Below are 57671 nucleotides of genomic sequence, written 5' to 3' on the forward strand. Positions count from 1 at the left end.
GCCGGGATGAGAAGGTGACGGAACCATGCAAAATGCCTTCGCATAAACGTGCCAACGATCATCAAGATCGAGATAAACCCGACGTCTGTAAGCAAGCTATATGGCGTGTAGTCCATGGTTGTCCTTTTCTGTCTTTCCGCTTGTGATGCAGGCTTTTAGAGGGAGCCTCTCTTCGGCGCAGGTCATAGAAGTTACGTATTGAGTTCTCCATTCCCTTAGCACAAAGATCCAACAGAGGGCACACGGGACCTACAAACTTGGCAGGATTAACCATGAGACCGCTACTCAACCATGCTTCATGCAAAGGGTGTGGCGATGATTTTACTTTCCAAACTCTAGTAAGAAGGGTCACAAGAAAGAAAACGTGGCCTTGAACACTATGTTTTCTTTCACATCGCCGGGCTCTCACATCACGGAAGGGCTCCATAATTCTCCCCTATCCGAGCCTAAAACCATGCATACAAGGCATATTTCCCCATATCCCATGCCGTGAAAACTCTAAGAAATATCCAGGTTGCTCCCGGCGATAGGGTGCCCCCTCCTTCAACCCACGTGGCCCGAAAATCCCACATATAACACAACATCGGCCCAATCTCCGCCAAGCACGGACAGGTCCACAACTACCCAACATCACCACTGCAAAAGTTGCCCAAAATAACAGCTCGCCAGCATTCTTCCCTCCCCAGCGTTCGACGTTCAACTAGGAAACAAGTCACAAAAAAGTTTGCACTAGTGTCAAAAAATGCCTAAGAACTGCAATTACTCTAAATGCACTATATTTTCAATATTTTGACAGGTAGAAAATGCCAAAAAGCCCTTGACCTGGGGAACTCTTATGTATATTTTTCTTTGATGTTACTTAGTCAACATTAGTAAGCAACTCAACTTTTATATTTTCGGCTGCTGATCATCCGATCACGGCTTAAGGAGAATCTCTAAGTTGAATATCGATTCAATACATCCGAATATTTCCCACAGGGTGGCTATCCCCAAGATCTACCGTCTTGTCATCTCAGCTGCCATCGGCGTCCTCAGCGGACTCATCATCCCGGAAGAAGCAACGGCGCGCCCCACCGCAGAACATCCGTCGCAAAGCGATGGTCTTAACGACCTCAAGGATTCCTCCCACTATTTACCCAAATTAACGCGACCGCCAGTCACTACAGAACAACAACTTCATCGGAAAGACCTGCAAGCAGCCACCTGGTCAAAAGTCATGGTCGCTCCAGGAAAATCCAAGACCATCCCGATTAAAGAAGTCTTCTTTGACTCCCCGATCTGCACCATGATCACGGACGCCGACAACACCGAACCCATTTGGGTCACCCACGAACCCAGCACGGCACGATTTTCTGAAATATTCCGGGTCCACGTGCCCACCACCGCACATCTAGGAGACACGCACTCCGTTCTGGTGTATCAATGCGGCACAGAAACGTACGACAATACTTTTACCTTTGAGATCACCGTCGCCGAATTCGACCAAGACGTCACCGACATGACGCACCAGGCAAGTTCATTCTCTACTCGGCCGGAAACTTCCACGTATTACGACAACAGCAACCTACTATGGTTGTCCCTCGCCGTCGTTCCACTGATAGCTATCCTGTGTGCAATCGCATTCTGGTCGCTTACCATGCCTTCTTAACGCATCGGTCTGTTGTACCTTATGCTTTAGCATCTGCCGATTGCTCTATCCGGAGCCAGAGGAAACAGCTCCTAAAGCATAGTGCGACGGAGAAACACGCCCCCGCTTCCAAGCAACTTTTTAGCTGACACATACCAAATAGCGTTCGCTTAGTTTAAGCTGGGTCCATGCTAGATCACAGATCTATCACGGAGCTTCTCCTTGAAAATAAAGACGCGTTCCATGCGCAGGTATTTGCCAACTTCTATCACAGCAATCCCTACGCGCGCGCCACAATTGCCCCCAGTGAGCAGCTTACCCCTGCGGTCATCTCGCTCATCAGCGGATTAGAAAGCGACGGAAAAATATCCGACGCAGTCAAGCAGAAGTTCCTTGAACACACGAAGCTACTCGACGCCCGCGGCTTCCATCACTACACAGCCCTGGCTAGTGCGGTTCGGAGTGCGCTGCAAACCATCTGCGCCGACTCCCACTTTGACAAGGTCCTCGCAGCTGAACAAGCCATCACGTCGCTCGCAGCCGACCTCAACAAGGCAAGCAACCCCCGCGAGCCCATCGGGGCCTCAGTGGTGGAGGTGGAGCGTCGCAGCCGCAGAATCTCCGTGGTACGACTCGTCGCAGAAGAGTACATCGACTACCGCCATGGCGATTTTCTACAGGTCACCACAGAGCTGCTCAACGGACACTGGCGCTACCTCTACCCCTCCATCCCTGCCAACAAGTCCGGGCATATTGAGTTCCACATACTGCGCGATGAGCTCACTACTCCCACGGGAGCGCTCACCACAGCGCGTGAAGGCGACCACTGGATGCTGGGATTGGGAGAAGGGCATCTGCACATCCCCGAGGACACAGACCTACTCCTCATCACACACAGCACCGGACTTGCCAGCCTGCGGCCTATCATCCTCGATCTCATGACGCAGTCCGATCCCCCACGAGTCCATCTCTTCTTCGGCGCTGACTACCCGGGAGAGCTTTATGAACTCGCCGGCCTATGGCAGCTAGCGGCCACCGCGCCCTGGTTATCCGTATCCCCCATCGTCAAAAACAACGCCGACGCATGGTGGGTCCAGCCCAGCAAATACTGCACTGCGCCACGAGGCCTCCACATTTTCCGTAGCGGCCAAGCAGGCGAGGTCGCAGCCAGCTACGGCACCTGGCGTGACAGATCCATCATCATTTCCGGCCCAGAAGAGGACGTGCAAGCCAGCCGCACCGCACTCATCCTGGCGGGAACGCCTTCCTACAACATCCAGACACTCAGCTTTTCCCCCAAGCCCTGGTATCTTCCCTAACACAGAAAAGAACGTGGGCACCACCTATTTCGGTGATGCCCACGTTGCGCTGTCTATCCCGTAGCGCTCAGGGGGTGAAAGCACACGCCGGGCTTAATAGAGCAGATAAAGTACTGCTAGCCCTACTACGTCGCAAATGGCATGCGCCAAGAAGAAGGTATATAGGTTTTTGTCTTTACTCCTTGTGTACAAAAAGTAAAAGATAATTCCCAGAATCAAACCAATGCCCAGAGCAGAGGCAAGGCCTTGGTAGGTATGGAAAATTGTCCGGACTACCAGTGAGAAGATAAACGCCGCGACTCGATATTTGGGTGCAACGCTCAGGAAAATCCCCAAGAAAAATATCTCTTCATAAAAACCATTTTGGAGAGAGAAAAGCACCAGGGATGCATCAATTTTTTTTCCAGCAAAGCCGCAAGGTTACTTTGCTGCACCACATCCACCGTTTGAGAAGCATCAAGAGCGTCAAGAGCAGAATCAAGAGGCTGGATAAACATCCCGATTATCGCATGATATGCATCAAAAACTAGGGCTACTCCGATAAAGAGAAGCACCGCAGCCAGGGTCGACTTGAGCGTTATACGAATAGTCCACTGCTTAAAATTAAATCTACGCAAAACCAGGTAAATCGCCGCTATTACAAGGAAAAACAGCTGGTCAAAAAGCGCTTGATAATTGTCGCCAGTGCTAAAATCCGACGGATTAGTCTCGCCCAATACGGGGTCTTCAAGAGCAAGGAACCCTACCGTGGAAATGTAGGTGGAATAACCAAAAAAATTACGGCTAGGATCACCAGATCCCACCATTTTAAGTGGTCTATTCGATTTCCCCCGAAGAGAAATTCTTTTATTTTCGTCTGCGCCCCTGAAGCACGCTCCTTGAAGTTTCTGGGCATTAAGCTTTGCATTGGAAACAAATTCTATAGCAGCCAACTCGCTGAGAAAAATTCAGGATAGGTGCGCCAAAGACCCCTGCGAAGAGTAGGGGAAATGCCGGAAGCTATCGCAAGCGGCCGAATTATGTAATAGTTCTTTAACAGCTTTGGGGAGAAAATTTTTAAAAGAAATCTAGCCTGCGCTAGCGTATCGACGCTACGACTGATTGCTATTTCTATAGATAAAATTGCGCACCTTGGTCGTGGAATTGATAAAAGGCTTACACGACACGATCACATCGCCTTTCTTGGCCTTTAGCGCGCCCCACCCTCTGCTAAAGACCTCATAAAGAGGCACTGTCACGGTCAACGTCACGGCCCATTTCACCGGGCCAATAGAGAATGTGACCTCAAATAATTCTTCCAAAGCATTTTTCCCGCGCAGCGAAAACCCGCTCAAAACAACCAAGACGGCAAAAATAATGGTCAGCCCTAAAAGGAACAATCTTTCGGGCGCAAAAGACTCACTAGCAGGCACTATGCGGTGCCCTCCCCTATACATCTCCCTGCCCCCCCAGGCCACGAGAAACAAAAATGGAAAGATTTAACAACAAAATAATTTCTATGACCACGCTGCCGGCTGCATGACTATTGTCGTTCTCGCTTATCGCAGCGACAATATCCCAGGAAAAGAACACCATGGCGATAATGAGAGAAGAGAAAATAATGTAATACCGTCGCCGGAAACCAATCTTTTTCTCCAGTTGATCATTCACGTTGTTTTCCCGATCTCGCATTAATTGAGGCTCTAATTACCACGGAACCTACGTTTTTAGAGACTTTAGCCTAGAAGCCTCAGCGGAAGTTAGCAAAATTGGGCGGCTGCCGCCCCAACAGCCCAAACCACAAACGCCTGTTTTAGCCCGCGCAACACCCTATCGGTCTGCATGGGCTAAAACAGGCTTATTGTCTTACTCGTATAGAAAGCCTACCGCTTGGCGCGTTAGCTCTTAGCGCCCTGCTTCTTGTTGGAAAGTCGCGAATACGCCGCGATGATTGCCAAGAGGACTACCGCCCCGGCCCCGTACCAAGGTGCACGACCGCCATGCTGCTTTGGAGCAATATCTTCTGGAAGATCTGCGGCCTCGGTCTGCAGAACGCCTTCGCCTTCTCCCTTGATGGTGTCTTCAATCCACTTCTTCTGTTCTATAACCGTGGTGTAAAAGCCACCCGGAGCAGGCTTATCTGGGTTTTCGCTCACTGCACCCGCAGTGGCTACGCCGGCAAGTTTTCCGTCAACAAACAACGGGCCGCCGGAGTCTCCCGGCTGGATGCCGCCGCCGTCGACGATGGACACATGCGCCAACTTAGTCTGCTTTGACTTCGCATCTCCGAAAATCTCCACGACCGATATCTTGGAGGAGGGTAGCTTGCCCTCCGCAGCCAGTTTAGAAGAGCTACTCCAACCATACAGTCGGCCTTCTGCTCCCACGGTTATCTCTTTTTCCGGCAGCTTTGCTGCAGAAACGTCCTCGACCTGCTGCGCCAAATGCGCCAAAGCGATGTCGCCGGAAGGCGCAAAGACCCAGCCATCAATATCGTATTCAGCGGTATCAGGAGCCTGGCCTACGCGGGCTTTGCCGCCACTCGGATCTTCTAGCGCAAAACAGTGCCTTGCGGAAATCACCCAACGCTCGTTAAGCAAGGTTCCCGTGCAGTCGCCAAACTGGCCGGCTTTTCCTAAGCTCAGCGCCACCACAGAGCGGCTTTCCTCATTAACAGGTGCCGCCTCAGCGCCTTCCAATGCGTGAGAGGCCGGAGCGCTCAGCATTACAAGACCTGCACTTGCGATCACACTAGCTACGCAACGGTTAAATCGTTTCATCTTATTTTTCTTACCTTTCATACTCTGTAAAAAATCCCTGACTACCTCAATTGACAGACTTTTGTTTCTTTTCCTCAGAGCTGTCCGGCATAGCTGCGTCCGTGGACGTGCGAGCAGGTGTTGGAACAATCGTGTGGATCAGAATCCGGATAAGGCTTTCTAGCGGACCGCGCTTGAAGAACTTGGCCCAGATAATTGCAAAAATTATTCCGACGACGACAGAGAGAAGAGCAAAGATGTTCGACGTTTGAACGATGTTCTTATAAAGGTATTCGGCGCTTACCACGTGAGCCACGTACATAGTCAAAGACATCATTCCAAAAACGGTGAGCGGACGCAGAACGCTTGCGTTGGCCTTTTCCCCTAGGAAGAAGCACGAAGCCAAAACAGCGGTGCTGGCGCCCAGGCATAGGATCATATTTCCGACGCCGCCAGTGTGACCCACAAAGGAGAAGAAGCTCGGGGGCTCTACGTTAAGCCTTGCGTACAGACCAACGATCGTTATAACGAGTCCGGAGACACCCCAAATAACCCTATTTTTATTATTCTGCAAAACCTGAAACAGGATCATGCCGCCGACCATAAAGGCGAGCCACCCCAGCATCGAGTACGGCTCATAAACAGTCGTCCATTGATTCTTAGCAGCGGCAGCCAGAATAAGCAGGACGAGCAATATCGCCTGGTACTGGATGCGAATTTTAGGAACCCAGAAGAGCAGCACCATGGAAGCACCCATGATGACCAAAATGATTTGGATGCTCACGGCAAAAGAAACCAGCGCCACGCCAATCAGCAGGACGAGCAAGCCCCTAGTGATAAGACGCAGATAGGTAATCTTTCCCGGTCTCTCCGAGATAATCACCATGGTGATACCGGCGACCACAGCAAACAGAGAAGACGCGATACCCGAGCTTAAAATTTTACCCACCCATGAGAGTTCTGCGGTGTGCGTAACTATCATTCCGATAATTGCGATCGCACGGGCTAGGTCGAGGCCTATTATTCTATTCTTCGTTTCCAAAGGTACTTATCCTTCTCCGAGTTTTTTAACTATGCCGAGCTGCTTCATATCAGCTGAGCCGCCAGAATTTTTATCCTAAAATCGAATTATGTGAATTTGATGGGGTTTAAGTGGCAATAACATCATTAGGAAGTTCCAAATAAATGAAGAAAATTCACCAAAGAGATGCAAGTCATAAAGCGCAGCTATACGACGCAGAAATCAGATCGCCCATAGCCATATATTTCCATAAAAATGCACCTCAGGCGTTTTTTATGCCTGAGGTGTATCGTCAATCTGAGCCGTGACTTCCGCTGGCTACTCGTAGCGTAATGCTTCAATCGGGTTCAGCTTAGCGGCCTTATTTGCCGGGTAGTAACCGAAGAATAGGCCAATTGCCAAAGAGAAACCTAAGGAAAGCAGGATGCCGCCGATTGGTGGAAGCACAAACTCCTTGAGCAGATACGAGCCAATCATGCCCGTAGAGCCGCCCAGGAATACTCCGAGGGCACCGCCGATGGAACAAATAATCATCGATTCGACGATAAACTGCAGTTTGATGTCGCGTCGTCGAGCTCCCAGAGCCTTTCGGACACCGATCTCCCTGGTTCGCTCCGTGACTGTGACCAACATAATGTTCATCACGCCGATGCCGCCCACCAAGAGGGAGATACCAGCGATAGCAGAAACCACCGCGCTGATGTTCTTCAGCGTAGAGTTAAACGACTTCACCGTAGACTTATTGTCCTGCAGCTTTGCGTGGTACTCAGAATTATCTGCGTAGTGAGCATCCAACACGCGTTGCAGGATCTGCCGCACGTGAGCCTCGTCAGCACCTTGTGCGATACGCACAGATACGGAATCCCACGCAATGGGCTTATCGTTAAAGCGCGACTGAATGGTGTAAGGAACATACAGGTTGGACTGTGCGCTACCGCCAAACAGGCCACCGCTCGACTTCTCTTGGTTGATATACACCTACGACGATCAAAGACGTGATGGTTCCATTAGGAAGGCTCGCTTCAATTTCTGCGCCAATGGCCTTCTTTGGATCATTACCAAACAACTGCTCCAAGGTCATCGGAGAAATAACCGCTACCGAGCGCTCACCAGTGGTGTCTTCCTCAGTAAAGACGCGGCCATAATCTGCAGTTATCTTCTTTATCTTAAGAAAATCGCTGTTGACCGGCAGGACCGTAGACTGCTCTTCACGTATTCCGTATCCCAAGTTCACAGACTGATGATTGAACTCACCAACACTTATTCCCTCAATGCTGTTGCCCGCTGCGTTTTTTAGCTGGGCAATCAGATCCGGGGTCAGCTTGGCAGAATCCTCAACTGTACCGACACCCTGGAAGCCACCTTCCGCCGGCGCGGCCGTCTTGCTGCGCTCCGATACCTGAATGGTCAGGTCGTTAATTCCGGCTTCTGCCAAGGACTTACTCGTCTGCGTCTGCAACGATTTACCCAAGGTCAAAATCGCAATCACAGAAGCGATACCGACGATAATTCCCAGCAGGGTGAGCAGCGAACGCATCTTGTTCACGCGGAGGCTGCCCAACGCTAGGGAAATTGATTCGCCAAAGGTCATTAGTGCCCCTCCCCTAAGGTGTTACCGTCCACAATTACACCGTCGGTCATCGTAACAACGCGAGTGGTCTTAGCGGCCAGCTCGGGGTTGTGGGTAATAAAGAGTATTGTCTTGCCAAAGTCCTGGTTAAGGCTATGGAAAAGATCCATGACCATGCGCCCGGTGTGGGAGTCAAGGGCGCCGGTTGGCTCGTCGGCAAGCAAAAGCGGAGGCTCATTCGCCAGGGCACGCGCAATAGCCACGCGCTGCTTCTGACCACCGGAAAGCTCAGCAGGATTATGCTGCATGCGCTCGTCCATGCCGACCATAGCCAGCAGCTCTTCTGCCCGCTCAATCCGCTCTTTTTTGGGAACGCCGGCCGGCGTACATCATGGGCATCTCGACGTTCTTCAGCGCCGAAATACGGCCAATAAGGTTGAAGCTCTGGAACACAAAGCCAATGTTGCGGCTACGGTGATGCGCTAGCTCATCTTCGTCGAGAGTTAAAACGTCTGTTCCGTTAAAGAGATACTCGCCCTCGGTCGGCTGATCGAGCAAGCCGATGATATTCATCAGCGTCGATTTACCAGAGCCAGACGCACCGACGACAGAGACGAACTCATTGCGGAAGACATCAAAATTAACGCCAGGCAGGATCGTCAATTCACTTTCATGTCCAATATTGAAAGTTTTGACGATATCCCGCATCGAGATAAGTGAATCTTGATTATGCGAAGTTTCTGAAGCGGTAATGCTCATCACTTAGTTGCCTTCAACAATCGCATTTTGCTGCATACTGACAGAAGTACCAATCATGTCCTTGTACTTGGAAGCCTGGTTAAGGACCTTGTCTCCTGGCTTGAGCTCGCCACCAGTGATTTCTGCGATGATGTCGTTGGTGCTTCCAACAGTCACGGTACGAGCCTCAACCACAGAAGCGCCATCTTTATCTGCAAGAACGAGCACCTTCTTGGTGTTACCGTCCTGGTACACAGCCTCAGCGGGCAGCTTGATGGTTTCACGATTCTTATCAATGTTGACCCGTGCCTTGACGGTACCGCCGATGAGCAAGCCGTCCCGGTTTCCGGTCAGCTCAATTTCAACAGGATACAAAGGCTTTGCCTTGCTTGCGTTTTCTGCGTTAGCAGCTGGGAGCTTAGCCACGTTGACGATCTTCTTGATGCGTCCCTCGAAGGTCTTGGTGCCGCTCGACGTGGAGGTCAGGCTCACTTTGTCATTAACGCGCAGCTTAGCGACGTCCGCCTCTTTCACGTTTGCGTTAACAATCAAGGAAGAATCATCACCGATAGTAACCAGGCCTTCACCGGCGGCAGGCTTACCCTGCTGAGCAGGAACAGCCATGACAACACCAGAGAAAGGCACACGCACGTCAGAGGAATTGATGTCTAGCTGCAGCTTGTTCAAGGTCAGTGCGGATGAATCCTGAGCAGTGTTAGCGCCACGCCATGCTTGGTTGATGGCCAACTCATGCTGCGCAAGCTGCTGCTGCACTGCGAACTCAGCGGCTGCAGCGTTGGTAGCTGCCTCTTTGTGAGATTCAAAAGCATTTGCGACGCCGCGCTGAGAGTCACTCAACTCGCGATCCACCGTGGCGAGGGTAGCGATGTAGTTACGCTCAGCTTCTGTAAGCTGACGCTGTGCGCCGTTGAGTTTGACCAGAGAGTCAGCGCTACCGATCACGGACTCAACAACAGACTGCCCCGTTCCAGAAGGAGACTGGTTGCGGTTCTGCATCTGCGACTCAAGTGCAGAAATCTGGGAATCGAGCTCGCTCTTCTTATCGTCCTGAGCCTTGTCACGCTCTGCCTTAAGCTCTTCCAGGCGTGCCTTATCCTGAGAAGAGTCGTCGTTATCCTGCGAGCTACGGGCGATACCAAAAGCCGTTACTGCGCCGGTCCTCGCGGCGTCGAGAGCAGCGGAGAACAGCTGGTCGCGGGCCTGCTTCACTGCAGCGTCCTGGCTACGCAGCTCTGGGGTGTTCGCATGCTGACGGTCCCAAGCCTTGCGCTCAAAAGCCTGCTGGGCCTTGATATATTCCTCGTTCGCCTGGCGCTTCTGGGCGTTGGCACTGTTAATCTCAGTGTTCAACCCCTGATCCAGGCGGCTCTTTAGCTGGTCATACTGCTGCTGAGCAGTCTCCGCCTGGGCCATCGCCTGGTTCAGACTCTGGGCTGCCGTGGCACGCTGGGTGGCCAGCTCAGTTTTAGCGGTCAACGTATCAATCTTGGCCAACAGCTGGTCGGTGGACACCTTATCGCCCACCTTGGTGGAGATGCTGGCAACAGGACCGGTGAGGTGCGTGTACAAGGTTGCAGTACGGATGGGCTCTACAGTGCCTTCCACCAAAACGCGGTTAGCAACCTCCGCAGACTCCAGCTGCGTGTACTCCGTGACAGGGATGACCTCGCCCTGCTCCTTGGGTGCAACAAAATATGCGCCTACTCCGACCAATGCCAACACCGACAGAAGCGGTATGAAAACTTTTTTCTTCTTTAACGTCGTCCAAGCTCGAGACGCGACTGCGGCTGGCATACCTGTCCTTTCGGTCAACTCAAGCGCGAGTTGTTTTCAGTTTCAATTACACGCAACGGTTGAGAATATTAGTAGAAGACGTGCTTAAAATGAAGCTCAGACTATAACTTTCACATCATTCTTCTCCTCTGATTACTAGTCAATGCAATGCCGGTCACAGACCCGAATATGTCCGGCGTCACATGACAAAAAGGGGAAGATAGGGCGTGATCAAGTAGCAAAATCAATGCGCATAGGCTTTTTACCCCCTCGACCGACCTTGCCACGGCTCCTCACACGCCATCAAGAAATTTTCCCTAACGCTAACTAAATGAAAACAAACGATAGCCTTAAATATTGTCAGCATTGGAGGTGGCGCCTCAGTATTCATCCACACCCGATAAAACGGGTAGAGCGGAGCGAACTTCAGAAAGATTCTCCGTGGATATATCTGCAATTAACAGCTCGACACCACCCCCAGCTTCCACCTTGCATGCACCATCTGGACCGACAATCCGAGAAAACCCAATGCCCGTCGGCCCCTTCACCCCAGAGTCCGCCTGATCTACCGCCACCACAAAGCATGTTGAATCCAACGCCCGCGCAGAGGTAAGCAGCTGCCACTGCTCTTTCTTCCCTTCACCATTAGCCCAGCTGGCAGGTAAGAGGATGACCTCCGCCCCGCGCTGCGCAAGAGCCCGGAATTGGCCAGGAAATCGCACGTCATAGCAGGTGGCCAGGCCAAAGGTGATTCCCCCATAGGAGAAAGTAACCAGCTCTTCCCCAGGCTTAACGGTATGAGATTCCCGATAGCCGAAGGCATCGTACGTATGGATTTTGTTATAAACAACAGGATTTTTCACTCCCGGAAGAACAACAACCAACGTGTTATAGACCCTGTTGACGCTCTTCCCCTCAACCTCCACGGTATCCGCCGGAGTAAAGATCCCTACGACGATGCCGATACCAAGTTCATCGGATAGCTCCTTGAGCCTCCTCACAAAAGCACCTAATATATCCTCAGAATTTACGTCCAGCCGACCGGTATCAAATGCTTGCATCGACGCCTCCGGGAAAACCGCCAGCCGCGCCCCCTGTCGTGCTGCTTGCCGTGACTGATCTTCAATCCGGCGCAAGTTCTCTTGTTTGTCGCCCGTAGCAGAAATTTGTGCCAACGCAATTCGCATACCTCTATAGCCTAGGCCTCTTGTGGATAGTTTTCACTTAACTCACACATCTTTCCCGAGTCGAGCTGTTTGCTTGCACAGATCTCTCAGCGCGCGCACGCTACCCAGTATGACCATGATTATCCAGCCCGCGGCCCTCTCCCACTTCTTTTCTATCCCTCATGCCCACTCCCCTGTTCCGCGCATGGGACCAAGTGCCACAGCCTCTGCATTGGACGGTTTTCTTAGATCAGCAACACTCACTACCAGCAGGGATGAAGAAGCCATCACCGATCTACTCTCCCAGTTGCGCGAAACAATCGCTTTCTCCATAGAGATAGACTCAGCCACCTCTCGCACACTCCAGGCGATGTGATGTTCACATTAGAATCCCGGCAACTTCTAGATTCCGCCCACGCACTTTCAGCGTTTTCCCGCTCCGGACGCTCCGCTGCTCAAGATCTACGTTCCACGTGGAACCAAGGATTAGAGCAACTTTATGGAAGCGCCTTTGAGATCGCAGCTGTCACGCTCGCGCGCCGTTTAACTCGCTGGGTCGAGCCCCACAGGACGGCCTCATACATCGCACGCATCCTCTCCATCACCGCCAGACTCCAAAAAGAATTGGAACGTCATCACGAGTACGTACGCCTACTTCCACAACGCACCGTCGACGAATCCACCCTGCTCACCAGGGCAATCATGCACTTAGAAGAATTAGGAAAGCTTCTCGACGCCACCTGCGCCCACTCCATCACGCAGCTCGCATCTTTATGCACCGACGAAACCGACTATCCCCCAACTTCGCTCACTACCGCGCAGCTGCGCACCGATTTCCCAGATGCCGAGATACTCCACTTAGACCCCCACCATGCCGTAGTTGCTTTTGGCGATGTGTCCACCGCCAGCTCCATCACCACCCTCGTAGCTGGAGTCGCCTCTTCCGACCCCACTACGTGGACAGAGAGCTTTCGACGTGCCCAACACGTATCCCACGTAACAGGCGGCGCGGCCGTCGCGTGGCTGGGGTACTCTGCACCCGCCCACGTCCCCGCCGCAATTGCTGCAGCCCCCACCGCCCGCGGAGCACAAGCATTAAAAGATTTTCAGTCCTCCTTACGCCGACGGAACCCGCAGGCCAAGCTGCTGGTGCTCGGACACAGCTACGGGTCTGTTGTCGCAGGCAAAGCAGCAGCAACCGGGTTAGACGCAGACACCCTTATCTTCGCTGGCAGCCCGGGTGTCTCCCCGACGATCAAACTCAATTCCAATTCCCCTCGCGTCATCTCAGCCCTCGGCTCCCTAGATCCCATCGGATTAACCGGGACGCAGGACGCAGTACACAGCGCTACACGGAAAAGACCCCACTGCCGCTGGTTTCCCAGCCGAACAGTGGGGGATTCCCGGAGGCCATTCGAGTTATTTCACCAGCCCGCTTTTCCTCAAACGTCTTGCCCCGGAAGCACAGCGCTAATACCTAATGGCCATACGTCCATCAACCTTGCCCTTATGCATATCAGCGAAGACGCTATTGACGTCGTCAAGCTTGCATTCCGTAACGGTCGGCTTGATCATGCCGCGTGCATAGAAGTCGAGGGCTTCTTCCAGGTCCTGACGTGTTCCCACCAACGATCCACGGATGGTTAGCCCCTTGAACACAATCTCAAAAATCGGTGCCGGGAACTCTCCTGGAGGAAGACCATTGAATACGATGGTTCCGCCCTTTCGAGTCATGCCAATGGCCTGGCCAAACGCCTGTGGGTGCACAGCGGTGACCAAAATGCCATGGGCCCCACCCTTGGTAAAGGCATTGATCGCCTCCACCGGATCTTCCTTCAGCGCATTGACTGCAAATTCAGCGCCATGCTTGCGCGCTAGCTCTAACTTCTCATCTGCAATATCCACAGCGATCACACGCATGCCCATGGCTACCGCATACTGCACAGCAATATGGCCCAAACCACCGATACCGGAAATCACCATGTACTGGCCCGGCTTACACTCGGTTTCTTTGAGCCCCTTGTACACGGTCACACCGGCACACAGGATTGGCGCGACCTCAAGCGGGTCGGAGCCCTCTGGGATACGAGCGCAGTAACGGGTATCCACCAGCATGTACTCGCCAAAGGAACCGTCGACCGTATAGCCGCCGTATTCTGCGTCATTACACAGGGTTTCACGTCCGGTACGGCAATACTCGCACTCTCCGCAGGCAGACCAGAGCCAGACGTTGCCCACCATGTCTCCAAGCTTGACCCCATGGTGTCCTGGACCCAATTGAACAACTTCACCCACGCCTTCATGACCAGGAACGAAAGGTGGCTCCGGCTTTACCGGCCAGTCTCCCTCCGCAGCGTGAAGATCCGTATGGCAAATGCCGGAGGCCACCAGTTTTACCAGCGCTTGGTTGGGTCCCGGCTCGGGCAAATCTACATCGTGAATATTGAGTTCAGGGCCAAAGTCGTCAACTACAGCGGCTGTGAAGGCCTCAGGGAAATCGGTTTTCACGTCGATCTTTCCTTTCTCGTAGGCATTTTCAACACCTACACCTTGTTGGGAACTATATTCATTAATTCCCCTAAACGACTGAACCCCAACCGGCATAACGCCGGCTGGGGACAAAACCATATTCAGTTAAAAGCAACTAAAATAAGCCCGTGGGGTTCTCATCATAAGAAACGAGCAGGTTCTTGGTCTGCTGGTAATGATCGAGCATCATCAAGTGATTCTCGCGACCAATTCCCGACTCCTTATACCCACCAAAAGCAGCGTGAGCTGGGTAATTGTGATACTGGTTCACCCACACGCGACCCGCCTGAATGGCACGGCCCGCGCGATACGCCGTGTTCTGATGCCTGGTCCACACGCCAGCGCCAAGGCCATAGTTGGTGTCATTGGCAATTCGGATGGCCTCGTCGAAATCGCTAAACGTGGCAACCGATAGCACCGGGCCGAAGATCTCCTCCTGGAAAATACGCATATCGTTCGTTCCCTTGAAGATGGTCGGCTCAATGTAATAGCCGTTTTCCAGCCCATCAATCCGGTTAACGTGCCCACCGGTGAGCACCTCAGCACCCTCCTTTGGACCGATCTCCAAGTAGCCGGAAATCTTATCCATCTGCTCCATGGAGGCCTGCGCACCCATCATGGTCTCAGTGTCCAGAGGGTTACCCAGCTTGATCTTGCGCACCCGCTCCACGCCTAGCGCAAGGAATTCTTCCGCAATCGACTCATGGACAAGCGCACGCGAGGGGCACGTACACACTTCACCCTGATTAAGGGCGAACATTGCAAGGCCCTCGATGCATTTATCCCGGAAGGGATCCTCATAATCCATAACATCGCCGAAGAAGATCGATGGCGACTTTCCACCCAACTCCAGCGTGACCGGAATGATCTTGTCCGCAGCAGCTTTGTTAATAAGCTTGCCCACCTGCGTCGAACCGGTGAAAGCAATCTTGCCGATGCGCTTAGAGCTCGAAAGCGCCACGCCAGCCTCATCTCCCAGGCCGTTGACGATGTTGAGCACGCCGTCCGGAATCAAGTCGCCCACAATATCGATCCAATACAGAATCGAAGCCGGGGTCTGCTCGGCAGGCTTGAGAACAATCGCATTTCCAGCAGCCAAAGCAGGGGCGATCTTCCAGGCCGCCATCAGTAGCGGGAAGTTCCACGGAATGATCTGCCCCACCACGCCGATGGGCTCATGGAAGTGATAGGCGACCGTGTTGTGATCAATCTGCGAGGTCCGCGACTCCTGAGCGCGGATAGCACCGGCGAAGTAGCGGAAATGATCGATAGCCAAGGGAATGTCGGCAGCTAGCGTCTCGCGCACAGCCTTGCCGTTCTCCCAGGTTTCCGCGACAGCGATCTCTTCCAGATGCTCTTCCATACGGTCCGCAATTCGGTGTAGCACGAGGGCGCGTTCCGCCGGCGAGGTCTTCCCCCATGCCTCCGCCGCAGCATGCGCAGCGTCGAGAGCCTTCTCAATGTCCGCGGCTTTACCCCGAGCGACCTGACAGAACACCTCATCGGTAACCGGAGTGACATTGTCTAGATATTCGCCGTCTACAGGCGGTACCCACTGACCGCCAATGTAGTTGTCATAGCGCTTCTTGTAGTTAGCAACTGCGCCTTCAGTACCCGGATTAGCGTAAATCGTCATGGTCAATCACTCCTTAGGTAAGCCTAGCTGACAGTGAGGTGGCCAACAAGAAGCAACCATATACGCCTTGCGTCACCATAGAAACCTCTAACAGTCAACCTATAGCTTTTTAGGGCGTTTGGCATCCCCAATTTTGGCAATTAAAAGCTGCTAACCCTCAATATCCCGCACATCCGCTGACAGCCAACCCCCTTTGTGAATTTTGCAATTTTTACCCCCTTTTTAAACTTAATGAAACTGCAACCTTTTACACGCGAAAACACATTCAAAACTCAGTTAAAATTGAGGATGCACCCTAAAGAATCTTCAACCACTTTCCCACGAAACGACCCGACCCCATCACCCGAAGGCTTGCACACACGTTCATTCCGCACAACACGTAAAAGAGGAGTTTTCCCATGCGTCATCTACGCAAAACTAGCATCCGCTCTGGAATTATTGCCACCTCACTACTCATCGGAACACTTCCCCACGTCGCCTACGCCGCGCCCGTAGCGGCACCACTGCACTGCACTATAGATGCGGGAAGGTTTGGAAAGACCGTTCAAGACACGCACACCACATTCGACGTTTCCCTCCCGGAAAAAGTCACAGCAGTAGAGACTTTTGTAGCAAAATTTAAGCTTTCCGACGTCACAATCCACAATGACACCCTGAAGAAAATCGGCAGCATCAAGATGGAGAAAAGCGCGATCAATCTGCACGTGGGAGACAATGTCCAACTCGCAGAACCCCAGCCCGGACTCACAATATCCAACGGCATCCTAACGATTTCCGACAAGCTGACCGCCGCCCTTCACCGAGACACCCTCACCGCCTCAGCCCCTGAGCTCAATATCAAGCTTCGGGCCACCGGCGGCAATTCCGTCGTCTTCGCAACAACCAAAGAAGTCACCACGGGCACCGTCCGGGCGCGCGTCTTTATCTTCAGCGCAACGGCCCACTCCAGCTGCACCACCACACCGGATGTGCAGCTTGCCTCGGCAACCGTAGTGCCAGGCAAGACGACCGCCAACAACGAGACAACACTCCCCGAGGAATAAATTTTGACAATCTTTCACCACCCCCGGTCCGGGCAGGACATACTCCTGTCCGGCCCATCTTTATAACCCACCCTCAACATAAATACTTATGTTTTTCTAACTTTCTACTTGCCTATAGCTAATAGCTCCCTTAATATGAAGCTCGCTTCTTAGCAATCTCTTATTGAAGGATCACGATGCGAAACTTTCCTCGTTCAGTTTCACGCATTGTTACGGCAGGGCTCGCCTCTGCGGTACTCGCGGCAAGCCTCAGTGCTCCGGCCTCGGCAGCACCCGATACTCTATCCAATAAGCCGCTCACGGCAAGTCCCGGCCAGGCAGACACAGTAGGCGAGCAAGCAACATGCGCCGCAAAACCGATTTTCTTCGGCTACTACCGCACCTGGCGCGATCAGGCCATTGAACTTAACGACGACGATAAATGGAAAGACAAGCTCCACATCAAGCTGACCGATATTCCTGAACAGGTCAATATGGTCTCGCTGTTCCATGTGGAAGACAACCAGAAGAGCGATCACAGATTCTGGGAGACCTTTGATGAGGACTATCATCCCACGCTCAAAGAACGCGGCACCAAGGTTGTTCGGACAATCGGCGCGCAGCTGTTGCTCAATAAGATCAAGGAGAAAGGCCTCTACGGCCAGGCTAAAGAAGATGACTCCAAATACCGGGAGATAGCGCGCGATGTATATGAGGAGTACGTCGACAAGCATAATCTCGACGGGCTAGATGTAGACATGGAGCTACATCACCTAGAGAAACGACTGAACCTCAAGTGGCAGCTACGCAAAATCATGGGAGCGTTCTCCGAGCTCATGGGCCCAAAAGCACCTGCAAATGCGGGGAAAAAGCCGGGCGATGACAGATATAAATACCTCATCTATGACACCTTTGATGATGCACACCGGTCTCAGGTAGAGCTGGTTGCAGACTTGGTGGATTATGTCCTCGCGCAGACCTATGACAAGGGGACAAAAGAGAGCATCGACCAGGTATGGAATGGCTTCCGCGACAAGATCAACTCGTGCCAGTTCATGGCGGGTTACGCCCACCCGGAGGAAAATGACACCAATCGCTTCCTCACGGCAATCGGCGACGTCAACACGTCTGGCGCGATGCAAGTTGCAGAATGGAAGCCGAAGCTCGAAGCAGAAAAGGGCGGGACTTTCGCCTACGCCCTCGACAGGAACGGGCGCACCTACGACGGAGATGATTTCACCACTCTCAAACCCACCGATTTTGCCTTTACCAAGCGAGCCATCGAGCTGACCACAGGCACATCACTAACAGACTTAGGAACATCTGCCGCCCATTTTACAAGAGCAGCACGCTCCCAGTCCGGGACCAGCAGTTTCCTTTCACAGTCCTTATTGTTTCCAACACTTAAAGGAGGACGGTATAGCAAATAACACTACTAATCTCGTGGGCCTTTTTGTTGTCTGCTAGTGGGAACGCCTTCCTCTGCGCGGTTCCCACATCACAACCGCTGTAGAACGAGGAACGTGCACGATCTCCCCACGGGGGCGAGTGCCATTTTGTTTTAACTGCTCCAGCTCTTCACGCGCGGCCGCGAGTTCGTCGTGAAGCCTCTTATTTTCCTTTTTAAGCTCGATGATCGCTTTAATGCCCGCCAGGTTCACGCCTTCTTCTTGACTCAAGCGCTGAACGGTACGCAATAGTTCCACGTCCGAGCGGGAGTATCTGCGCCCGCCGCCACGGGTACGCTGCGGGGTGACCAGGCCGAGCCGGTCATAAGTCCGCAGCGTCTGAGCGTGCATGCCAGATAGTTCAGCGGCCACGGAGATGACAAAGACCTCGCCAAATTCAGGGTTGCTCCTGCTTGCCATCTTTTACACCTCCTCCGTGTTATTTTCCGGCCCAACCCGCACGCGGATCGAATCCGGAATTTTTCTCTGCCTGAGCATAGGACCTCAAAGCACTAGCCTGAGCGGCGTCGAGATTCTTGGGAACCTGCACCTGGACTTTGACCAACAGGTCACCGGCGCTACCGTCACGCTTAGGCACGCCTTTACCGCGAACGCGCAGGACGCGACCATCGGGAGTGCCCGAAGGGATACGAACTCGAACCGGCACGTCTAGCGTGGGCACGGAGACCGTATCACCCAACGCGAGTTCCGCGAAAGACACCGGAACAGTTACTTCCAGATCGTCTCCGGAACGGGTGAACACTTTGTCATTACGTACGTGCACGGTAACAAAAAGGTCGCCGGCAGGCGTGCCATTCGGCCCTGCCTCACCCTGCCCAGCAAGCCGGACTTTCTGGCCGTCGATCACACCCACGGGGATACGCACGGTGATGGAGCGAGTCCGGCGTACCGTGCCCGTGCCGTTGCAATCAGGACATGGGTCTGTGATCTCCTTGCCCGTGCCACCGCAGTGCTTACACGGCGCGGAGAACCCAAACGCGCCTTTGTTTTCTGAAGTAAATCCCGTGCCGTTGCAATGCCTACACGTGGTAGGGGCACCGCTCTTAGCCCCCGAGCCATGGCAGGTAGAGCACGGCGCATCGCCCGTGAGCTGCACCGGGATTGTGGTTCCCTTTGCTGCTTCACGGAAATCCAGGGTTATTTGCGTTTCGACGTCCGCCCCCCGCGTCGGCCTAACTGTGCTGTGAGCACCACCGCCGCGGTTGAAAAGGCCACCGAAGATATCCCCAAGACCACCTTCTTGAGAGAAGCCTCCACCCGATCCAGATCGATTCCCGAAAATGTCTCCGAAGTCGAAGTTTTCCTGCGTCCGAAACCCGCCGGGGAATCCGGCGCCTCCGTTCTGCCCAAAACCACGCATACCGCCACTGGCGATCATGGCCTTAAACTCGTCGTATTCCTTGCGCTTGGATTCATCGCCAACCACGTCATAGGCCTCTGCGACCTGCTTAAAGCGGTCTTCAGCGGCTTTGTTACCGGGGTTGGAATCGGGGTGATTCTCGCGCGCCAGCTTGCGGTATGCCTTTTTAATCTCAGACTCTGTTGCCTTCGAAGAGACCCCTAGGTCAGCGTAATAGTCTTTTTCAGCCCATTCGTTTTTCACAGCCATTGGGCATCTCCTCCTTTCGGGAACATCGTCTGAGACTGCGCTCTTCCGAGTCCGTGGGTTTAACGGGTTTCTTGTTTTCGTGCACAAAGGGCGCGGAAGGATTCTCGTGTGGAAAAGCCCCGCGCCCTTGTGTGTACTTTCATCGTTCTGCGGGTGATGATACTACTCAGCAGACTCCGCAGGGTCAGCGATGATCACCATCGCAGTACGGAGCAGCCGGTCGCCCATCTGGTAGCCGCGGCGTAGAACCGTCCCCAGAACTTTCTCATCGCCAGATGAGAGGTCCTGAACTGCCTCGTGGCGCTCAGCGTCAAAGGCATCGCCTTCCTCGCCAAACGGGGTGACCTTCAGGCCTTCGACCACACCGACAAACTTGTCACGGAAAGCTTTCAGTGGGCCTTCTTCAAGGTCACCGTGCTTCTCAGCAAGGTCAAGATCGTCGAGGATCGGAAGCAGCTGAGTCATCACCTGTGCCTTAGCCGCCTCTACTCCAACCTGACGCTCGCGCTCGGTACGACGACGGTAGTTCGCGTACTCTGCGCTCACGCGCTGTAGGTCCTCGGTCCTCTCGGCGAGTTGCTCTTCCAGGGTAGGCTCAGCAGCCTGCTCGGCTACCTCAGCGTCAATAGCAGCAAGGGCTTCTTCGAGCTCGGCTTCCACCGTAGGGTCGATGTCCGACTCAACGTTCCCCTGATCCGCACGCTCCGCTTCCTCGGCAGCAGCCTCTGCACGCTCTGCCGACGTTGTCTCTGGATCTGTGTGTTCGGGATCGCCCGGGTTATCGGGCATACCGTGGGATTGGGTCACTTCTTCTCTTCCTCCTCGTCAACGACCTCAGCGTCGACGACATTCGGATCAGCCTTGGAAGCAGCGTCAGCAGCACCTGCATTAGCAGCCTCTGCCTCGTAGATTGCCTTGCCCATCTCCTGAGACTCGGTGGACAGCTTCTCCACGGCGGTCTTGATAGCCTCGATGTCGTCACCCTTGAGTGCCTCATCGACAGCATCAGCAGCTGCGATGACCTTGGCCTTCAGCTCCTCAGAAACCTTCTCGCCGTTCTCTTCCAAGAACTTGCGGGTCTGGTATGCCATGGTCTCAGCGGAGTTGCGGGTCTCCTGCTCCTCGCGACGCTTCTTGTCCTCTTCTGCGTGCTGTTCGGCATCTTTGACCATGCGATCGATCTCTTCCTGAGACAGACCGGAGCCATCCTGAATCTTGATGGTGTTTTCCTTGCCGGTTCCCTTGTCCTTAGCGGACACGGAGACAATGCCGTTAGCGTCGATGTCAAAGGTGACCTCGATCTGCGGGATGCCACGCGGTGCCGGAGCAATGCCACCAAGTTCAAAGGAGCCAAGCAGCTTGTTGTGAGCAGCGATCTCTCGCTCGCCCTGGAACACCTGAATCTGGACGGAAGGCTGGTTGTCTTCAGCCGTGGTAAAGGTCTCAGAACGCTTGGTAGGGATGGTGGTGTTGCGCTCGATCAGCTTGGTCATCACGCCACCCTTGGTTTCGATGCCCAGGGAGAGCGGGGTGACGTCGAGAAGCAAAACGTCTTTCACCTCGCCGCGCAAAACGCCAGCCTGGAGTGCAGCGCCTACGGCTACGACCTCGTCTGGGTTAACGCCCTTGTTAGGCTCGCGGCCACCGGTGAGTTCCTTCACCAGCTCAGAAACAGCAGGCATACGCGTGGAGCCACCGACCAACACAACGTGGTCAATCTCGGAAACAGAAACGCCTGCGTCCTTGATCACCTGGTTGAACGGCGCCTTGGTGCGATCAAGCAGATCCTGGGTGATGCGCTGGAACTCGGTACGAGAAAGGGTCTCGTCCAGGAACAGTGGGTTCTTGTCAGCATCGACGGTGATGTACGGGAGGTTGATGGTTGCAGACTGAGAGGAAGACAGCTCGATCTTTGCCTTCTCAGCAGCCTCGCGGAGGCGCTGCATAGCCATCTTGTCCTTGGACAGGTCCATGCCATTGCTGCTCTTGAACTTGTCTACGAGCCACTCGACCACGCGGTTGTCCCAGTCGTCGCCACCCAACTCGTTGTCACCGGCGGTTGCGCGAACCTCAACGACTCCATCGCCGATCTCCAGGAGGGAGACGTCGAAGGTGCCGCCACCAAGGTCGAAGACGAGGATGGTTTGCTCTTTCTCGCCCTTTTCCAGGCCATAAGCCAAAGCGGCAGCAGTAGGCTCGTTGACAATACGCAGAACGTTCAGACCTGCGATCTGGCCGGCCTCCTTGGTGGCCTGACGCTGAGCGTCGGAGAAGTACGCCGGAACCGTAATCACGGCATCGGTAACCTCATCGCCCAGGTAGGACTCTGCATCCCTCTTCAGCTTCATCAACGTACGAGCAGAAATCTCCTGCGGGGTGTACTTCTTGTCGTCGATGCCAACGGTCCAATTGGTGCCGACGTGGCGCTTGACGGAGCGAATGGTGCGGTCAACGTTAGTCACGGCCTGGTTCTTGGCGGACTGTCCGACCAAGACCTCACCGTTTTTAGCAAATGCGACCACCGAAGGGGTGGTGCGGGAGCCTTCAGAGTTAGCGATAACCTGAGCCTCGCCACCCTCCAGCACGGAGACCACCGAGTTGGTGGTACCGAGGTCAATTCCTACTGCGCGTCCCATGTGATGTCCTCCTGAGTGTTTGGTTTTATCTTTAACGTTTTTACTTAAAGTTGACTGACTCTGACTCAATCTTACTGGACCGTCCAACTATAAGTGAAGAACTTACCAGATACCTTGAGCGCCTGTCACTCAACCTGACACTATGCATAACGGCGCTATCCCCAAAGTTGTTCCCACAAGACTCAACTTTTTTAAAAATTCCCCATTCCCGCAGTTCACCCCCTCATGACAAAAGCCACGAAAAGCCCGCGGCGAGCGCCTTCTCCTACAAAGCACTCACCACGGGCCGCTCTCAATGCGCTAGCTCAAGCTATTCGTTGCGACGTCGCCAAGCATAAATACCGCCGGCGAGAAGCAGAAGAACAACCGGAATGATCGTAAAGAGCTTGCGACCGCCACGACCAGTCAGCGGCAACTCACCCGTTTTCACGTTGGCCACCTGAATCACCCACGCGCTCGTCTGATCACTGTCATCCTTACGGCTCACACTGATCAGACCCGAGTCGCTGGCCTGTGGATCAAGAGTAAACCGCAGATCGCCCGCCTGATCTCCCGTGGGTACCACGTTGAAGCGCCAGGCCTGCGGAAGCAGCTGCGAATCCTCACCAGGAGTAGTCTCTACGAGGTAATAGCTGCCAGGGGCAAGAGAGAGGACGCTGTGCCTCGGGGACAATGTCAGTGAACAACGGCTCGCCGGTAGGATGGTCGCCTTCCGCACGGAAAATCGAGAACCTCGACCCATTCAGCGGAGCTCCCTGCGCGTCCACCTTTTCAATGAAAATCGAACCCTCGGTGCGATACAGGCTGTTGATATAGATTAATGTCTCCACCCTGTTGCTCATTGAGCTCAACTTCTTTACCAGAACTAATCGGCGTGCGCTTCGCCTTAGCGATCTGCTCCTCAAGAGACTCAGGTGCTTGCTCCGTCGGAGTAGCCTCAAACAACTGGGTGGTGCTCTGCTCCAGGCGCAGTCCCTTGCTGGCCAACAAAGCCTGTTGCTCTTCGGTCAACTGCTCCGAGATCCAGCAGCGCGTACCAATAGGGACACCTGGGGCAACCCAACTCTGGCCATGCCGAATATCAAAGGTTCCACGGACAGTCTGCGAACCAGTAGGCGACGAGGCCCCGGCGCGGAAGGCTTCCGGCACCGGCTGCGTGGGCAGCAGCGGCAGATCACAGCGATAGGTGAAGCGGAATTGAGGGTTCTCACCCAAGACGTCTTGCGGTCCCTCAAGGTGCTTCTGCACCGCAAAGACCATGGTGTCCATCCAATAGCTATTTTCAAACACCACGTCTGTGACGTTATCCGTTTGCAGATCCACCGGCTTGATAGTGATCGACTCCGGCTTGTCCAAGAAGACCTGCCCGTTTCGGGATGCATAGGCACGATGCACCGACTGCACACTATCCGCGAACTCGGCGGGAACCTTGTCAGAGGTGTCCTCTGTAAGTTCACACTCCACGGAGACCGGAAGTTGTTTGCCGTCTGTGCCCAGGATCTCTACCGGTTTTCCGTCAGCCGGAACCCTGAGGGAGCCTTGATGTATCTGCTTTGTCAGCGGATCCTCACACCGCCAGGACACACCAAAGGTCTCTTTGTTGGTGAGGTACTGGTTAACGTTGCCCTCCTGGTTGCCCACGTACTTTGTGGCCACGCGCAGCTGCGCACGCTTGCGCGCGTAGTCATTGACCACCGTCACATTTTGGGTGGAATCGGGTTCGCCGGCGATCTTGAACGTACCGGTGGCCCCGGCTTTGTCCGTAAGAGGGGACTCCAGCGTTGCGCCGTCAAAGGAAACATTCACGTCTGCGTCATAGCGGTTGATCTGTTCCTCGGTAATCAGGCAGGTCCATCCCACCGGAACCTCCACAGCCGATTGCTCCGGCGCATTTGGCGTAGTAAACAGCCCGTTTCCGGCTCCTCGGATAGTTCGCTGTGCCGTGATTGTGCGCTCGCCACGCGGATCTTTGCAGGCCAGGTTAAACACAAAGTCCTCGTCGGAGGCCAAACTTGGCCCGTCTCCCGTGAGCTGCTTAGTCAACTGCACTTTAAGCCGGTCTGCGGTATAGGAATTCCACAGAACAAGCGTTCCTTGGAAGTTCGGATCTGTGGCGCTGGCGTTCTCAGACTCGCGGATCTTCATCACCGCGGAGTCCTGTCCTTGGGTATTCTCGCAGTTTTCCGCCAAGGTGCACGAGGTCTCGGTTCCGTTGCCGTCTTGGTCTGCGGTCACCGCCCAGGTTAGAGCTAGCTTGTGGTTAGCCAGCTGCGCGGTGTCCAGGTTCTCCGATACCCGGCACTCGGTGCCGACGGGGAGGTTATCTATCTTGTGTTCGCCTCCCAGCTCAAAGCGGGCGATGTTCATGGTTCCCGTGCGGATCACCTGACCGTGATAGGTACAGGTGTAGGAGAGATCGAATTTCCGATCTTTACTGACCACGTTGATGCCGTCTCCGCCTACCTTTTTGCGCAGGTTGAAACTTCCGGTCTTGACCTTGTAGTTATTGGTCACGGTGCCTGTGGTGCTACCTGCGACGTTATCCACAACGATGGTGTCCGTCTTTGCGCCATCCATGCGCCCGGCCCCCTCAATACTGAGGGTAGGACCTTCCAATCCGTCAATCTCTACCGTGTTCTCGGTAAAAGTACATGAGGCATTCACGGGGACTTCCGCTTCTATGGGTTCTCCCCTGCCCACTTGCGCCGTGCTTTGAAGCAGCTCCTTGCCACCGCGACTACAGGTGTAGGTGAATTGGAACTTAGTATCCGCAAAAAGCCCCTGAATGATGTCCTCGGGAACGGGCTGACCATTGCCTTGATACGTCGCGCTGACCTTCTTATTCAGGGTCAACTTTGCCATGGCGGGCTTGTACTCATTGCGGACATCGATAGTGGCTGCTTGCCCCACCTCCGGCATAGTAAACGTCATTACTTTGCCGGTCACGCTCTTCTCGACGCCCTCCATGGACGTCGTCTCAACGACCTCTTGCGAGTGCTGCATGTTGTTCTCCGTCAACGTACATTCAGCGCCGACTTTGATCCCGCTGATCACTTCTTCTGCCTCGGCGCCGAGGGAGAAGTTCTTGGTGGTGCCATCAGTACACGTCAGCCCAAAGCTAAAGGTCTTGGGGACGTAGTTGTCTAGATCGTCCACTCCCTCCTTCAGCACAGCGACCTTCTTGGATACGGTGAGATCACCGTTCCGGGTAGAAAATACGTTCTTGATGTCTACCGACGTTCCCGCTTGCGACTCCACAGCGGCCACGTTGGTGCTAAATTTCTTATCCAGTTCCACACCGTCTGGGACGTCATAATCCTCCGTGAGGGAACATTGCGTTCCCACGGGGAAGGTCCCCAGGGTTTTCGTTTCTCCATCAGCCAACGTGACTTCGACAGAACGCGGGGAGTCCTCAGCAGGGACAACGCACTGCGCTTTGACGGTGAAGGAAGCAAGCATAAGCTCCGCGCGCTTTGTTACGTCCAACACCTCTGTCGCATCGACGGATTTTTTAATCGTGATGGGTCCTTGGTCCCTCACAAACTCGTTGGTCATCAACGCCTTACGCGGCGTTTGGCTAGCCGGCCCGACCACAACATTCGTATCAGCGGCCTTGTTCACCGTCGCGTTTTCCACCGCAACGTCGCGCTCGCTCACGGTGCAGGTAGAGGCTACCGGCGCGCCGTCGATACGCACAGCCTGACCGCCCACGATCTTGATGCCCTCTTTTCGGAAGACTTCCACACCTTCCCTACGGCAGACCGCGTCAAAGATGAACTCGCGTTCGCGCCCCAGTTCAGCGTCTTTTCCGCTTACTTTCTTCTCGATGAGGATCGCGCCAAGCTTTGGCTCGTAGTTATTGACAGCTTTGGTCTGCGGATCAACAGCGGTATCGGGGTTCAGCCAGAAGTAGTTGCCCTGGCAATTCTTCAGGTCAGAGGTGCCGTCTCCTGCATTGACGCAGACATTTGATTGCCAAGAAGGCTTGAGGTCATACCCCTCAATGGCGATGGGGTTCGTCGAGGTGCCTTCCTCGATGAAGGCACACTCGGTGCCAACGGGCAGCGGACCAATAGTGGCCTCGCCGTCGAGCGGGATAGTGGTCACGCCATTTGCCACGTACAACGGCTGTGCGCTGCCACCGGTTTCTGGGCGTTGATCACGATCAGGAATATAACGGCATGTGTATTTCACCGGATAGTTCTTTGGTAGCAGCGAAGCCGGGATCTTCTCACGATTAACTATCTGCTTAGAGAGCTTGAACGTCCGTGTGACCGGCTCGTACGTATTTGTGGCTACCGCCGAAACCCGGCCGTTGTCGTCGTAAGCTTTCTTTCCCACAACGAATTCAACCTTGCGGTCGTTTGCGCTTGTCGACGCCACGTTATCGGTCGCCCACGTCGTCTTTAACGTATACAGCCTCTCATCGACCTGCGGCTGTGCTTCTTCCACCACGCACTTAGTGCCAAGTGGCAGGTTACCAATTTGCCGGCGGTCGCCAGAGAACAGGCCTTTCTCCTCTTTCTTTGCCACTTCCTTGCCCTGATACGTACAGGTGTAGCTGAGGTCGAAGGTCCGCCCGTTGACCGTGGGCGACAACACCGAATTAGGAGTGACCACGTCCTTACCTATCTCCACCGGCACCTTGGGCACGTTGGAGAAGGTACAGGAGATGATTTTCGCCGGGTCGAGGGTTAGTTCCACACCATTTGTGATGGCAGACGTTTGTACTTTCTGAGGTTGGCCGCCTGCTTGGAAGGCTTGGCAGGTGACGGCCTTGTCGCCTTCTGTAAGTAACTGGAATTTTTCCTGTTGCTTCTCAATGACCTTTACCTTTGGGTTACCGTGACTGAAATCTGACACGGCAACAGCAGCCACGCCCCTGGCGTTGGTAACAAGGTCTTTCTTCTCCGCGGATCCGCTTTCTAAATCAAAATGCCAATCCGCTCCTGGTTCGATGAACATGCCATCCCCGTCCACAATTTCTTTGTTCACCAAAAGACATCCGGTGACAAAATTCTTTTGAAGCTCAGATGGAAGAGTCGCGTAATCAGGAGAGATGATCACTTTGTTAGGATCTGGTGCGATCATCTTCAGCATCTGTTGCGAGGTGTAGTACCCAACAACTTCCCAATATGTTGCATACCCATCGTAGTAACGCGGAGCACGAATCTCTTGCGGAGTCTGATCCTGAATAGCAGCGCCCACTCCAATGGGAATGAACTGCGTTTTATTCTTTATAAACCTCTCTTTTTGTTTTACCGCGTTGTCGATTTCTGAAACCTCAGTGGTGTTGCCCTGATAGTTCTTACCGTTGCTATCAAAAGTTGGCTTTCCGTCGGTGATGAAGTAAACGGTGTCGTAATGAGTACCAGCTTCAATGTCGTCTGCGACCTGCTTCATGCCCTGTTCCCAGTTGGTGGCGCCAAACGTGTTACCGGGAAGGAAAAGTGAGTCGATCCGTTCTCTAAATTTCTTCACCTGCTCGGGATCGCGCAAGGACATCGACTTCAGGTTCTGATTGCCCTCACCATAGGCAGGAGCTGCGGTGGCAAAGGTATAGAGGCTAAACGTGTACGGTGCCCCTTCCAGGGACTTCACCATTTCCCGCAGCGTCTTCTTCTGATTCTCAAGGTCTGCTGGGCTCAAAGAGTTGGAAAGGTCCACGACAAAAGCAACAGAGGCCCCGCACTTATTAAGGTCCAGATCGGGCTGGGGTTGCACCGGTGCTGGCTGAGCTTGCGCCGTAGGCTCCGAGCTCAGCGGAAAGGTCAGGGCTGCAACCGTGATCGCTAATACGGCTGCGGCTGCCAGCATGTGGCGAGTCAACCACCGGAGCTGGTTTTTCACGCTAACGATCATGATTACTCATCGTCTCCTCGGTTGTTCTTCTTATTCCACATCACGGCACCAAATCCCAGGGCGGCTAGGATAAGGCCCACGAGTGCAACACCTAGGACTGATGCACCCGTCCTCGCCAGAAATGAGCCTTTTGGCTTTTGTTTCTCCTGTTTGTCCGGCTGCGGGTTTGGTGTAGACGGAGTAGGAGTAGCTGGCTGCGGCGTCTTCGGAGGAAGCGGCGGAAGTGTTGAGTCCCACCACGGCACCGTCGGATCGCTAGGTTCTTTGTGTTTGGGTTTGGGATGAACCAGGAGATCGTAGTTCCATGCGCCGGTCTCGGCTGAGGATGGCAGTGGAACAATAAAAGGCTCAAACCCTCGGTCGGACCCTGCGACGGGTTGGACCTTATATAAGCCGATGGGCAGGGCGTCGAATCGCACTCGGCCCGCGTTATCGGTCTTCGCCTGCCACGACTGAGACTCCGGCTGCTGGAGAGCCTCTACGACGGACAGCTTGGATGCTGCCAGCCAACCTTCTTGAGTGGTCAGGTCGATTCCGCTTATACGAGCAATACGCACGGGTATGCCGGATAGCGTGCCACTCGCGGCCGGAGAATTTTTAAATTCAATGCTCAGGCTTGCGCTACGACCCGGATCGATGGTTGCTGCTTGGACAGAGTCCACAGACACGGCGGGGCGAGCAAAAGCTATCGGCGAGGGGCATACGATTGCTATGCCCATCGCAGCAACCACGGCCAGCCGTATGCGCACCAGTTTATTTTGTTTCACCATTAGCTTAAGCTTTCTCGTTTTCTTTATTTCCAGATCGTCTGCGCAGGTAAATCCCTACAACCACAGCCAGGATCGCCAGCGCGGCAAGGATTCTCCACAGCATCCAGGTTTCCCATCTGCTAGCCGTCTGCGGCAGGCTGTGTTCCTCTGTCTCCACGCGTTCCGCGTGCACAAGTAACCGATGGGTGTTAATCGCGTAGGGGGTGCACGTAATCAGGGTGAGGAGATCTTTTTCGTTTTGTGCTCTTAAACTCTCTATCTCCTGCGGAAGCACAACTTCTGTGTTGGTCACTTTGTAGGTGAGGACTTTGCCCACGGTGTCCACGTACACCATGTCCCCCACCTGCACTTTTTCCAGGTGATCAAACATCGTGGCTTCTGCCAGCCCTGAGTGTCCTGTGATCACCGCATGGGTGTTGGGGCCGCCCACAGGCAACGATGATCCGTAGATATGCCCCAACCCCTTGTCCAGAATTTCATCGTCTGTCCCGTGAAAGACCGGAAGAGTGGTTGCGATTGAGGGAATAGAAACCACCGACATAACTGCGTCGTCTGTGCCCGGCGCGTTGAGCTGAGCTAGATACTCGCGATACAACCCGCTGTCTTTAGAGACTCGGGACAGCCACGGGTCCAATATCGGAATATGGGCTAGGCGTTCGTTATAACTCTGATCTTGGGCAATCCAGCGTTCCCTATCCGCATCAGACATGTCTTTATGCGAATCGACATATTTTTGAGCCTCCCGTGCATGGAATGCGTTGTATATGTACGCTGCGGCTACTGGGTAGAGGAGAGTGATCACACCTACGATCACCAGGACTAGAGAAATCATGACAGGTTTGTTTGACGTTCTGCTTAGGCTTGCCCTCATAGAAGGCACCTTCTTCCTCACTTGTTTTGATTGTCACGCCCACAGCCCCACAATCAATCTCTATGAGCTTCAAACATGTTCTGTAGTCTTTAAGGTCATGAGCAGAAGAGGAACTGTTGTATGTTTCACAAGTCCTGAGACTTATAACAGTGGTACGCTACTTCTTTTAATTAAAATTATTTATAATAAATACTTTTAATTAGCTAAACCCTTATCTATGTGGTGAGCATTCGGGTAATATTCATAAGGTTTACCCACCTCCGACTCCCCCTATAAAGAGGCATCCTTCACCTCAGGATTTAATTTTCGCTCCAATGATTCTTAAATCTCCACAGCTGTGGCATTCTTATTTCTGATGGATACGCATAAGAACCCCCACTCCCCGACCCCTGGTACCACATCAGATCGAGACATCTCCGATCTTTTAAACTCCGCAGTCGAGGAATCAGAACCGCTCATTGTCCCCGCTAACGAGGCACCTCGCAAAGACCGCGCGATCATCCTTGGCGCCGACGCACGATGGGCTTCCGGCTGGGCGCTTCGCTTTATTATCGTGGTCATCGCCAGCGTTATGGCATGGCGCGGACTAGCCACCGTATGGCAAGGCGTCCTCCCCGTCATCCTGGCGCTCTTATTGTGCACTGTCCTCTGGCCGCCAGTGAGATGGCTGCGGGCGAGGAAAGTTCCGCCAGCGGCCGCTGTCATTATTGTTGCTATCGGATTCTTTGGCTCTATTGGCGGTATCTTTGCCGCAATGGCGCCAAGCGTAAGTTCTCAGTCGAAAGACCTCGTCGATCGCGCTACCGAAGGCATTAACCGCGCGCTGCAGTGGGCAGAGCACGGCCCGCTCAACCTGGATACGTCGAAAGTCGATGGCTACATCCAAAAACTAACGCAGGCGCTCCAAGAGCACTCGCGCAATATCGCCAACGGCGTGTTCTCTGGACTTACCACGGCATCATCGATTCTTATCACGATTATCCTGATGCTCATTCTGTCCTTCTTCTTTCTCAAGGACGGCACGCGATTTCTGCCTATGGTGCGCAGGGTCACCGGCCCTAACGTGGGCTGGCACCTCACCGAGGTACTGACTCGTATTTGGAACGCCCTGGCAGGATTCATCAGGGCGCAGGCCATCGTCTCCTTGGTCGATGCCGTCCTCATCGGAATCGGCTTGCTCATCCTCAAGGTTCCGCTTGCCTTGGTCCTGGCAGTGCTGACCTTCTTTGGTGGTTTTATCCCTATCGTGGGTGCTTTCACCGCAGGCGCGCTTGCTGTGGTGATCGCGTTGGTCAGCAACGGTGTTTCTAACGCTATCTTCGCTTTCATCCTGATCATTGCCGTCCAGCAAATTGAAGGTCACATCTTGCAGCCGGTGCTCCAGTCTCGCGCCATGAACCTGCACGCCGCAGTGGTCTTGCTCGCTGTGACTATCGGCTCTGCCCTCTTCAGCGTGGTGGGCGCGTTCCTGGCAGTACCGGTAGCAGCTGCTTTGGCAGTGCTCATCCGTTACCACTCCGAGCTCGTCGCGCTACGAGCAGGTGAAATAACGCTTGACGAGATCGAGCTGGCTACCGCCGAAGAAGCCAGCCCACCGATCAATGGCGAACAGGCTTGGGGCAACCTCAAGGAACAGCTAACCAAGCTAAGTTTGAGAAAAACATCGAATGTGGTGATTAAGAAGGAAGAAGCTCCTTCGCACCCCACAGACGACTAAAAAACTACAAAAAGTGTGGCCCTGGTTCTTCGCCAGGGCCACACTTTTCTTTACTTGGACTTCAAGTGATCCATCTCAAGCACGGTATCCACGCATGCCGCGAGGAGGCGGTGATCATGGGATATGAGCAGAACTCCCACTCCGTTATCAGCTTGTCGACGCAACAAGGACACCACGGCAGCGGTAGCTAGTGGGTCCAGCATGGACGTCGGCTCGTCGCAGATAAGGAATCGCGGTGCCTGCGCTAACGCGCGAGCGATACAGGCACGCTGTAGCTGACCATCACTGACTTGATGGGGCAGCCGGTCTAGCAGCATGGCGTCGACAAGCGCCTCATCAGCGCATTCGTTCACGCGCGCGGCGATGGCATCGTCGTCAAGCTTGCCTGCGATGCGCAATGGTTCCGCGATGATGTCTCTCAGCTTCCACCGGGGAGAACACGCATCCCGAGGCGACTGATTGATGGTGGCGATGTCCGGATTACGGTGGCCTCGTTGTGTAGAAACCTCCTGAGAATCGATGAGGACCTTGCCCAGGGTAGGGGCCATTTTCCCGGCGAGCAGTCGAGCCAGTGTTGTCTTGCCGGAGCCGGAAAGACCCACCAAACCAATCATCTGGCCTGGGATGATCTCAATGCTGAGGTTCTCTAGAACAGGTGCGTTCTTAGTAAATTCAACGGTCACCGCAGATGCGCGAAGGTTCTGTGTGTTATCCACGCTCAAGTCCTTCCGTAACTTTTAATCCGCCACTAGGCAGCGCTGCCAACAATGCGCGCGTGTACGCATGATCTGGCGTGTGCAACACCTTGTGGGCAGGACCGGTTTCCATGATCTCGCCGTCCCGCATCACGGATACGGTGTCGCAGATCTCGGATTCTCGCAGGTCCTCAATATCGTGGCTGATCACCAAAATTCCTACGCCCTTAGAATCTGCGATCTCTTTGAACAGGGCCAAAATATCGGAGGTGAGCTGTGGGTCTAATGCACTGGTCGGCTCGTCGGCAATCAAATACGTCGGGTTGCCGGCCAACGCTGCTGCGATAGCCGCTCGCTGCGCCATGCCGCCAGAAAGCTGATGCGGGAAGAACTCCGAGGTCTCCTCCGGAAGATGGACGGTGTGCAACAAATCAGACACGGTGTAGGTGCCCTGGTGCCGGTCAATAATCTCTTGCAGCTGGGTGCCCAACCTGCGCACAGGTGTGAAAGACTGCGCTGCAGATTGCGGAACAAAACCAACGACGGTGCCCCGGATCTTAGAGAAGTCTTTCTCTCCCCACGCCAGCGGTTTCCCGGCGACGCTCACGCGCCCTACGAGCTTGGAATACTGTGGAGCAATTCCCACGATCGACTTACCCAAGGTGGTCTTGCCCGAACCTGAGGCACCAATCAAACCGTGGACGGAACCGGGTTCCACATGCAGCGACGCATCTTTGAGAATCCGCTGCTGGGTGTCATTTTTTCCGTGCACGACAACGCTCACATTGTGAACTTCCATACCCGTGCTCGGGGACACCACGTCGGTCTCTATCTGTTCCTCGGCTTCAGTGACATCAATATCGGTGACCACCTCAGGAACTTTCCGCGCCAGCGACACGGTAGAAAGCGTGGTGGTGAGCAATACGGCTGCAGGGAATACCAGCGCCCACCATGCGCCCCGCATGATGTCCTCGCGAGCGAGGTCCATAAGGGTGCCTAACGACGGCTCATCTGCCTGGATACCCAATCCCAAGAATGACAGCGCAGACTCATGCCACACAGCATGGGGCATCAGCATGATCATGGCTACCACGGTCTGACCAGCGGCTGCAGGAGCTAGGTGCTTGATAAGCACCCATTTAAAGGGGCCACCGGCGGCATAAGACGCATCCACATAATCCGAGGTGCGCACGGCAAGCACAGAAGAACGAACAATGCGGGCAACCGGCGACCAGTGTGTCAACGCGATGGACAGCACAATCGCAACAAGCGAGCCTCGGAACAGCGCAACGATAACCACGGAAAGAATCAGGTGCGGGATGGAGTTCACTGCATCGTTAAGACGCATGATGATGCGGTCTGTGCGTCCACCCACTGCGGCGGCAATCAATCCGACGATCACTCCAAGCGCCGTTGCCACGAGCGCAGACAAAGAACCAATGACAAGCGAGACCCGCAAGCTCTCCGCTGTGCGGACAAAGAGGTCAAAGCCAAAGTGGTCAGTGCCAAAAGGATTAGTGGAGCTCGGGGGATGAAGAGCCCGAGAGAAACTGGGGTTTCCAGCATCAAAAAAGACTGGGACTAGCAACCCGTACAGCACAACTCCGATAAAGACGGAAATGCTGATGCGATGATACTTAGCCCATTTCTGTACGTGCATTGCCACGGGAGATTTAGTTTGTTTAAACATCGCTCACCCTCGGATCAATAATCATGTAAGAAACGTCGCTGGCCAGCGAACCTAGCATCACGACGACCGTAGTGGCAGCGGTAGTGAAAGCCAACAACGGGAAGTCCACCGCAATCGCAGATTCCACGGTCGCTTGAGCCAGTCCTGGCCACGAGAACACGGTCTCTACAATCACAGCGCCCACAACGAGCTCGCCCAAACGCGCGCCAATCAACGTAATCAATGGCATCAGCGACAGCGGAAGCACGTGGCGCACGAGGATGGTTTTTTCACTCAATCCGCGTAGCCGCGCATTAGCCACCGCCGGGGATTGCGAGGCCTCAAGCGTGGACTGCTGCATAGTCAGCAAAGGCCAGGACAACTGGGAGACCGCCAGCACTATAGCGGGCGCAACCAGGTACGGCCCCACCGTCAGCAGTGATGGAACGTCGCCAACACGCGAAGCCCCACCCACCGGAATGACGTGCAAATACACACCAAAAAAGAGGACGGCACCGAGTGCATAAACGTACGACGGAGTGGCCGCTACAAAAACGCCGATTGCGTTAACAGAACGGTCTACCAAGCCTCCGGGGCGACGAGCAGCCCATACGCCCAAGATCGCGGCGATTACGAGCATGAGGAACAAACCGACCGAGGACAGCACGATCGTCCACGGGAGTCGCTCCCAAATCACATCCGCGACCGACTTATTGTAAACGCGTGACCAGCCAAGATCACCTCGCAGCACGTCGACCCACCATTGCAGCCACTGCTGCCACCAAGGCCTATCCACGCCCAACGACGCTGCGATTCGAGCGCGCTCATCATCGGTGTAATCGCCGTATTCGGCACCGAGATAATGAGCAAGGGGATCAAACGGCGACAACGCCGCCAAAGCAAACATAATGAACGTCACTACGACCGTAGTACATGCGATAACAAGCAGGCGCAGCCCCACCATCACACCTATACCGTCGAGGTTGTCTCTTCTTCCAGGCAACAACACTGAAAAAGATCCTTCCGTAGAGAATGCGTATAGCTCCAGTGCCAAAACGCACGGAGCTATACGTCAAAAGATGGGGTGGCTTACTTGGTCCACTCGGCAACACGCCACCATGGTCCCCAGGTGACACCATGAATGTGAGGCTCAAGTAGGTTCTCTGGCTTCTTCCACTCGTTGTGCTTGCTTGCATACACATGCTCAAGGTTGAGCAGGCACAGAGCTGACGGATCATCCATGTACATTGCCTGGGCCTTCTGCCACAGCTTGTTGCGCTTAGCGGTGTCTACCTCGCTGCGGGCTTCGTCGAGAAGCTTATTCAGCTCCTCAGATCCGTAGTCGCCGGGGTTAGCCCACTTGCTGGTAGAAGGTGTACGGGTGTGCAGGTACTCGTACGCCATGATGGTGACGTCATAAGGAGCCGAACCGCCGCCCAGCACTGCTGCTGCTTTGCCCAAAACAGGTCCGATTTCATCCCAGGTTCCAGCCTTGGTCTCAAAATCCAGACCAAGCTTCTTCATCTGGGAAGCAAACTCAATAGCGATGTCGCGACGCGTGGTATCGCTAGATGCGTAGTAGAGGGTGACGTGGAAGGGCTTGCCGTCCTTCTCGCGCATACCTGCGGCGTTCTTCTTCCAGCCGGCTTCGTCGAGAAGCTTCTCTGCCTTAGCTACGTCGTAGCCGAAAGTCTTCGACGAGTCGTGTGCGTCACCGTACAGCGGGGAGATCAGGGTCTCCAGGGTTGTGCCGTAGCCACCCAGTGGCCCGTCCACGAATGCCTGACGATCCACAGCAAAGTTGAGAGCCTGGCGCACCTTAGGATCTTGCAGCTCAGGAACCTTGGGGAAGGAAATTCCGCGCCAGTCAGCCGTCTTGGTAGAGACAACGTCAATGCCGTCTTTGCCCTTCACAGACTTGACCTGTGCCGGAGGAATGGCAGCGCCGTCGACTTCCCCGGCAGCAACGCGCTGTGCACGCGCCGTGTCGTCAGAAGCAGTGGTCACAACGATCTCTTTAACCTGAGGAGCCCCAGCCCAGTAATCCTCATTAGCCTTAAATACAACCTCGTCGCCACGGTTTTCCACCAGCTTATAAGCGCCGGTGCCCACGGGCTTAGTATTCAGCTCCGCCTTGGTGATAGGCCCGTCCGCCTTCAACTTCTCAGAAGGAGCGATGGCGTAGAGCAGCCGTGAATTCATCTCCGCGAGTGGGTGGTTCAACTTGAACACCACGGTGTGCGGATCCTTGACCTCTACCTCTTTGATGACCTCATAGCGAGCAACGATCTGCGAACCTGCATCAATGTTGCGGGCCATGTCGTAGGAGGCCTTCACGTCTTGAGCATCAAAGTCCGAGCCATCACTGAACTTCACGCCCTCGCGCAGCTTGACCGTCCACTCAGTGGCATCCGCGTTGTGCTCAGGCATTGCAGAAGCCAAAGCAGGAACAAAGTTCGGGATTCGATCTGGACCTGCTGATTCTGGGCGCAGCAAGCCGTCATATACCGGGCTCACACCTGTTTGACCATAGCCTGTCGCAGGATGGAAACCATCGCCTGCTTCCCGGTCAGCTAGCACAATGCGAGACGGGTACCCTTCCTCGCCGCTCGCTTCTTTGTGGCTAGGGTCGCCGCAAGCAACAAGAACGCTTCCAGCAAGGGCCATGGACAAGAGTGCTGCTCCACTGCGCTTAGAGCACAGCGCAAGGAACGAGGGGGAACGTCGCATAGAAAGATCTTTCCTAAGAATGAAGGGTTAGGTATTATTTAGAAAAAACTATCAAGAAGTCAATTGAATTTCAATATCAGAAACTTAGTCTTGGCATGCCTGAGCCTCGATATACAGCCTTACCACCAACTTTAGTTTTAGTGAGAAGAGACACAATGTGTTTTACATCCTACATATCTCACTCATTGCGTTGTCTACAGGCCAGTCGGAGCCTTTATTTTTACGCATGTTTCAGGGGCATACGATCAGCATTTACCCAATCCCAGCCTCGCGTCCACAAGCTTTCTTAACACAAAACTTAAAGCCCCGAAGCTGGTTGCTCCGAGGCTAGAGTTGATCAATGGTGGAAAGCTATCGTCACTATCCCCAAATAGCATTCAAAACAAGCACGGCCATACCGGATACAAAAGCCGCAGCCGGAAGCGTAATCACCCAGGCCATCGCGATGGGCTTCATCAGGCGCCAGTTGGCAGCTTTATTCACAATGCCGATACCCAGAATTGCGCCAATCAGGATGTGAGTAGAAGACACCGGAAGGCCCAGAACCGAGGAACCCATCACAACCGCAGCCGCAGCCAACTCAGCAGAGAACCCGGACGCCGGATGCATCTCCGTAAGCCCCGATCCCACCGTATGAATCACATAGCGCCCGATAAACCACAGGCCTGCGATCAACGCGACACCGCAGGTAACCATCAGTGCGGTAGGAACAGCAGCCTTGCCGTTAATACTGTCAGTCCGCAAGACATCTAGCACTGCAGAGAACGGGCCAATCGCATTCGCGATGTCATTAGAACCATGGGAAAAGGCGAATGCCGATGCCGTAAAGACCTGCATCCAGGAGAAGATGACAAACGTGGCCCGGGAGAGCTCTTGCTGCTTGAGAGTCCGAGAAAAAATCAGCACCGCCATCCACACAACGGCAGAGATCATTCCCAGGATCAGGACATTCCCCAGCGTACTGATGTGCAGGTTAAGGTTCTTTAGTCCCTTGAAGAGCATCATGGCGCCGATGAGGGCTGCGCCACCCGCGGCAAGCAAGGGAACCCAGTTTTCCAGGGCCTGATGGGTGTTGAGGTTATCGCGACGGTGATTAATGCGATAAAGATCGCGGTAGTACTCGGACTCTAGCTCGCTAGGGTCAAAATCGCGCTCCTGAATCAAAGCGGCGTCGCGCGTCATGGCATTGGTGTATGCGAGCTGTTGAATCTCATTCAAACGCTCGAAAGAGGCCTTGAAAGACTTGTGCAGCTCAATACGGTCGGTTTTAATTTGCCGCAATTGCTCGTCTGCATCCTGGTTATAAACCAGAATGTGCTTTTTAATAAAGCCGAAGAGAAGCCACGCAGCCAGCCCACCTAACACAGGTGAGAGAACCCACGACAATGCGATCTGGCCAATTTCACCCCATTGCACCATCTCCCAGCCGCCAAGGCTTTGGGTGAAGCCCAGCACAAGGGAGGCTCCGACGATACCGCCGATGATCGAGTGAGTCGTGGATACCGGCCAGCCCATGCGGGTAGCCGCCAGCAACCACACCGCAGCCCCCAAGAGGGAGGCCATCATAATGAAGGCAAAATGGTGCGGACTAAGGTCAATGGCATTAAGGTCAACGATCCCGGATTTCACCGTATCGGTAACCTCACCACCTGCAAGAACCGCACCAGAAACCTCAAAGATAGCCGCGATAACCAGGGCCTGTTTCATCGTGAGGGTTCCAGCACCCACCGAGGTGCCAAAGGAATTGGCTACGTCATTACCGCCGATATTGAAGGCCATGAAAACGCCGAACAAAATCGTGGTAATCAAAATGCCTTTGTTAGCGGTATCACCCACGTAGCCGAATGACCACAGGATGAAAACGATCAGCGTAATCGCTAAAAGTCCACCAAAAGTAAGGTGCCACCATCGATCTGAACCGGCATCCTCAGTGGATGGTGTGGTCAGCATAGTGCTGTCCGCCATTGTCGCTCTACTTTCTCGAGTCAGTCATTCCTCCGATAGCCAACATGATCAAGGTAAACAGAAAGTTAACCCCAGCAGCGTTTACCACGATAAACCTCCCCCGTTTCACACCTGAACACTCCCCAGACAGACAATCTGGTGTTAAAATTCAATACTAATCTGTCTATCTATGGTTTACCCAGGATAATGGCGGGTTTTTACGTCGTAAAGCACAGCACGAGCAGAAAGGTAACCAGCAATGTCCGCTACATTTCGCATCGCCGTCATCGGCGCTAACGCAACTGGTCTCTATGCCTCCGATCTGCTCCTGCAGTGTCCGCAAGCAATCCGGGTCGACCTTATTAACGATTCCCCCGTCCCCGCCGGGATCAGTCCTTTTGCGCAAACCCCACAGCAACCTCGCGGCTCAGGCGTGCGCTCTTCCATCCGCGTCATCGGGAATATCCACCCCGACGTCCTAGCGGAGACCCGTTTGGAGGACTATTACGATTCGGTCATTATCGCCGATTTTGCCGATGCCGTTGACGTCCGTCATGCAGTCTTAGAAGCGTTATCCTCACGCAGCGACTATGCACAGGAGAGGAAGCGACTAGGAAGAAAAGACTTGGTCGAGGCCCTCAAAGAACGTGGAATTGTGCACACCATCTGGGCCGATGCCTCATTGCTGCTCACCGGCCGCGACTTGGACGCATGGCAGCGTGCAGTCCATACTGCTCAAGGAGCCCCCGTCTGCTTCTGACTTAACTAATGCAAGCCACCGCTTGCTAGTTATCGGCCTGCGCCAACGATTACCTTAAGGTAGAAAGCAGTACTCATCCCGTTTTAGCTGTTTCCCTCAAGGATCGTGATTTACCGTATGCCGCTTGCAGTAGCCAGCGCAGTCACGCCCACTACTGTTGTGCTGGGCGTCTTCGGCATCGTCTTATCGCTCCCCGCGTGGTTTTTCTTCCTCCGCGCGACATGGCGTCTTTACTCTTTCATTGCTTCTGGGCAACCGTCCCCAGGGCGCACGCATAACCCCGTGCGCAGAGCTTGGCAAACGTTTAAGGAAGTCTTCTTCCACACCGAACTCATGCGCAAACCAGCGGTAGCTGTCGCCCACTGGTTTGTCATGCTGGGATTCCTCTTCGGCGCTATCGTGTGGTTCGAGGCATATATCCAAACCTTTAACCCGGCAGGCGGCTGGCCTTTCCTCTCTCATTGGCGCGTGTACCATCTTGCGGAAGAAATCCTGGCCCTGGGCACCGTTTTCGGGATTCTTTTCCTCATTCTTGTTCGCCTCAATGCAGGCGTACACAGCCGTTTTTCCCGTTTCTATGGCTCCAATGCCAAGGCGGCCTACTTTGTGGAGGCTGTTGTCTTTGTCGAGGGCCTCGGCATGGTTCTGGTGAAAGCTGCCAAAATCGCTACGTTTGGGGATGGCTCCGCCTGGGCGGATTTTTCCACGATATACCTGGCCAAGCTGCTCCCCAGCAGTCCAGTTCTGGTCAGTGCCTTTGCCCTGGTGAAACTGCTCAGCGGCATGGTGTGGCTCATCGTCGTTGCCCACAACCTGACCTGGGGTGTGGCGTGGCATAGGTTCCTGGCATTCTTCAACATCTTCTTCCAACGCAACCCCGACGGCAGCCCGGCACTAGGCAAACTGCAGCCGATGTATTCGGGTACCAAGCAGCTCACGATGGACAACGTGGAAGAAGAGGACAGCCTCGGCGTAGGCAGCCTTATAGATGCGCCGTGGAAGATGCTTCTCGACGCCACCACCTGCACCGAATGCGGCCGATGCCAAGAGCAGTGCCCCGCATGGCATACAGAAAAGCCCCTCAGTCCGAAGCTCTTTATCACTGATATTCGTGACGCTGCGGTCGCACAGTCCTCTTATTTACAAGACCCCACCACCTTTGCCGCGGATGATTCCCACGCTAACGTCGACGTGCTCAAGTTAGTAGGAGAAGCACAGGTCATCTCCCCCGATGTTTTGTGGTCCTGCACCAACTGCGGAGCCTGTGTCGAGCAATGCCCCGTAGACATAGAACACATCGATCACATCGCTAATCTTCGACGCTTCCAGGTCCTCGCGGAATCCGAGTTCCCCTCCGAGCTGACGGGGATGTTTAAGAACCTTGAGACTAAAGGCAACCCGTGGGGAAGAAACTCCGTCGAACGGAAGACCTGGATCGACGAAGCCCGCCGCGATGGCATCGAGGTACCCGTACTGGGCGAGGATATTACGGACTTCTCCGACACTGAGTATCTCTTCTGGGTGGGCTGCGCAGGCGCCTTTGACGAGGACGGCAAGAAAACGACGCGCGCCGTCGTTGAGCTGCTACACGTCGCTGGCGTTAAATTCGCGGTGCTTTCCAAAGGGGAAACCTGCACCGGTGACCCCGCGCGCCGCGCCGGAAACGAGTTCCTCTTCCAGATGCTCGCCGCAGAAAATGTGGATACCCTCAACGACGTTTTCGATGGCGTTCCACGAGGCAGCCGTAAAATTATCACCACGTGCCCGCACTGTTTTAACACGCTGCGCAACGAGTACCCGGATTTTGATGGACACTTTGACGTTTTCCACCACACCCAGCTGCTCAATCGCCTGGTGCGGGAAAAGCTCCTCACTCCTATTCCGCGCCGGCCTGAAGACCGCAAGCCCATCGCGTATCACGACCCGTGCTTCCTGGGCCGCCACAATAAGATCTTCGACCCACCCCGCGAGCTTCTTAACGCAACGGGGATGGAGCTCACCGAGATGGAGAGAACCAAAAACGAGGGATTCTGCTGCGGTGCTGGCGGCGCCCGGATGTTTATGGAGGAAAAGCTCGGCACCCGCATCAATGAAAACCGTGCGGCTGAAGCCATCAAGACTGGTGCTCAAGAAATCGCCGTGGGCTGCCCCTTCTGTAACTCCATGCTCAGCACTGGCGTTAAATCCGTTGCCGACACACAAGAAGCCCCCAAGGTCCACGACGTAGCGCTGATGCTCCGTGATTCCGTGCTTATCGACGGCCAACTACCCGAACCCAAGGAACGGGTATTCCTGGATCCACCTGTCCGCCAGCCAAAGAAGAAGCCCGCAACTACACCTGAGCCGCCCAAGACTCAACCCGCTGCAGCACCTCCGGCCGCGCCACAGCCGCCATCAATTCCGGCTCCGACGATCCCCACCCCGCCAGGTGGCACCCCACCAGTCCCGCAGCCCCCACAGGTGCCGACTCCGGGAGTTCCGCCCATGCCAGTACCACCAGTGGCGGTTCCCCCAGCTGTGATTCCACCGGCAGGCCCGCCCGCGGCGGCAATACCTCCTGTGGCAGCGCCTCCCGCGGCAATGCCTCCCATCGCTGGGCCGCCCACGGCTATACCGCCGGGAAAACAATCGGCGTATCCTGAGGATGCTTCCGAGGAACAGTAGTTCTCCGCAGGTGTCGGAACTTTTTGGCAGTGTTATACGTTTGTCTTACGTGGTCGGGGTAAGCGCTTTTACTTCGACCAGCAACATAGTCTACAAGCGCAGATAGGTGGCCCGATTGCGATGACGAACCCGTATCAACCCGATTACCGCATCGGCGATGCCGAACGCACCCAAGCGATGGACGACCTGGGAGTACATTTTGCTGCCGGCCGACTCTCGTTTGAAGAATACGATGAACGTCTTAATCAGGTCACACAAGCGGTTACCCGATCCGACATTTCTTTGCTTTTCGACGATCTCCCCGCCGCACACGCTCCTAAAGCAAACGATCCTTCCGCCTTCCTGCCAGCACCAAGCGCGCAGGAACCCCATTTCCCCGATACATATTCGCCTAACGAGATCGATAATGCTTATTCCAGAGGTCGCAATATCCGTGGCGGAATCCTCGGTCTTACCGGAGTAGCAGCAATCACGCTTACCGGGCTCACGGCTTCCCCTGTATGGGTCATGCTCGTTCCCATGGTCTTCATCATGCTTTACGTGTTAAAGCTCGGCCCTGAATCTTGGCATGCGCCCAGCCGCCTCAAACTTGACCGCCAGCGGATGAAACAAGCCCGGTTGCTTCAGCAACAACAGGTCTTTGCCATTGAGAACCAGAATGCACAGCAGCGAGCGCTCGCCCGTGCAGAGCGCAAGCGCAAGCAAGAGGAGCTCAACAGCATCGCCACAGAACTAGCAACCGACGCTCTTAAACGGTTCCGAGGCAAAAAGAACAGTTAGTGTTGGTGTTTGTCCTTGCCGTGACGCATTCCAATGTCATGCAGTATCCCGTGGATGCGCTCGTCGACAAGCGAATACGACCTCACGGCCAAAGTGTTCTTCCTTGATCGCGCCCATATGCTCCATGGCGCGCAGCGCGCCTGACGCGGTAGGGACCCGAACCCCCGCGGCCTCGGCTATCTCAGTGACCGTGGTGGCCCGCGGCCCTGCATAGTGCAAAACTACGAGAATGCGCAGCCGGGTCCGGTCCCCCATGAGTTTAAAATAACCAGACCAGTCGTCGGCTTGTTCCAAAAGGTCATACATGCGGCGTACCTCATTTATCTCGGGGCGGCCGCCAACAAGGCAGCGGCGCCTTCGGGAGAACGGAGAATCTTTGCTTCTACGTTGAAAACTCAGCAATATTGCTTGACGATAAAGACGATAAAACAGTGTCTACCGGCCCCTCTGCGACACAACGTCCAGAGTGCAGGATAAGGGCAGTATCAGCATATCGCGCCACCAGTCCCAAGTCATGCATAACCGCCACTACAGTCAGCCCCTCGTGAGTGACCAACCGGTGCAGGACCTGGAGCAAAGTCAACTGGTGCTCGATGTCCAGGTGGTTGGTGGGTTCGTCGAGAAGCAACACACGTGCGCCCTGCGCCAGGCCGCGCGCAATAGAGACGCGCTGCTGCTGACCACCGGAAAGCTCGCTCCACTGGCGCTCAGCTAGGTTTTCCATCCCAAGCAGCTCTAACGCGTGAGCAACCCGGTCGTGATCCCGTTTAGTCCTACGGTGGAAGATTCCTCGGCCGGCAACAGCACCCAGCCCCACAAAATCGACCACCGTCATATCCCCATTGAGCGTAGCTACCTGGGGAACATAGGCCACGGTCTCAACTCGTTGCCGAGCCGGCATGCGAGCGAGAGGCTTATCATCAAAAACGACGTCACCAGTGAAAGGGACGACTCCCGCCACCGCATTTAACAACGTGGATTTTCCACTACCGTTAGGCCCAACCAACGCCGTGATCGTGCCTGGTTGCAGCGTCGCGGTCACACGATGCACTGCGGCGGTATCGTCGTAACTAACACCGACATTTCTGAGATGTATCAAGGTTATTTCTTTCCTTTCTTCCATAAAAGGAAGAAGATCGGAACACCAATGAGAGCAGTAATAATTCCTACCGGGAGTTCCTGCCCTTTAAACAAAGAACGAGCAATCGCATCTGCGACCACCAGCAGAATTGCCCCTACCAGGGCGCTTATGGGGATTATCCGCACGTGCGCGCTGCCTACTACCAGCCGAACCGCATGAGGAACGATAAGTCCCACGAACCCGATAGCACCCACCGAGGCAACCGTAACGGACGTCATAAGGGCAACGATCACCAGGACCGCGCCCCGCGTCAGCACTACGGGGACGCCCATGGTGTGCGCGGTGGCGTCGCCAAGCCGCAGCGTATCTAGATGACGCGACAACGCCCACAAAGCGACGATCGCCGTCGTACACACTATGTCTGTCACCAACAGTCCGTCTTGACGCGAAGAACCCAACGCACCCATGAGCCAGGCCATCACGGCCTGGCTAGAATCCGCGTCGCCCTTGCCCATCATGATCAGGAACGTCACGGCCTGAGCAAACTGACCGACCAGCACACCTGCAAGAACCACCTGTTGGGACTGGAAGCCCGAGCCCCGCAACAGCATCAACAGCACCAAAAAGGATCCCAGGCCACCCAGTGCGGCGCCAGCCGTAAGGCCCAGCACTCCTTGGGTTCCGATAACCAGAACAACAACTGCGCCCACAGAAGCGCCGCCGCTGATGCCCAGAAGATAAGGTTCCGCTAGCGGATTATGCGTGACAGTTTGCAAGCACGCGCCCGCCAAAAACAAACCTTTTCGCCCAAAACCACACTTTCCTTAGCGCAGGGAGAGTAAATGCGACCTTAATCACCCTTGAGACCAGTCAAGTTCCAGCATTGAGTATCAAATTTTTGCGATAGCGTGACAGCCTCAGTTTCCACTTCGGCCATCTGCGCCAAAGATTATCAATGAGTTGATTGACAGTGCAAGTCGTACGCCCCTCACATACAAGTTTGGCGGGTAGCTCATGCGCTACCCGCCAAACATCCTCTGTATTTAAGCATCAGAACTCAAGTACAGTGTTCTCGCCTGTCTGCGTCTCTTAGTATTGACGCAAGTTAATAGGACCTTGTCCTCGTGTCCTACTGCGAACAACGTGCGCAACGTCAAGAATCAATTCCATCAATTCCTCCGTGCGATTGCCCAAAGCCCTAAGCACAAATCCCGGCCTATCGCATTCGGAAATCGCCGCAACCATATCTGGGTTCCCTGCAGAATGCGCTGAAACACGCTCTCGCACTGCCTCAATGAACTCAGTATCGATACTCGGATCAAAGCAAATTGCAGTCGCGACGTGGGTTTTTCCGCCCATCATCAGGTCGGCGTCTTGAGCAAACTCCGCTTCCAATGGGTTAATCCGCAGGTTGTCCACCAAAACAACCTCGCCGTCCATCCGCACAACAGAACGAATATGCACCTGACGATACAAGAACTTCTCACCCTCGGGCGACCAACCAGGGGTGATCACGTCAGAGATGAACAGCGCTCCTTCTGGATGAACGTCCGCAGTAATCTGCTGACGGAAATCCGCATCCCGATACAAGATCAACTGATCGGGGACGTATTCCAGAACGGCGCCAGCAGCCACTTTTATCTCAATATTCTGGACTACAAAGTCACCAGGCGTGCGGTAAACCTTGGCGGCCGACTGATCAGTCAACAGCATCGAGGCACCAGAGTCCACCTCAAGCTTGAGTCGATACGCATCGCCGCCCACGTATCCGCCACCCGGGTTAACAATGATGTAGTACACCTGTCCCGAGTCATCAAGATAGTGCGGGCGAGCGATCTTTAGCGCCCGAGTGTGATACTGGGTCTTTGCGATCGACTTTCCGCCACTGAGCCCAACGCCCAGTTCAAGCACGCCCATCTCCTCATGAGGCGGATCGTGCTCAAAAATTCCTTTAGCTACGTCCCACATTTAATCCGCCAGGTCAAGCATTAACACGTCATGGCGGATCCAATCGATGACCTTGTCCAGGCCCTCGTCCGTCTTGAGGTTTGTGAGCACAAAAGGCTTATTGCCGCGGAAGACCTTGGAGTCATCTTCCATCACCTTCAAGTCTGCACCCACGTGTGGAGCAAGGTCAGTCTTGTTAATCACAAACAAATCAGACTTGATCATGCCCTGACCTGCCTTGCGCGGAATCTTCTCGCCTTGAGCAACGTCAATGATGTAGATAGAGAAATCCACGAGCTCAGGGCTGAAGGTTGCAGACAAGTTGTCTCCACCCGACTCCATGAAGACCAACTCAAGATTAGGGTGACGCTTCACGAGCTCTTCAAAAGCTGCATCATTCATCGACGTATCCTCACGGATAGCCGTATGTGGGCAACCACCGGTTTCCACACCAATAATGCGATCCTCTGGCAGAAGGCCTTCGCGCGCGAGGATCTTTGCGTCCTCGGTGGTGTAGATATCATTAGTAATGGCAGCCATGGAGATCTCGCCATCCAGCGCGCGGGTGATTCGCTCAATTAATGCAGTCTTACCCGACCCGACTGGACCGCCAACACCAATTTTAATAACACTCATCGTAGAACTTTCCTTCAATCTTCTTTTTAAGACATAAACATGCGACTACGCAGCATCTCGTGCTGCATCTGCGCAACTTCTAGCCGTGGGGCGACTACACACAAATCCGCTACTCCGTGAGACATAGTCATCTCTGCCGCCTGCATGACAGCGTTGTAAGCGCTTACTAGCACCCGCTGTCCAGCGTCCTGGCCTAGAGGAATCGCACGGATAGCATTCTGCGTCATGGAATTAGCCATCTGCATGAGATACGCCATGACGGCTCGCTCCGGAGAAACTCCTTCAGAACCAAGAACCAAGCCAGCAGCGATAGCGGGATTTCCGCGCATCTCTCCTGCGGCTACGGCACGACAGTACTCCGCCACCATGGGTTGATCGGGAGAAATGGTAGCTGCGACCTTGGACATGCGCTTTCCCATGGAATTCATGGAAGTACGCACCTGCTTAGGAGTTTGGCAAGAGTGAACCAACTGATCCAGCTCTTTCAAAGAAGCCTGTGCCTCCGCAAAGTCCAGCTCAGACTGTACGAGTTCGACGGCAAAACGCACCGCTAGAGCCTCGGCAAAGCTGGCCTGCCGCAAATAACCATGCAACCAGTGTTTATAGGAATCCGGGTCGTGGACTTCATCGGACTGGATGAATGTCTCTAGACCTGCAGAATGCGCGAATCCGCCAGTGGGTAGAGCCGAGTCAGTAAGGTGCCAAATAACCAACTCGGTCCGGGCACTAGTGGCTATGCTCTGCATGACGGAATGCCTCAGGCATAACATAGTCGCCGCGCGTGTATTCCACGCCCACGTGCTCCAGGTAGTGCTCTACTGTGTGGTCAAAACGCACTACCATAGCAGGCTTACCAAAGGCGCTGTCCTGGTCAAAGAACTGAGCCTGCAGGTGTCGATTGCCCAGAGTATGAGCGACAGCCAAAGCTTCTCGAATATCGCGGGGGGTGATAACCAAGACATCGGTGGCGGCGATTCGAGCCACAATCACCTTGTTGTCTTCCTTGGCCAGGATATCACCATCCTTGATCTCACGGAGCTCATTGCCCAAACGCAATGCATGCTCTGCGCCACTTTCCGTGGTCACACGCTGCACGCGCTTTAGCCGTGTCTCGTTATCAAAGACGACTGCATCCGATTCCAATGCATCACGCTCTGCTGATTCCAGGTCATTCAGATTGCCCTGTATCTCAGTAATAATCATTTTAAAATGCTTTCTGCGAAGTTCGTTAAAAAAGGCGGAACCAGTGTTACTCACACCGGCTCCGCCTCATTCCCTAATCCCAGCGAATTGTCCACATATGTGAGGACATTCCGGTGACTATCCGGATCAATACTAGAACAGGAAGTAACGCTGAGTCATCGGCAGCTCTGTAGCAGCCTCAGAAGTGATCTTCTCACCGTCAACCGTCAGCTCATAGGTCTCTGGATCAACCTTGATATCTGGGTTTGCATTGTTGTGCTTCAGATCAGCCTTGGAGATCTCTCGCATGTTCTTTGCTTCAACGAACTTACGATCAATACCAAGCTTCTCCGGTACGCCAGCTTCGAAAGCTGCCGTGGAGAGGAAGGTAACCGAGGTACGACCAGCAGCTGCACCGCGAGCACCATAGGAGTAACGCATGGTACGTGGCTGCGGGGTCGGGATCGAAGCGTTAGCGTCGCCCATGATGGAGCGAGCGATGATGCCGGACTTGATCACGATGCTTGGCTTCACACCGAAGTAAGCAGGATCCCAAACAACCAGGTCAGCTAGCTTGCCTTCTTCAACAGAACCGATGGTATCTGCAACGCCAGACGCAATAGCTGGGTTAATGGTGTACTTAGCGATGTAACGCTTGATGCGCTCGTTATCGTTGGTAGCGGTATCGCCCTCAAGCGGTCCACGCTGCTGCTTCATGCGGTGAGCAACCTGCCACGTGCGCAGGACAACCTCGCCGACGCGGCCCATTGCCTGGGAGTCAGAAGAGGTGATTGCCAAAACGCCCATATCGTGCAAGACGTCTTCTGCTGCAATGGTTTCCTTACGGATACGTGAATCAGCGAATGCAATGTCCTCAGGGAGGTCAGAGTTGAGGTGGTGGCACACCATGATCATGTCAAGGTGCTCATCCATCGTGTTCACGGTGAACGGAAGGGTTGGGTTGGTGGATGCCGGGAGAACGTTAGGAAGACCAGCTACCTTCAGGATGTCCGGAGCGTGTCCGCCGCCAGCACCTTCGGTGTGGAAGGTGTGGATAACGCGGTCTTTAAAAGCCGCAATGGTGTTGTCGGCAAAGCCGCCCTCGTTCAGGGTATCGGTGTGGATAGCAACCTGAATGTCCATCTCATCGGCAACAGTCAGTGCGTTGTCGATGGTGTTAGCGGTAGCGCCCCAGTCCTCGTGAATCTTCAGACCAATAGCACCTGCACGGATCTGCTCGCGCAGACGCTCGGTGTTGGAGGCGTGGCCCTTGCCCAAGAAACCGACGTTCACGGAGAAGTCACGAGAAGCCTCGATCATCTTGGTGATGTTGCCGGCACCTGCGGTAACGGTCGTAGCGTTGGTGGAGTCCACTGGACCCGTTCCGCCACCGATGAGGGTGGTCGTACCGTTGTCTAGTGCTGCTTCCACCTGTTCTGGGGAAATGAAGTGGATGTGCGTATCAATAGCACCAGCGGTGACAATCTTGCCTTCGCCGCCGATAACTTCGGTTCCTACACCGACGATGATGTCGATGTTGTCCATAATATCGGGGTTGCCAGCTTTACCGATCTTCATGATCTTGCCGTCTTTCACAGCAATATCAGCAGAGTAAATGCCGGTGTAGTCCACGATAATGGTGTTCGTGATAACCAGGTCTGGGACCTGATCTGCCTCGACGCGCGAGTTTTGGCCCATGCCGTCGCGGATAACTTTTCCGCCGCCGAAGGAAACCTCGTCGCCGTACTGAGTAAGATCTTTTTCGACAACGGCAATGAGCTCTGTATCAGCCAAACGGATTCCGTCGCCGGTGGTCGGACCATTCAGTTCTGCGTACTGGCGCCGACTCATTTCAAAAGACATTGTGCTTTGCTCCTCTAAACCTTAATGTGCGCTGTTTGTGGGGTTGTATTTTGAATGCCTGCGCAGGTTAGTCAAGTTTTCCGTTGACTTTGTTGTTGAACCCATAGACTTCACGTGTACCAGCGAAATCGATGAGGTTAACGGTGCGCGAGTCACCCGGTTCGAGGCGCACTGCGGTACCAGCCGGGATGTCGAGGCGCTTGCCCATAGCTGCTTCGCGGTCGAATTCCAGCTCGGAGTTCGCCTCAGCGAAGTGGAAGTGCGAACCAACCTGTACTGGACGGTCGCCTTTGTTAGTCACCACGATTGTGATGGCTTCGCGGCCTTCGTTCATGATGATGGGGGCAGCATCAGAGATGAAGTACTCACCAGGGATCATGTTGTTGTGTCTCCTTAAAGCTTCAGCGCTGTTAGCGAATCGGTTTGTGGACGGTAACCAGCTTGGTTCCATCGGGGAAGGTGGCTTCTACCTGAACATCGGAGATCATCTCCGGTACGCCTTCCATGACTTCATCGCGAGTCAAGATAGTCACGCCCTCGCACATAAGCTGAGCCACGGTTTTACCATCGCGGGCCCCTTCCAAGAGCTCAGCGGTGATAAGCGCAACTGCTTCTGGGTGGTTGAGCTTGAGGCCGCGCTCTTTACGACGTCGAGCCACGTCAGCAGCCACAACGATCATGAGCTTATCTTGTTCACGTTGGGTGAGGTGCATGAGAATCCTCCATAGGAAAGTTGGATTATGAAAAGTTCCTTTACCTTACAGTGATACTGGAACTTCTTCTTTTCGGGTGCTGCACGCTCGCGTGAAAACACCCTTATCTCAAGGGAAGCCGGCACGTGAGGCAACCTCATGTGCCGGCTCGAGGGTTTTTAATTAGGGACGATCATCTGGCAGGGGTTTGCCTCATCAGGACTGCGTCCTGGGGCTAACCCTTCTCTTACGAGTTGCTCTTCTATGTTGTCCCCTGGCGCCGCTGTTTTCTTCTTATTCCCAAAGAACTTGTCAAACAGCCCATTCTGATACATCACTGTTCCCAGAATCATCAGGATACCGACGAACTGGAGGATGGATGGGATCTCACCGAATAGAGGCCATGCAATAACAACGGAGCTCACTGGGGAGAGCAGGAGGATACCTGCAGACAGGGTCGGGTCTAGCCAAACGGTGCCCCACTGAACGAAGGTCCATGCGATAGCCTGGCCCAAGATTGCAAGGGAGATCAGGGAGACCCAGTTCATCATGGTGAGCGGATCGCCAACAGTGTTCTCAGGATCAACCATTGGGAGCTGTCCGTCGATCAAAACGCCGTGGGTGAAGTCCAGGCCGCCACGTGGGGAGCCGATGTGTGCCCAGGTGAACGGAGCAACCATCTGTGCTGCCATGGTGTACATCATTGGCTGGACGTAGAGGTCCTTACGAGGAGCCGTGGTCCTGCTTTACGAGAGAAGTAAAGGTAGAAGGAGTAGCAGATACCGGAGGTAAGGCCGAGCATGGTGCCCAGAGTGGAGGTCTTGATGCCATAGATGGTGGCAGGACCCGTAGCTTCTGCAGACTCAAGAACACCACCGGTGAGCAAAACGCCCACGAACATGATGGGAACGAGAATGAGGAATACCGGCGGAATCTTGTACTTGTCAAAGATCGCGGTAAGCATCGGCACAACGATAACCTGAAGGTTCAGAAGAATCGCAGCGATACCGGCGCCAACGTAGAAGATGGAGTAGTTCCAAGCGGTGAAGTCAACACCGAGGAACAAACCAGCGGCGATAGACATCGCCACGCCCTTCTTAGGAAGGGCTTGCTTGTTTTTGATTTCCCACAGGCCGATCGGCAACAGAACGAGGAAGCCAATCAAAACGCGTAGGAATGCCTGAGTTGCCGGATCCATGTTCGAAGCCTTGACCCAGATCGGGGTAAAGGCTAGGCACGCGGTGCCCAGGGCAATAATCAGGACTGCTTTGCCGTGTCCAACTTTTTTGACCGGCAGGGCCTGATTTAGTGATTTGGTCGCATTCACGTTTTCGGATGCTACCGATAAATTCACAGTTCGCACTAATCTAAATTAGATCTCAGAAAACACCCCCGTCATGCAACTAGCGCAACGCCCTTTAACTGCGGAAATGAATTTTTTCACATAAAAATAACCCCGCAAATCGCCCCTTTCAGGGGGTATTGCGTAGATAACAGAAAAAACGGATTGTGAAGCAAGTCACTATAAATGGGGCGGGGTGCAAGAACGCCCCCGTACCAACCTGAATCGGACTAAAATCAGGGAAAAAGCAACCATTAGCCCCGACCCGAGCCCAAATCAGACCTGCTACATGCATTTTTAGAAAGTTCAAACACGTGTTCCATTTGATAAAAATTTCATCTAGCTTTTTATCCATCAAACGGTTGATTCACTATTTTTTCTAATATTTCCTGGCAGGGACGAGAAATCAGGTTTTTTCACTGTTACCTATCGCACAAAATTTAAACGATTTAGGTTAGTGTTCTTGACCACTTTTCAAAGAAAATCCCGTAAACAGGGCACATAACGCCCCTATGTTTCCCGTAATTATCCATAAGATTTTAAAGAGACAATGCGACCACTCATCGTCTGGAGTACCGGCGAACAACGGCATTGTGGGTTTAACGGCGCGACCGCTCACTTTGTTCCCAAACCTCGCACAACCAATCCCCGGGCCATGTCTCCGCGAAATATGTGATTCGCAGACACACTATATTCTGCGTTTGAACTGCCCCAGCACTACTCCTTGTTTTGTCCTTAATTTCTAGGACTTACCTGCACCTCACCAATGGCCTGTTAATTGCCTCAAAAAAGTGGCAACATTGGGCGGGTGACTAAAAAAGACACCGCTCCCGAATCAGCACTTCTGAGCTCCGTAGGTAACCCGCTGCGACGTAAGCGCCGCACCTTTGATCAGTCGGACAAGCTCAAAAACGTTCTGTATGAAATTCGTGGGCCGGTGACTGCGTTAGCCGAAAAAATGGAACTCGATGGGCACACCATCTTGAAGCTCAACACGGGCAATCCAGCAATCTTTGGTTTTGAAGCCCCCGATGTCATCATGCGCGACATGATCGCGGCGCTTTCGACGTCGCAAGGCTACTCCACGTCGAAAGGCATCATTCCTGCCCGGCGCGCCATCGTTACGCGCTACGAGGTCATCCCAGGCTTCCCAGCATTCGACGTGGACGATGTCTATCTGGGCAATGGTGTCTCTGAGCTCATCATGATGACCATGCAGGCTTTGCTGGATAACGGCGACGAGGTCCTCATCCCTATGCCGGATTACCCGCTGTGGACTGCCGCGACCTCACTATCTGGCGGCACGCCAGTGCATTATCTTTGCGACGAAGACGACGATTGGAACCCTTCCATCGAAGATATTCGTTCAAAGATCACCGACAAGACTAAAGCCATCGTGGTGATCAACCCCAATAACCCCACGGGCGCTGTCTACTCCCCCGAAGTCCTCCGAAATATCGTCCAGGTAGCTAGAGAGCACGACCTGCTGATTCTGGCCGATGAGATCTACGATCGCATCCTTTATGACGGTGCCGTCCACATCAGCATCGCTGCGCTCGCTCCCGACTTACTGTGCATCACGTATAACGGCTTGTCCAAGGCCTATCGCGTCGCAGGATACCGCGTCGGCTGGATGGTCATCACAGGACCCAAGCATTATGCGCGTGGTTTTATCGAGGGAATCGATCTGCTCTCGGGGACCCGTCTGTGTTCCAACGTTCCGGCGCAGCATGCAATTCAGGTGGCGCTGGGCGGACGACAGTCTATCTACGATCTCACCTCTGAAGGCGGTCGTTTATTGGAGCAGCGCAACGTCGCGTGGGAGAAGCTCAATCAGATACCAGGCGTCAGCTGCGTCAAACCCATGGGTGCACTCTATGCGTTCCCTAAAATTGATCTGGAATATTACGACATCCACGATGACGCGCAGCTCATGCTCGACCTGCTTCGCGCGGAAAAGATCCTCATGGTTCAAGGCACGGGCTTCAATTGGCCCAAGCCCGACCATTTCCGCGTGGTCACACTCCCCTGGGCAGCTGACCTTGCCGTAGCGATGGATCGTTTAGGCAACTTCCTCTCTAGTTATAAGCAGTAAAGGGATTAGCGACAGTGGGAAGACATAGCATGGCCCGAGGAACGAACTCATCACGTTCGCAGCGCACGCCACCGCAGCGCCAAATCGCTCGACAGGGCGGCCACAGCGCTCGCAGTGCTCAGCCTGCGCCACGTCGTCGTTCACAGGCAAGCATCCCTTCCCACAACGGCGAGCGTCCGCAGTCACGCAAACGTCCTCAGTCAGGAGCCCGACCCTCGACTGGAAACCGACCCCAGGCAGGTAAGCGGCCCCCATCGCGTAGTCATTCCCTCACAGATAATCGTTCCGGCAACAGCTATATCAGCAAGATAACTAAGGTAGCGGCTCTGTATGCAGAGACCTCGCGCATCGAATTGTGGCGGCGCCTCCTTCTTATCTTCCTTATCGCCTGGGCAATCGCTACTGCGATTGGAGTGGCCAAGCTCTGGCCTAACGGTGAGCCCACTATCGCTCCTGAGTTTTACAAGACGTTCAGCATTGGGCAGAGCCAAGTAAACGGTGAAGTGGTTGCGGAGTCAAAAGGAAGTTGCACGGCCCCAGAATCCGGCACAGTATTTACTACGTCACCGCGTATTATCCCCGGCTCGGATACCTCCTGTACCTGGTATATCGTTGAAATAACTGAGGGCGATGACGCCGGCAAGCGCACTCTCATTGTCAATTCGGGGCAACCGGGTGAAGCAACGCTGGCTTCTGGCGACCAGATTCGTTTACTCCAAGCCCAATCCAAGGATGGTTCCGTCCATTACTCTTTCAGCGACTATCAGCGTGCGCTTCCGCTAACGCTCTGGGGCGTCCTTATCGCAGGCGCGATCATTCTTTTTGCGGCATTGCGTGGGCTGCGCTCTCTGATCGGTTTAGTTATCACCATGGTGGTGGTGACTATATTCACGCTCCCTGCACTGCTTTTGGGCACGTCCCCCACCGGAATAGCCATATTCAGCGGTGCTGTTATTTTGTTCCTCGTTGTGTTCCTGGTCCACGGGTTTAACTGGAAGTCTGCGTCTGCCTTAGGCGGGACTCTCCTTGCGCTACTGCTTGCAGCAGTGTTGGCCAATGTGGCGATAGACAATAACCAGCTCCGCGGTCTAGGGGATGAAGGCAACCTACAGATTCTGTTGTACTTGCCGGATGTGTCTGTCACCGGTTTGATGCTGTGCGGCTTTATCATCGGTGCGCTAGGCGTTCTCAATGACGTGACCATCGCGCAGTCTTCCACTGTCAACGAACTAGCAGAGCTTGATCGTGATGCTTCCTGGTGGCGGCTCTTCTTGGGAGCGATGAAGGTGGGACGCGATCATATCTCGTCTATGGTCTACACCTTGGTCTTGTCCTATACAGGTGCATCCTTGCCGTTGTTGCTCCTGTTGTTTGCGGCTCATCGACCGTTCCTGCAGACCTTAACCAGCGACATCATGGCCACAGAGCTGTTGCGCTCCGGAATTGGCGCCCTCACATTGACACTCGCTGTGCCTTTAACTACCGCGATAGCGGCGCTCACTGTTCCTGAGAAACGGGCGGCTCAACAGTAGATTCAATAGTATTCGTATTCTCCCCCACGCTGGGTGGGCATTCTGCTCTATGTTGCATATTATCGATTGCATGCAGAAACGCTGGGAAACCCGAGTAATCCTCTTTACAACGCAGTTAGCCACCATCTGGCTGCTCATTGGACTGATAGTAAAACACGCAAATTTTAACCTCGTTGACGATATTGGTTTTGGTTTTTCCTTAATCGGACTCCCCAGCTTCCCTACGCTATTCATCACTATTTTGATGGTGCTGCTTACGTCGGGAATGCTGCGTGGGCACCGAGGAGCACTACTGTTTTATCTCTTGGGATTCCAGGTACCAGATCTCATTTCTGGTCTCCTGTTTTTCGCCTTCGGGTTCTTCAACGACCCCGACTTCACCGGCGATAATCCCAAGTACATGATTCTTCTCTTCGCCGTTTCCACGCTGTTTTCTCTGTTCTATCTTATTTGCGGATACCGGGCACTCAAGGACTTCCCCGCCCGCGTCTCAGGTTCCTGGGTACGCGCTCTGAGCACGCTCATCGTCGGCCTTATGATCTCGTTCGCCGTGATGTGGGGTGTCCTGGTACTGCAGGAGCACCAAAACAGCGGTGTGTCTGCGGCGTGGTCGTTCTTTACTGCAATCGGCCTGAGCCCTTCAGAGACTCCTTTCCCAACCGAACTGCACAGCCCGCACTTTATTCGCGTTATCGGCGGCATTCTGTCCTCCATGGCGCTCTTTGCTGCCATCGCTATTCTCTTTGGCTCACGCAAGCACGACGCTGCGACTGCTGAGGAGCAGCTCCTTGCGCGTAAGTTGCTACTCAATCCTCCATCGCCAGACTCCCTGGCATATTTCTCCACTCGCTACGACCGCAGCTTGATCACATCCCCGGATGAAAAAGCTGCTGTGTCCTTCCGCGTTATCGACGGCGTATGCCTTGCCGCTGGAGATCCCATCGGCGACCCCGAATCCTGGCCTGCGGCGGTGGCTAAATGGCGCGAACATAGCCGCAAGAACGGCTGGGTTATGGGTGCCGCCTCTGTTTCGGAGGCTGGAGCAAAAGCTTATGCAGCCGCAGGTATGAACGTTATCGCACTTGGCGATGAGGCAGTGGTGGACGCCGATAACTTCCATCTCAAGAACATGCCAGAGGTGCGTAAAGAGATAGCGGGACCGCGTAAGGCGGGCTACACCGTCCGGGTACAGCGTCAAGCACAGATCCCCGCTGAAGAATTGCAACGCCTGTCTCAGCTCGCTGAGGATTGGCGACGCGGAGACGAACGCGGGTTCACGATGGCGTCTGGCCGCATCGGCGACCCCCGCGACTCACGCACCGTCCTGGTAACCGCTCACGACGCTGACGACAACGTCATGGGATTGCTGTCCTTCGTACCATGGGGTCGCCGGGGCCTCTCCCTTGACGTTATGCGTCGCAATCCTGACGCAATCGGCGGCGTTACCGAGTTCATGGTGGTTGGCCTTGCGCAAGAGGCCGGCAGTCTTGGAGTGTCTAAGTTCTCACTGAACTTTGTTACCTTCCGCGAAGCACTCGATCGTGGTGCTTACGTGGCGGCCTCTTTGAGGGAACGACTGCTGCTCAAGCTGCTTCTGCTTTCCTCACGCTGGTGGCAGATCCAATCGCTCTACCAGTCCAACGTCAAGTACCACCCGCAGTGGCAATCGCGTTTCCTATGCATCGATAATGGCTTCCACACTGCCCGCGTCCTCATTGCTTTTGCTAGCGGCGAGGGATTCCTGCCGTGGATGAAGGAATATGGATCTCCCGTGGGAGACCCCGAAGAAATCGTCGCTCTTGAAGCCGCTGCCCTCATGCCCGCCATCGAGCCACCAGCACTGTCTACTCAGGAGCGCATGCGCAAGACAAAGCTGGAGGAGCTTACAGCCCTCAACATGCACCCCTATCCACCAGCGGTTCCTCGGACTACGTCTATCAAGGAGCTGCTTGCATCAGGTGGTTC

General features: G+C 54.3%; 43 protein-coding genes and 7 pseudogenes (2 of these 50 running past the window's edge). 13 read left to right on the forward strand and 37 right to left on the reverse strand.

Annotated elements, in window-relative coordinates:
• Nucleotides 1–116 carry the 5' portion of a sodium/glutamate symporter gene (locus ET810_RS09160; protein WP_087454625.1) on the reverse strand. The gene continues 1234 nt to the left of window position 1, outside the view, so only the first 116 of its 1350 coding nucleotides appear in the window; the start codon lies at nucleotides 114–116; its stop codon lies beyond the left edge, outside the window.
• Between the two features lie 824 nt (nucleotides 117–940).
• Between ET810_RS09160 and ET810_RS09165 the strand changes: the two genes are divergently transcribed.
• Nucleotides 941–1648, forward strand: coding sequence for a hypothetical protein (locus ET810_RS09165; RefSeq protein ID WP_087454626.1), 708 nt, complete (start codon nucleotides 941–943; stop codon nucleotides 1646–1648).
• Between the two features lie 167 nt (nucleotides 1649–1815).
• Nucleotides 1816–2946 (forward strand): ferredoxin reductase domain-containing protein, encoded by a 1131-nt coding sequence (locus ET810_RS09170; protein ID WP_087454627.1) that lies wholly within the window; start codon nucleotides 1816–1818, stop codon nucleotides 2944–2946.
• Between the two features lie 93 nt (nucleotides 2947–3039).
• Here the strand turns inward: ET810_RS09170 and ET810_RS13355 are convergent, their stop codons facing one another.
• The 10 genes and pseudogenes from ET810_RS13355 to ET810_RS09215 all read right to left on the reverse strand — a co-directional run bounded on the left by ET810_RS13355 (nucleotide 3040) and on the right by ET810_RS09215 (nucleotide 11994).
• On the reverse strand, nucleotides 3040–3327 hold the full coding sequence (locus ET810_RS13355; RefSeq protein ID WP_197913473.1) for a CPBP family glutamic-type intramembrane protease: 288 nt from the start codon (nucleotides 3325–3327) through the stop codon (nucleotides 3040–3042).
• On the reverse strand, nucleotides 3267–3878 hold the full coding sequence (locus tag ET810_RS12085) for a hypothetical protein (RefSeq protein WP_134316213.1): 612 nt from the start codon (nucleotides 3876–3878) through the stop codon (nucleotides 3267–3269). Before ET810_RS12085 ends, ET810_RS13355 begins: the two co-directional genes overlap by 61 nt.
• A gap of 159 nt (nucleotides 3879–4037) precedes the next feature.
• Nucleotides 4038–4358 (reverse strand): hypothetical protein, encoded by a 321-nt coding sequence (locus ET810_RS13215; RefSeq protein WP_318655671.1) that lies wholly within the window; start codon nucleotides 4356–4358, stop codon nucleotides 4038–4040.
• 16 nt (nucleotides 4359–4374) lie between these two features.
• Complete coding sequence (locus ET810_RS13220; RefSeq protein WP_318655672.1) at nucleotides 4375–4596, reverse strand: hypothetical protein; 222 nt, start codon at nucleotides 4594–4596, stop codon at nucleotides 4375–4377.
• Nucleotides 4597–4823: 227 nt separating this feature from the next.
• Nucleotides 4824–5705: a S1 family peptidase gene (locus ET810_RS09190; RefSeq protein WP_166741046.1), complete on the reverse strand. Its 882-nt coding sequence runs from the start codon at nucleotides 5703–5705 to the stop codon at nucleotides 4824–4826.
• Nucleotides 5706–5751: 46 nt separating this feature from the next.
• A complete protein-coding gene (locus ET810_RS09195) occupies nucleotides 5752–6726 on the reverse strand; it encodes a DUF418 domain-containing protein (RefSeq protein WP_087454631.1) in 975 nt (324 codons plus the stop codon).
• A gap of 297 nt (nucleotides 6727–7023) precedes the next feature.
• Nucleotides 7024–8296, reverse strand: a pseudogene (locus ET810_RS13225) (ABC transporter permease).
• A pseudogene (locus ET810_RS09205) lies at nucleotides 8296–9034 on the reverse strand (ABC transporter ATP-binding protein). The pseudogenes ET810_RS13225 and ET810_RS09205 overlap by 1 nt, the downstream one beginning before the upstream one ends.
• A gap of 3 nt (nucleotides 9035–9037) precedes the next feature.
• Entirely contained in the window at nucleotides 9038–10828 is a 1791-nt protein-coding gene (locus tag ET810_RS09210; RefSeq protein ID WP_134316214.1) for an HlyD family efflux transporter periplasmic adaptor subunit, read from the reverse strand.
• 359 nt (nucleotides 10829–11187) lie between these two features.
• Nucleotides 11188–11994 (reverse strand): carbon-nitrogen hydrolase family protein, encoded by an 807-nt coding sequence (locus tag ET810_RS09215; protein ID WP_134316215.1) that lies wholly within the window; start codon nucleotides 11992–11994, stop codon nucleotides 11188–11190.
• 109 nt (nucleotides 11995–12103) lie between these two features.
• On the opposite strand from ET810_RS09215, the gene ET810_RS09220 reads away from it, so the two are divergent.
• Both ET810_RS09220 and ET810_RS13230 read left to right on the forward strand, forming a co-directional pair.
• Nucleotides 12104–12349: a hypothetical protein gene (locus ET810_RS09220; RefSeq protein ID WP_171487376.1), complete on the forward strand. Its 246-nt coding sequence runs from the start codon at nucleotides 12104–12106 to the stop codon at nucleotides 12347–12349.
• Nucleotides 12346–13447: pseudogene (locus ET810_RS13230) on the forward strand (alpha/beta hydrolase). Before ET810_RS09220 ends, ET810_RS13230 begins: the two are co-directional and overlap by 4 nt.
• Here the strand turns inward: ET810_RS13230 and adhP are convergent.
• Nucleotides 13444–14481, reverse strand: a complete 1038-nt coding sequence (gene adhP, locus ET810_RS09230) for an alcohol dehydrogenase AdhP (RefSeq protein ID WP_087454635.1) — start codon at nucleotides 14479–14481, stop codon at nucleotides 13444–13446. The pseudogene ET810_RS13230 and the gene adhP sit on opposite strands and share 4 nt — an antisense overlap.
• 136 nt (nucleotides 14482–14617) lie before the next feature.
• Nucleotides 14618–16138 (reverse strand): acetaldehyde dehydrogenase ExaC, encoded by a 1521-nt coding sequence (gene exaC, locus ET810_RS09235; RefSeq protein WP_134316217.1) that lies wholly within the window; start codon nucleotides 16136–16138, stop codon nucleotides 14618–14620.
• A gap of 398 nt (nucleotides 16139–16536) precedes the next feature.
• Here exaC and ET810_RS09240 point away from each other — a divergent pair, with 398 nt between their 5' ends.
• On the forward strand, nucleotides 16537–17181 hold the full coding sequence (locus ET810_RS09240; RefSeq protein ID WP_087454637.1) for a hypothetical protein: 645 nt from the start codon (nucleotides 16537–16539) through the stop codon (nucleotides 17179–17181).
• 176 nt (nucleotides 17182–17357) lie between these two features.
• Nucleotides 17358–18590 (forward strand): endo-beta-N-acetylglucosaminidase family protein, encoded by a 1233-nt coding sequence (locus ET810_RS09245; RefSeq protein WP_225870159.1) that lies wholly within the window; start codon nucleotides 17358–17360, stop codon nucleotides 18588–18590.
• 33 nt (nucleotides 18591–18623) lie between these two features.
• Here ET810_RS09245 and ET810_RS09250 read toward each other — a convergent pair whose 3' ends face one another.
• The 8 genes from ET810_RS09250 to ET810_RS09280 all read right to left on the reverse strand — a co-directional run bounded on the left by ET810_RS09250 (nucleotide 18624) and on the right by ET810_RS09280 (nucleotide 30377).
• A complete protein-coding gene (locus ET810_RS09250; RefSeq protein ID WP_087454638.1) occupies nucleotides 18624–19028 on the reverse strand; it encodes a heat shock protein transcriptional repressor HspR in 405 nt (134 codons plus the stop codon).
• Between the two features lie 19 nt (nucleotides 19029–19047).
• Nucleotides 19048–20238 carry a molecular chaperone DnaJ gene (gene dnaJ, locus ET810_RS09255; RefSeq protein ID WP_087454639.1) on the reverse strand — a complete coding sequence of 397 codons (1191 nt, stop codon included), beginning with the start codon at nucleotides 20236–20238 and terminating at the stop codon, nucleotides 19048–19050.
• Nucleotides 20239–20400: 162 nt separating this feature from the next.
• Nucleotides 20401–21045: a nucleotide exchange factor GrpE gene (gene grpE, locus ET810_RS09260; protein ID WP_087454640.1), complete on the reverse strand. Its 645-nt coding sequence runs from the start codon at nucleotides 21043–21045 to the stop codon at nucleotides 20401–20403.
• Nucleotides 21042–22874, reverse strand: coding sequence for a molecular chaperone DnaK (dnaK, locus tag ET810_RS09265; RefSeq protein ID WP_087454641.1), 1833 nt, complete (start codon nucleotides 22872–22874; stop codon nucleotides 21042–21044). The genes grpE and dnaK overlap by 4 nt, the downstream gene beginning before the upstream one ends.
• Before the next feature lie 310 nt (nucleotides 22875–23184).
• Entirely contained in the window at nucleotides 23185–23616 is a 432-nt protein-coding gene (locus ET810_RS12815; RefSeq protein ID WP_225870160.1) for an LPXTG cell wall anchor domain-containing protein, read from the reverse strand.
• 29 nt (nucleotides 23617–23645) lie between these two features.
• Nucleotides 23646–28736 (reverse strand): DUF5979 domain-containing protein, encoded by a 5091-nt coding sequence (locus ET810_RS09270; protein WP_225870161.1) that lies wholly within the window; start codon nucleotides 28734–28736, stop codon nucleotides 23646–23648.
• Nucleotides 28737–28738: 2 nt separating this feature from the next.
• Nucleotides 28739–29506 carry an isopeptide-forming domain-containing protein gene (locus tag ET810_RS09275; protein ID WP_087454642.1) on the reverse strand — a complete coding sequence of 256 codons (768 nt, stop codon included), beginning with the start codon at nucleotides 29504–29506 and terminating at the stop codon, nucleotides 28739–28741.
• Nucleotides 29507–29510: 4 nt separating this feature from the next.
• Nucleotides 29511–30377 (reverse strand): class C sortase, encoded by an 867-nt coding sequence (locus ET810_RS09280; RefSeq protein ID WP_216605391.1) that lies wholly within the window; start codon nucleotides 30375–30377, stop codon nucleotides 29511–29513.
• Nucleotides 30378–30732: 355 nt separating this feature from the next.
• Between ET810_RS09280 and ET810_RS09285 the strand changes: the two genes are divergently transcribed.
• Nucleotides 30733–32094, forward strand: coding sequence for an AI-2E family transporter (locus ET810_RS09285; protein ID WP_087454644.1), 1362 nt, complete (start codon nucleotides 30733–30735; stop codon nucleotides 32092–32094).
• Nucleotides 32095–32144: 50 nt separating this feature from the next.
• Here ET810_RS09285 and ET810_RS09290 read toward each other — a convergent pair whose 3' ends face one another.
• The 5 genes from ET810_RS09290 to ET810_RS09310 form a co-directional block, all read right to left on the reverse strand.
• Nucleotides 32145–32810 (reverse strand): ABC transporter ATP-binding protein, encoded by a 666-nt coding sequence (locus ET810_RS09290; RefSeq protein ID WP_087454645.1) that lies wholly within the window; start codon nucleotides 32808–32810, stop codon nucleotides 32145–32147.
• Nucleotides 32803–34479, reverse strand: coding sequence for an ATP-binding cassette domain-containing protein (locus ET810_RS09295; protein ID WP_134316218.1), 1677 nt, complete (start codon nucleotides 34477–34479; stop codon nucleotides 32803–32805). Before ET810_RS09295 ends, ET810_RS09290 begins: the two co-directional genes overlap by 8 nt.
• Entirely contained in the window at nucleotides 34472–35422 is a 951-nt protein-coding gene (locus ET810_RS09300) for an ABC transporter permease (RefSeq protein WP_166741063.1), read from the reverse strand. Before ET810_RS09300 ends, ET810_RS09295 begins: the two co-directional genes overlap by 8 nt.
• A gap of 125 nt (nucleotides 35423–35547) precedes the next feature.
• Nucleotides 35548–37188 carry an ABC transporter substrate-binding protein gene (locus ET810_RS09305; protein ID WP_087454648.1) on the reverse strand — a complete coding sequence of 547 codons (1641 nt, stop codon included), beginning with the start codon at nucleotides 37186–37188 and terminating at the stop codon, nucleotides 35548–35550.
• Between the two features lie 360 nt (nucleotides 37189–37548).
• A complete protein-coding gene (locus tag ET810_RS09310) occupies nucleotides 37549–39153 on the reverse strand; it encodes an inorganic phosphate transporter (protein WP_087454649.1) in 1605 nt (534 codons plus the stop codon).
• A gap of 238 nt (nucleotides 39154–39391) precedes the next feature.
• Here ET810_RS09310 and ET810_RS09315 point away from each other — a divergent pair, with 238 nt between their 5' ends.
• The 3 genes from ET810_RS09315 (at nucleotide 39392) to ET810_RS09325 (ending at nucleotide 43336) form a co-directional block, all read left to right on the forward strand.
• Nucleotides 39392–39892, forward strand: coding sequence for an oxidoreductase (locus ET810_RS09315; RefSeq protein WP_087454650.1), 501 nt, complete (start codon nucleotides 39392–39394; stop codon nucleotides 39890–39892).
• A 117-nt stretch (nucleotides 39893–40009) separates the two neighbouring features.
• Nucleotides 40010–42556 carry a (Fe-S)-binding protein gene (locus ET810_RS09320; RefSeq protein ID WP_134317678.1) on the forward strand — a complete coding sequence of 849 codons (2547 nt, stop codon included), beginning with the start codon at nucleotides 40010–40012 and terminating at the stop codon, nucleotides 42554–42556.
• Nucleotides 42557–42676: 120 nt separating this feature from the next.
• A complete protein-coding gene (locus ET810_RS09325; protein ID WP_087454652.1) occupies nucleotides 42677–43336 on the forward strand; it encodes a DUF1707 SHOCT-like domain-containing protein in 660 nt (219 codons plus the stop codon).
• On the opposite strand, the pseudogene ET810_RS09330 reads toward ET810_RS09325, so the two are convergent.
• The 11 genes and pseudogenes from ET810_RS09330 to ET810_RS09380 form a co-directional block, all read right to left on the reverse strand.
• Nucleotides 43333–43642, reverse strand: a pseudogene (locus ET810_RS09330) (ArsR/SmtB family transcription factor). The gene ET810_RS09325 and the pseudogene ET810_RS09330 sit on opposite strands and share 4 nt — an antisense overlap.
• A gap of 14 nt (nucleotides 43643–43656) precedes the next feature.
• Nucleotides 43657–44435 (reverse strand): annotated as a pseudogene (locus ET810_RS09335) (ABC transporter ATP-binding protein).
• Nucleotides 44436–44437: 2 nt separating this feature from the next.
• Nucleotides 44438–45217: pseudogene (locus ET810_RS09340) on the reverse strand (FecCD family ABC transporter permease); the annotation flags it as partial.
• A gap of 289 nt (nucleotides 45218–45506) precedes the next feature.
• Complete coding sequence (locus tag ET810_RS09345) at nucleotides 45507–46385, reverse strand: urease accessory protein UreD (protein WP_087454653.1); 879 nt, start codon at nucleotides 46383–46385, stop codon at nucleotides 45507–45509.
• Entirely contained in the window at nucleotides 46386–47000 is a 615-nt protein-coding gene (gene ureG / locus ET810_RS09350) for an urease accessory protein UreG (RefSeq protein ID WP_087454654.1), read from the reverse strand.
• A 26-nt stretch (nucleotides 47001–47026) separates the two neighbouring features.
• On the reverse strand, nucleotides 47027–47746 hold the full coding sequence (locus ET810_RS09355; protein ID WP_087454655.1) for an urease accessory protein UreF: 720 nt from the start codon (nucleotides 47744–47746) through the stop codon (nucleotides 47027–47029).
• Complete coding sequence (gene ureE / locus ET810_RS09360) at nucleotides 47727–48203, reverse strand: urease accessory protein UreE (protein WP_087454949.1); 477 nt, start codon at nucleotides 48201–48203, stop codon at nucleotides 47727–47729. Before ureE ends, ET810_RS09355 begins: the two co-directional genes overlap by 20 nt.
• 132 nt (nucleotides 48204–48335) lie before the next feature.
• Nucleotides 48336–50045 carry an urease subunit alpha gene (gene ureC / locus ET810_RS09365; RefSeq protein WP_087454656.1) on the reverse strand — a complete coding sequence of 570 codons (1710 nt, stop codon included), beginning with the start codon at nucleotides 50043–50045 and terminating at the stop codon, nucleotides 48336–48338.
• A 67-nt stretch (nucleotides 50046–50112) separates the two neighbouring features.
• Nucleotides 50113–50424 carry an urease subunit beta gene (locus tag ET810_RS09370; RefSeq protein WP_087454657.1) on the reverse strand — a complete coding sequence of 104 codons (312 nt, stop codon included), beginning with the start codon at nucleotides 50422–50424 and terminating at the stop codon, nucleotides 50113–50115.
• A 31-nt stretch (nucleotides 50425–50455) separates the two neighbouring features.
• Nucleotides 50456–50758 carry an urease subunit gamma gene (locus tag ET810_RS09375; RefSeq protein WP_013912494.1) on the reverse strand — a complete coding sequence of 101 codons (303 nt, stop codon included), beginning with the start codon at nucleotides 50756–50758 and terminating at the stop codon, nucleotides 50456–50458.
• Nucleotides 50759–50920: 162 nt separating this feature from the next.
• Nucleotides 50921–52100 (reverse strand): annotated as a pseudogene (locus ET810_RS09380) (DMT family transporter).
• A gap of 787 nt (nucleotides 52101–52887) precedes the next feature.
• Here ET810_RS09380 and ET810_RS09385 point away from each other — a divergent pair.
• The 3 genes in view from ET810_RS09385 to lysX are tightly spaced (at most 49 nt apart) and all read left to right on the forward strand, a layout consistent with a single transcriptional unit that may run on beyond the window.
• Nucleotides 52888–54174, forward strand: a complete 1287-nt coding sequence (locus tag ET810_RS09385; RefSeq protein ID WP_087454658.1) for a pyridoxal phosphate-dependent aminotransferase — start codon at nucleotides 52888–52890, stop codon at nucleotides 54172–54174.
• 29 nt (nucleotides 54175–54203) lie between these two features.
• The gene (locus ET810_RS09390; RefSeq protein ID WP_087454659.1) at nucleotides 54204–55706 is read left to right on the forward strand and encodes a YibE/F family protein; all 1503 of its coding nucleotides are present in this window, start codon (nucleotides 54204–54206) and stop codon (nucleotides 55704–55706) included.
• A gap of 49 nt (nucleotides 55707–55755) precedes the next feature.
• On the forward strand, nucleotides 55756–57671 hold the 5' portion of the coding sequence (gene lysX, locus ET810_RS09395) for a bifunctional lysylphosphatidylglycerol synthetase/lysine--tRNA ligase LysX (protein ID WP_087454660.1). Its footprint extends 1324 nt past the window's final position; only the first 1916 of its 3240 coding nucleotides appear in the window; it begins with the start codon at nucleotides 55756–55758; its stop codon lies off the right edge, out of view.

The organism is Corynebacterium silvaticum, from assembly GCF_004382825.2.
GTDB classification, from domain to species: domain Bacteria; phylum Actinomycetota; class Actinomycetes; order Mycobacteriales; family Mycobacteriaceae; genus Corynebacterium; species Corynebacterium silvaticum.

What these genes read in the sequence shown, in the direction of transcription:
- ET810_RS09170 (WP_087454627.1), top strand. Translation starts at nt 1,816, where the DNA reads ATGCTAGATCACAGATCTATCACGGAGCTTCTCCTTGAAAATAAAGAC.
- ET810_RS09190 (WP_166741046.1), bottom strand. Translation starts at nt 5,705, where the DNA reads ATGAAACGATTTAACCGTTGCGTAGCTAGTGTGATCGCAAGTGCAGGT.
- ET810_RS09210 (WP_134316214.1), bottom strand. Translation starts at nt 10,828, where the DNA reads ATGCCAGCCGCAGTCGCGTCTCGAGCTTGGACGACGTTAAAGAAGAAA.
- ET810_RS09215 (WP_134316215.1), bottom strand. Translation starts at nt 11,994, where the DNA reads ATGCGAATTGCGTTGGCACAAATTTCTGCTACGGGCGACAAACAAGAG.
- ET810_RS09220 (WP_171487376.1), top strand. Translation starts at nt 12,104, where the DNA reads ATGACCATGATTATCCAGCCCGCGGCCCTCTCCCACTTCTTTTCTATC.
- exaC (WP_134316217.1), bottom strand. Translation starts at nt 16,138, where the DNA reads ATGACGATTTACGCTAATCCGGGTACTGAAGGCGCAGTTGCTAACTAC.
- ET810_RS09240 (WP_087454637.1), top strand. Translation starts at nt 16,537, where the DNA reads ATGCGTCATCTACGCAAAACTAGCATCCGCTCTGGAATTATTGCCACC.
- ET810_RS09245 (WP_225870159.1), top strand. Translation starts at nt 17,358, where the DNA reads ATGCGAAACTTTCCTCGTTCAGTTTCACGCATTGTTACGGCAGGGCTC.
- ET810_RS09250 (WP_087454638.1), bottom strand. Translation starts at nt 19,028, where the DNA reads ATGGCAAGCAGGAGCAACCCTGAATTTGGCGAGGTCTTTGTCATCTCC.
- dnaJ (WP_087454639.1), bottom strand. Translation starts at nt 20,238, where the DNA reads ATGGCTGTGAAAAACGAATGGGCTGAAAAAGACTATTACGCTGACCTA.
- dnaK (WP_087454641.1), bottom strand. Translation starts at nt 22,874, where the DNA reads ATGGGACGCGCAGTAGGAATTGACCTCGGTACCACCAACTCGGTGGTC.
- ET810_RS12815 (WP_225870160.1), bottom strand. Translation starts at nt 23,616, where the DNA reads ATGGGTCGAGGTTCTCGATTTTCCGTGCGGAAGGCGACCATCCTACCG.
- ET810_RS09270 (WP_225870161.1), bottom strand. Translation starts at nt 28,736, where the DNA reads ATGATCGTTAGCGTGAAAAACCAGCTCCGGTGGTTGACTCGCCACATG.
- ET810_RS09275 (WP_087454642.1), bottom strand. Translation starts at nt 29,506, where the DNA reads ATGGTGAAACAAAATAAACTGGTGCGCATACGGCTGGCCGTGGTTGCT.
- ET810_RS09280 (WP_216605391.1), bottom strand. Translation starts at nt 30,377, where the DNA reads ATGAGGGCAAGCCTAAGCAGAACGTCAAACAAACCTGTCATGATTTCT.
- ET810_RS09285 (WP_087454644.1), top strand. Translation starts at nt 30,733, where the DNA reads ATGGATACGCATAAGAACCCCCACTCCCCGACCCCTGGTACCACATCA.
- ET810_RS09295 (WP_134316218.1), bottom strand. Translation starts at nt 34,479, where the DNA reads ATGTTTAAACAAACTAAATCTCCCGTGGCAATGCACGTACAGAAATGG.
- ET810_RS09300 (WP_166741063.1), bottom strand. Translation starts at nt 35,422, where the DNA reads ATGGTGGGGCTGCGCCTGCTTGTTATCGCATGTACTACGGTCGTAGTG.
- ET810_RS09305 (WP_087454648.1), bottom strand. Translation starts at nt 37,188, where the DNA reads ATGCGACGTTCCCCCTCGTTCCTTGCGCTGTGCTCTAAGCGCAGTGGA.
- ET810_RS09310 (WP_087454649.1), bottom strand. Translation starts at nt 39,153, where the DNA reads ATGGCGGACAGCACTATGCTGACCACACCATCCACTGAGGATGCCGGT.
- ET810_RS09315 (WP_087454650.1), top strand. Translation starts at nt 39,392, where the DNA reads ATGTCCGCTACATTTCGCATCGCCGTCATCGGCGCTAACGCAACTGGT.
- ET810_RS09320 (WP_134317678.1), top strand. Translation starts at nt 40,010, where the DNA reads ATGCCGCTTGCAGTAGCCAGCGCAGTCACGCCCACTACTGTTGTGCTG.
- ET810_RS09325 (WP_087454652.1), top strand. Translation starts at nt 42,677, where the DNA reads ATGACGAACCCGTATCAACCCGATTACCGCATCGGCGATGCCGAACGC.
- ET810_RS09345 (WP_087454653.1), bottom strand. Translation starts at nt 46,385, where the DNA reads ATGTGGGACGTAGCTAAAGGAATTTTTGAGCACGATCCGCCTCATGAG.
- ureG (WP_087454654.1), bottom strand. Translation starts at nt 47,000, where the DNA reads ATGAGTGTTATTAAAATTGGTGTTGGCGGTCCAGTCGGGTCGGGTAAG.
- ET810_RS09355 (WP_087454655.1), bottom strand. Translation starts at nt 47,746, where the DNA reads ATGCAGAGCATAGCCACTAGTGCCCGGACCGAGTTGGTTATTTGGCAC.
- ureE (WP_087454949.1), bottom strand. Translation starts at nt 48,203, where the DNA reads ATGATTATTACTGAGATACAGGGCAATCTGAATGACCTGGAATCAGCA.
- ureC (WP_087454656.1), bottom strand. Translation starts at nt 50,045, where the DNA reads ATGTCTTTTGAAATGAGTCGGCGCCAGTACGCAGAACTGAATGGTCCG.
- ET810_RS09370 (WP_087454657.1), bottom strand. Translation starts at nt 50,424, where the DNA reads ATGATCCCTGGTGAGTACTTCATCTCTGATGCTGCCCCCATCATCATG.
- ET810_RS09375 (WP_013912494.1), bottom strand. Translation starts at nt 50,758, where the DNA reads ATGCACCTCACCCAACGTGAACAAGATAAGCTCATGATCGTTGTGGCT.
- ET810_RS09390 (WP_087454659.1), top strand. Translation starts at nt 54,204, where the DNA reads ATGGCCCGAGGAACGAACTCATCACGTTCGCAGCGCACGCCACCGCAG.